A 48,946-nucleotide genomic window follows, 5' to 3' on the forward strand; every position below is an offset into this window, starting at 1 on the left:
GTTCCGCCTGTTCAGAATGTTGCCGCTTAGACCTTCCAGGTTTTGAAAACCTGGAAGGTCTGCCGATCGGCTTGTTTCCCGACTAATGCTTTTTCCTTAACTGAATGGCCGAATATAGTCTGGAAAAAAAATTGTCTCAAGAACCTCGAAAGGGATGTGAAAAATGCCGGATATGACGCCGTCAACGGCGAATCCAAGGCTGATATTTTTCGTGCCTTTCGTGTCGCCTAGAGGCGCCTACTTTTGGTTTTCGTGGACAGGGCGTAACATCAGTGATCAAAATGCTTTTTGTGGTTTTCGTGGACAATACCGGCGTTGTGAGTCAAATTGCCGATAATCTTTAGGCATCCTTTTTCTTTAAGCTGCTCACCACTAAAAAACCAATCACCCAAACCAATAATCCGCCGGCAATCATCACCATGATTTTAGTCACCGGAATACCCACCAGAAACATAAGATGTTGCTGCTGCCGATTACCTGAAGCATCCTGCAACGTGACATTAAGTCTGTAGACACCGCGCTCCCGGATGGTTTGCGAAATTGAAGCCAAGCCTGTATCGATCAGCTGTTCCGGCTGTTGTTTAATCACGGTAAATGCTTGGGCGGGATTTAGCCACGACGACAATGCCGCCAACTCCAGCGTGACCAAGGTCTTTTCCTGTCCTTCTGCCAACGGTTCCACTGCCAGTACTATTTGCCCAAGCTCAGGGAAAAAATGGCAGAAATGTTTTCCTTCCAACTCCGGCTGGAACTGGTAACCGCTTATTCGTAATTTGGTATCTCCCACAGTCAGAAAACAACTATTGTTGTGATCCACTCCGCCATGAGCAAATGCCGGTTGATGAATCATTAAACTGAACAGTGCGATGATCGGAAGGCGCGCGCGGCACGTCCTACTTAGCCGGGTTATCAAATGTCTCAAAATACTTTCCGCCAATTCAAAAGCACTAGTGTATCAATTTATGGCGCTGCTTATGACTCCGCCATTAAAATTTAATCAGCGCAACAGCCTAATAATGCTAGAATTTTGAACCATAAACCGCACTTTATTTCCGTTATTTCTGGAGCATCAATGGGCCCTCATTATCTGAACCGTTTTTTCACCCCAAAATCCGTTGCTATCGTTGGTGCATCCGAGCGCGAGGCTAGTGTAGGCTACCGACTGCTGCTTAACATGCAGGAGGCCGGCTTTAAGCGCGGACTTTATCCGGTTAATAACAAACGCGAAACCTTATTAGGCTTAAAAGCCTATCCCGATCTCAATGCCGTTCCCGAGGATCTCGACCTGGTGGTGATCGCCACGCCTGCACCTAGTGTTCCGGGCGTTGTGCGCCAGTGCGGCGAAAAAGGCGTTACTTCGGTCATCATTATCAGCGCTGGCTTTGGCGAGTTGGGGGCGGAAGGCAAGCGGTTGCAACAGGAAGTTCTGGACATCGCCCATCGCTACAGTATTCGTATCATCGGCCCGAACTGTTTGGGCGTAGCTCGCCCCAACGGACAGCTTAATGCCACTTTCGGCGACGGCACGATCAAGGACGGCAGTCTGGCGCTGCTGTCTCAATCGGGCGCGGTGTGTACGGCGATTTTGGATTGGGCCAAATCCCAGGACATCGGTTTCTCAACGGTGGTATCGATGGGCGGCGCGGCGGATATCGATTTTGGCGAGGTGCTGGATTATCTGGCGACCGACAGCAAAACCACCGGTATTTTGATGTATGTCGAAGGCATACGCGACGCCCGCCGTTTTTTGAGCGGCCTTAAAGCGGCTGCGCGCCTAAAGCCGGTGATTTTGATTAAGTCCGGCCGTCATGAAGCCGGTTGCAAGGCGGCAATGTCGCACACCGGTGCGATGGTCGGCGGCGATAATGTATTCGATGCGGCGATTGCAAGAGCCGGTGTAGTTCGAGTCTATAGCATCAATGAGCTGTTTTCCGCCGCCCGCGTTTTGGCCAACAATTACGTAGTCAAAAAAGACCGTCTGGCAATTATCACCAATGCCGGCGGTCCCGGCGTGATGAGTACCGACCGCGCCGAAGATGTCGGCGTGCAAATGGCTGAACTGAGCCCTGCCAGCATTGCCGCGCTGGACGAGGTTTTGCCGGTGCACTGGTCGCATGCGAATCCTGTCGATATTCTGGGCGATGCGACGTCCGAGCGTTACCAGAAAGCGCTGGAAATCTGCCTTAAAGACAAAAATATCGACGGCATACTGGTCATTTTGACGCCTCAGGCGATGACCAATCCGACGCAGGTCGCCGAATGTGTGATTGAAGGCGCAAAATCCAGCAAAAAACCGGTATTGGCTTCATGGACCGGCGGCGCAAGGGTTCAGGAAGGCCGCAATCTTTTTGCCAACAGTAAAGTGGCTCATTTTAGTACGCCGGAAGTGGCTGTCGATGCGTTTTCATTCCTGGCCAGCTATACCCAGAATCAAATCCTGCTGAAACAAATCCCGTCGCCTACCGATGAATTGGCGGCGCCCGATGTTACCGGCGCACGGTTGATTATCGAACGGGTGCTGTCGGAAGGTCGGCAGGTTTTAACCGCACAGGAAGCCAAAGCCATCCTGGCCGCATTCCATATTCCGGTCAACCAGACGATCAAAGTTTCCAGCGCCAAGGATGCGATGATTGCCGCAGAGACAATACGTTTTCCGGTCGTATTAAAAATCAATATGGCCGAGTTCAGCCATAAATCCGATATTGGCGGCGTGCGGCTTAACATCAACAGCGTCCAGGAAGTCTCACACAACTTCATGGAAATGGAATCGGCCATTAAGCAAAAATATCCCGAGATTACCGAAGTCGGCATGACGGTTGAACCGATGTTTAAATCGCCCAGCGGCCGCGAACTGATGATAGGCGTGGTCAGGGACCCTGTATTCGGCCCTGCGATCAGCGTCGGCTTAGGCGGCACGATGGTGGAAATTTTGCAGGATAACGCCGTCGCGCTGCCGCCGCTGAATGCGTATATGGTTGAACAAATGATCGCCAAAACCAAGGCGGCCAAATACCTGGAAGCATTCCGCCAATTACCGGTCGCCAATAAACAAGCTCTGGTGGATGTGTTGCTGAATATATCGACCATGGTCAGCGAGCTGCCGGAGATTTTGGAACTGGATATTAATCCGCTGATCGTCGATGAACGTGGCGTGATGGCGGTTGACGCCCGTATTAAAGCGGAAACGTCACATCAGCTCGGCCCGTATTCGCACATGGCGATCCATCCTTATCCCCATCAATTAATTCAGCATCATCAATTATCGAACGGCGTGAATATTACAATCAGGCCTATTCGCCCTGAAGATGCGGTCATGGAAAAAGATTTTGTGCACCGCTTATCGGAACGCACTAAATATTTCCGCTTTATGCAAGCTATGCATGAATTGACGCCGGAGATGGTCGTGCGCTTCACCCAGATCGATTACGACCGCGAAATGGCTTTTGTTGCGGTAACCAACGATAAAAGCATGTCGAATGAGTTGGGTGTGGGCCGCTACATGGTCAACCCGGACGGTCATTCGGTGGAGTTCGCGCTGGTCGTTGCCGACGACTGCCAGTGCATGGGCATAGGCACCCGGTTGATGAAAACCTTGTTGCAAACCGCCAAAGCCAAAGGCATGTCGTTCTTTGAAGGCGAGGTGTTGGCTATCAACAAACCGATGCTGTCGCTAGTGACCAAGCTGGGTTTCAGCATAGAGAACATCGCCGGCGATCAGGAAGTGGTGCGGGTTGTTAAGGATTTGAGGCAGTAAATCATTTCACCAGGAAGAAAACAATAGAACACCAATGACACTGATTGAGCGGATTTAAACGGATTTTTTAACTCTAAACTCGGCTTGACAGAGTTGTAGCCGGGCGACATTTTTTCGTTGCCCGACTATTGATTTTCCCGATCAGTTATTTGGTTGGGGGTAAATCTGGACAAAGACGATCCGCGATCCATACATTTTTCTGACCACAACATCGAATTGATTAAATTCAATTTTTTGACCTTCTACTGGAATATCACGTAGTTTGGCCATAATCAGGCCGCCAATTGAAATCTCATCTTCCAATTCAAGTTCTTCATTTTCGATATCGATTCCCAGAATCCGTTCCAGCGAAAATATCGGCAGACTGCCCTTGCCAATCAATGTGTCGTCGTCAAGCCTTGTCCAATCATTGTTATTTGGACGAAACTCGTCGCGTATCTCGCCGACCATTGCGCTTAACAAATTATCCAGTGTAATGAAGCCTTGCGGTTTTTGTCCTTTTTGTCCAATAACTGCGAAATGTGATGTGCCCGTACGAAATTGACGGAATAGCTCCAGGGCGGGTGTATGCGGCGATATATATAAGATAGGCCGCAGATAATTACTTAAATCATCAATCGTTTGGTCTTCCTGCTGGGCGAAAAACAAATCTTTCAAATGAATCACCCCTAACACATCAATGTCATTAGTGTCGAAATAAGGATAACGGCTGAAGCGTTTTTGAGACACTATTTGCAGGTTTTTTTGTAAGGATGCGTCGCGATGCAATGCAGTAATCTCATGGATCGGGCGCATCAGGTCGGACACTTCGAGCTCGCTGAAATCGAGTGTTTTGGCCATAATGTTCCACTCATCGCGGGTAAAGCGAGCGTCTGGGCGATTGCTGCGCAAAATAAGTTTCAGCTCGTCGGCCGAGTAGTGTCCGTCATGGCTATGAACATTACTCAAGCGGAACAGGCGCAGTACCAAATTGGCGCTGGAATTCAGCAACCAGATGGCTGGATACATCAGCCAATAAAATCCGAAAAGCGGCACAGCACTCCATAAGCCAATCTTTTCAGGATTACGGATCGCCATAGATTTCGGCGCAAGTTCACCGACGACGATATGCAAAAATGAAATTGCGGAAAATGCGAAAGCAAATGAGATGCCGTGTATCAGCTCCGGCGACATAACACCGATCCTGCCAAACACGGGTTCCAGTAGATTGGCAAAAGCAGGTTCGCCAATCCAGCCCAAGCCGAGCGAAGCAAGAGTAATACCCAGCTGACAGGCCGATAAATAAGCGTCAAGTTTTGCGTGTACCTTGCCCAAAATGCGTCCACGCCAACCTTGTGTTTTAACAATCGAGCGGATGCGCGTTTGTCGCAGTTTAACGAGACCGAATTCTGCGGCCACAAAAAAGCCATTGAGCGCAACCAGCAATAACGCGCCAACGACCAAGAAAAAATTATTCATGACACTTAAACTTTAATGGAGAGGAGCATTAGTATCGCCGATCATTCGGCAATCATTCCATTTAATTCAACATTAACTGCAACAATGTGTCATTGCTGACCCAGTAACTTCGGCATTTCATGAAAAAGCTTGGTTGATAACCAGCCGGCTTTGTCATGTATGAGGCTGTTTTTTTTAATGAATTAGTTTCCACTGAACTTATGGATATTGCAAAGTAAATAATCTAATATTAAGAATATATACGCTGATGAGCTTTCGCTTCTTTTTTCAAGGAGAAGGCAAAGAGTTTTCTGAAACTGAATATCCATAACTAAATATAAATATGACGAGTGAATTATGAAGAAATTAATATTAATATGCGCAGGTTTATTGCTCTTAAGTGCTTCTGCTTCTGCTTTTGCTGATGATCATCATGCTGCTGCGGCGCTGGAGCACACTAGTGCGGCGGTAATTTATGGTAAGAATGGTCATACAGCGATTTTGCTCGAACATGCAAAGGCGGCATTGGATCACACGCTAGCAGCCTCCTTAAAAGCAAAGGGTGTGTCAATAAACCATTTAGAGTCTGCGGTCATGGAACTGCAAGAAGCTATTGATCTGAGTGAGTCGGGGCATGTAGGCACGGCTACTAAACATGCTCAAGCCGCTCTAAGACACATTAAAAACAGCAACAAAAATATCGAGGATGCACACACTAAAGTAAAAAACATTCAGCGTGACGACCAAAAGTGAAAAACGGCTTCCTCGCCTTACAAAGCTGAATAACTGGGACAGCAAAGTAAACTTAGCCTTTCCCATGTTCTATTTTATTCGTGCTCTTTGTGGTGAATTAATCAATTCCGAAAAAACCAGCTGTACCCCATAAAGCCCAACAATAAAATAACCATTACCCCAATAACCGGCTTGTCGCCCCATCTCGCATAAGGCGTCATGCCGCCCATCGGCGTTATCGTTCCGGTCAGCGCTGTTTCCTGAAACAACGGCGCTTGACTGACAATTTCACCCTTTGGCGAAACAATTCCCGTCATACCGGTATTTGTCGCCCGCAACAAAAAGCGCCCGGTTTCGATTGCTCGCATTCTTGCCATTTGCATGTGCTGATGGGGTTCTATCGAATTTCCGAACCAGCCGTCATTGGTCACGTTAACGAGATAAGCTGCGTCCGGCAGTCCTCGAATACCCAAATCGCCGAATACGTCCTCGTAACAGATCAATGTTATAAACGGGTAGCCGCCCGCTTTCAACAAGGGCTGGCTTGCTGTTCCGGCGGTAAAGTTCCCAAGCTTTATGTTTATCATGTTCAGTACAAAACCCGACAAAGGTTGCAGCGGTAAATATTCGCCAAAAGGCAATAAATGAGTTTTACGATAGATGTCTTCGTCTTTGCCTATGGTTATTACGGCATTGTATTTTTGATCGATGGGTCTGTCGTGCACCGGAACGCTGATTATTAAATCGGTATTATGCAGCTTGGCATTGTTGCGTAAGGGCGCTAAAAAAGTTTCTTGAACCTGATCCAGAAAGGCCGGAATCGCGGTTTCCGGCCAGATAATGGCTTGGGAATCCCAATGTTCTTCGGTCATCTTTTTATATTTTAACAGGGTACTGATTTTATTTTCCGGCCGCCATTTTTGGTCCTGCGCAATATTGCCTTGAATCATCGAAACGCGAATCGGCGGACCTATTTGATGCGTCCATGTTATATTCCGCAATAAGCCGCCCGTTCCCCACAAAACGGCAAGCATCATTATTAAATGTAGAGGCGGCTTTATTTGTGCGGGGCTAAGGAATCCGCCCCTACAATGCTCTACCGCCTGCATAATCCGCAGGGATGAGGGAAATGCAGATTTTGCATAGGAGTGATTAACGGTGAGCAAAATATCCGCCGATGCAGTCGCCCATACAATTTCTACGACAATTGAAGCGGTTAAGGCCAAAATAAAACCGGTACCGTAAACGCCGGCTACCGCTATGTATCCGGCCAAAGGCATCTCCAATTGGGAGTATGCCACATGCAACCAAGGAAATCCGTTAAGCACCCAATAGCCTCGTAAATATTCAATAAGTATCCAAACGGCGGGGACTCCTACGACTCGAGCAAACCCTTTATTTATCGGGATCGTTTTTACCGAAAGGTAGCCGGACAATGCAGGAAACAATGCCCAAAAACCGGCAAATAAACCGGTCAGCAGGCTCGAACCAAACACATTTGCCCCGCCGAAATCGTGCATACTGATGTAGACCCAGGATACACCCGAGCCGAATGCTCCCAAGCCGAATAAATAGCCGCGCAAAGCCGCGCGTTTAGCCGATACGTTTCGCCAAGAGGCAAACAAAATCGCCAGCGCTATCAGCGCAAAACTCGAATAATCAAAGGGAGCAAAGGATAAGGTAAGTAAAATACCGGCAGGCAGAACGCAAAAATCCCACGATTTACTGTATGAATAATGCATGTTTTTTAACCGGATTATGATCGTTTTTGTAAATGGACACTCATTAGAATTAACTGTCATAATACCAAAAAACCAAGTGAAGCCCATTATCAAGACAGAAACGACGTACCGGCAGCTGTGCCCCTGCGTCTACTGTTGGCGCTCTTCTATAGAGCTGATCATGGCCTTATGAAACATCTGCTTTACCACATCCTGGCGAATTATTCAGGGTAGTTTTCAAACGCAATGAAGCGCATCAAACTCACGAACAATACGCTTCAACAAGACTATTGACCATAAGGAATATACTTTGAAAGTTATTAAAATGCCTCGGCCTATGCGTATGGTATGGGGAAGCGCGGTAGCTTATTGGTTGTCAGGTATTATCAACCCTGCTTTTGTTGCAATCGCGGTAATGATTGCACTGTTTATTCCGATTTTGATTTCTGAATATCTTTTTCTTGACTCGTCCTACCAGCAACCTGACATGAACCATCAACCTGATCACGCCGCTCAAAAACCAAAGCTTCCAAGCAGCCGCATATTAATGGATGAAGATGAATAGTTTAAAAGGTGTCCAATGATACGGATTTCATTATCAATTTTTATCCTGTTACTACTGTGTTCGTTTAATGCAGCAGGCAAAAAGCTCTATAAATTTCAGGATGAGCAAGGCATATGGCATTATACCGATAAGCCGACGGCTTCCGAACAAAAGCAAACCGAGCTAAAAGTTGAAGTCAGACAACTTAAAGTTGCACCCAAGCAAATGGTCTGGCTATTGCAGTCGGGCGAAGAGCGTCATCCTCAATATTATATTCGTAATGATTATGCCGGCCCCGTGGAGGTCGAAATCGATTTTACCGAACAAGACAATGTTCAGGCCACGCCCGACTTGCCCAGACTGTTTGTTATTGAGCCTGGGGCATCGGACACGCTGTTTAAAATAGATGGCATTGATGAACATAAATCATGGCGGCTTGGACTTAAATACCGCTATATCATCGGCAGACCCTTAACGCATTACAGTTCGACGAGCAGCTATTTGCCGCCGATGGCTCCCAATGCATCGTTTCAAATTTCCCAGGCTTTCGGCGGCAGTTTCAGCCATACCGACGAACAAAACAAATATGCCGTAGATATAGTCATGCCGATTGGCACACCGGTTCACGCGGCCAGATCGGGCATTGTCCTGGAAGCCGAGGATGATTTTTATAAAGGCGGTACCAATAAGGCGTACAGCTCCGAAGCCAACAACATCAGGATTTTGCACGATGACGGCTCTATGGCGATTTACGCCCACTTGGAATTGGAGAAAGCCCAGGTTTATCCGGGCCTGGCGGTGACGGCTGGGCAATTGATCGGTTATTCGGGCAATACCGGTTTTACCTCCGGCCCGCATTTGCATTTTGCGGTTCAGATAAATAGAGGCATGAGGTTGGTTTCTGTGCCGTTTACTTTTATTAATCAGGCGGGGCAAGCCGAGGAGCCAACGGCTAATGCATGGCTTAAAGGAGTTGCGCCCTCTCAGGTGGGTAGTGCTGTTGAATGATACTTGCAACTTATGGACGGGTAACAGCTTTTCGTTGCCCGATTTACAGCGTTCATCCTAACATTCAGTGCCGCTCTATACGGACTACTTAGCTTATAAACACGCTAACAGATTGACTGTTAGTGAAAAATAATTTCAGATTGACTTTTAATTACCATCACTGCCTCTTGTGCAAACAATGCTTTATATTTTGCAGCGATGACAGCGACTTTATCGCGATTTTCCGGCGTATCATCACAAACGATTTCTACCACTCGGCTTTTTTCCTGTTCAATCGTACCTTTTGCATTTTGCCATTGCCCTTTTGCTTCAAACAGCGTTAAGCCTTCAGGGAAACGCGAGCTGATTTCTTGATGCAAAAATTGATTAAACTCCTGTTCACTGACAGCCCCGCCTGTGGGTTTATTCATACCGAAATACAGACGGTTCAGTTGGTTGGCGGGCGCGCATCCTAAACAGGCTAAGACAGTAAATAGCAATAAGTAGCTTTTCATGGAGTATTTTTCTTATTGTATTTTGGTTGCCTATTCTAACTGCCAGCCCGGGCATGTTGCTCCGGCCGAAGCGTTTTGTATTGGTTAAGTACGTTGGTTTCGCGAAAATGTTAGAAACGGGATTACAAACTCCATCCCGCTCAGGCCACTCTTTTGGCGATTTCAATGTCTTTACGCAATAAGTCATTGACTAATGATTGCAAGCTTTCCTGTGTCGTTAAATTTTTTTCATTAAGGTACTGAATAACATCCTTATCTAAATATATTGGTAATTGAACGTCTTCAACAGGCACATAAAATTTGCCTTGTTCGGCATTAGAAAAATCATATTCTTCTTTCATTTTGTAAGCCTCTTCATATAAGTAGCGGTCTCGGTTGCGGTTGCTTTTCTGGCGGAAATAATTCTGACGACGTCATCATATCGAAAGGTATGAACAACTAACAGCATTTGTTCATTCAAACTTTTGCCCAATAAAAGCCAACGCTCTTCCGTTTCCGAATGTTCATCATCAGGTATGCTTAAGGCAAAAGGGTCGGAAAACACATAGGCGGCACTGCTAAAATCAATGCCGTGCTTACGAATATTCAACTGGTTTTTATTTTCATCCCATGTGAATTTCATTTGTGTTTTTTTAAGATGGATTGTTTTGTTTCAATAATATTTTTGCGCCATTTTCGAGTTTCAACTACATTGGAAATCTTGGTTTTGAAATAAATTTCCTGCTGAAATATTTTAGTGCAATACAGTCTTCTTGTATTCATAAACGGAGCGCGATGCTCTCCCCTACCGGACTGCTTCAGTTACACGTTGAAATCGAGTCAAAAGCACCCGCTGTACAAGTGACTTCGCTCCCGATGTAGCTAAGTCTAGCTGACGAATTTCTAGGAAACCCTGATGCACCAAAGTGCTTCGAAGGTCGTATAGACGGACTGCCTCTTTGGCTTGATCAAATGCATCTGGGTAATTTACAAGTTCTCGTTGCACGAGCTTACGAATCTGTGAGCGAATCGAATCGTCCTTCCGAAAGAGCAGTTCACGCTGAAGCGCATCAAGTGCAGCAGCGTCTTCTGAATCCTTTGGTAGGCTTACCAGCAGCGCCTGCGTCTCAATTGTCCAGCGTTCAAGTAGTTCAACGGCAACTCTTGACTTCAAGGTGGAAGTTGCAAGCGCTTCGAGCGACATAATCAGTGTCAGAAATCGCGCAGTCGCGGACTGCTCAGTGAAATATGCCGCGTACAACTTCAGTGCAGTCAACAGCTTTGGATCATCAAGCAGTTTTCGGCTGCCTCGAAGCGCAGCCCCTCGCAGAATCACTTGAAGCACCTGATCCGATGGTGTCGTTGTGTAGATGTTTGCCTGCCCAAATGTTGCTACTCGCAGGTTCTTTGCGCTCAGATAAATTGCGGCCTTTGATCCATCAATGATTCCGTCAACAGGGCCTTCAATTTTTGCACCAAGACTCTTGGAAAGATTGGCGGCGGCTTCCATAGGATCTGGGTAGTACTTGAGCGCCTGCTGTTGAAGTGCCCCTTCCGCTGCAATGCCCTTTTCGAGGAGTAAACAGGCAAGTGAGGAGCTCGCTCGCGTCATGAAATCTACTGCTGCTTGTTCTGTGAGGAACCCCTCAGCCTGAAGGACGTGATATCTGCCGTCGAATTTGAGCGTGAACTCAATATCTTCGAGCAGTGCTTGAGCCTCATTAGTGCCGATACGTGTACTAGGTGGTACTTGGAAGGGAATGCGAACTGTGTACACGAGGCACCTAATGCAACTTATTACAACTAACGTAATATACACGACATTGATTGTCGTATATAAAATCTAATTTGTCGCATATTTTCCATAATTTCATCTAATTATTTGTTTTATTATTAAGCGGGCAGCCTGAATGGAGCTTGTGGAACCCAGGGCTTCGTAGCTCCAATCATCCCGTATTCCGCTACGCTACATACGGGCTACGCGACCAACAAAATTTTCAACATCCGATTGACCAAACGGCCACCCCAACTCCTGCTTGGTTTCCTGATCATACAAAACCGGAATACGCACAGCATATTGCTCCTGCCACTGTTCCTGCTCGGCAATATCCACAGTCTCAACGCCATCCGGCACGCAAGCATTAACAATAACCTCCGCCTGTTCGCAAAGATGGCAGCCGGAGGTACCGAACAGTATTAAGTGCATATCTAATGGTGCAAATGCGCCGCCAGCCAGCGCTCGGCGATTTCTTCGGCAATGCCTTTACGTTTGGCGTAATCTTGCAGCTGGTCTCTGTCTATCTTGCCGACATTAAAATACTGCGACTCGGGATGGGAGAAATACCAACCGCTTACCGCCGAAGCCGGGTACATCGCATAGCTTTCGGTCAATTCTATGCTGGTATGCTCGGTCACGTTGAGCAATTCAAACAGCTTGCCTTTCTCGGTATGATCGGGACATGCAGGGTAGCCGGGCGCAGGACGTATGCCTTGATAGGCTTCGTTGATTAACTGCTCTGCTTTATGAGCCTCATCTTTGGCATAGCCCCAATATTCTTTCCTAACCACCTGATGCATATATTCCGCAAACGCTTCGGCCAGTCTGTCGGCCAACGCTTTAAGCATGATCGCGCTGTAATCGTCATGATCCCGTTCAAACTCTTGCAGCTTTTGCTCGATGCCGATGCCGGTCGTGACCGCAAAAGCGCCGATATAATCGGCTTTGCCGCTTTCAATCGGGGCGATAAAATCGGACAGGCAATAGTTCGGCCTGCCCGGCGCTTTGACGTTTTGCTGACGCAAATGATGCAGGGTTTCTTTTTTCTCGGTGCGAGCGTCATCGGTGTATAGCACGACATCATCGCCGTCGCTGTTGGCCGGGAAGAAACCGACTACGGCGCGGGCGCTCAGCCATTCTTCAGTGATGATTTTTTTCAGCATGTCCTGCGCATCGTCAAACAGCTTTCTGGCTTCGACGCCGATGACTTTATCATCGAGTATCTTGGGATAGCTTCCGGCCATTTCCCAGGTTTGGAAAAACGGCGACCAGTCGATGTACCAGACCAATGTATCCAATGGGAAATGATCGATGACTTTTATGCCAAGGAACGACGGTTTAACCGGCTGATAATTGCCCCAATTGAATTTATTGCGCCGTGCTTCTTCTATATTAAGTTGCTTGGTTTTGGCTTCGCGGCCTTTATGCCGTTCCCTAACTTCTTCATATTCTTCGCTGATGTTTTTTACGAACTCGTCTTTCAAATCGGCGCTCAGCAAGTTGCTGGCTACACCGACGCCGCGCGATGCGTCGGTTACGTAAACAATCGGACCGTCATAATTCGGGGCGATCTTTACTGCGGTATGCGCGCGCGAAGTGGTTGCGCCGCCTATCATCAACGGCATGGTAAAACCTTGGCGTTGCATTTCTTTGGCAACATGCACCATTTCATCCAGCGACGGGGTAATCAGGCCGCTTAAGCCGATAATGTCGACGTTTTCGAGGCGTGCGGTTTGCAGTATCTTTTCGGCAGGCACCATCACGCCCAGGTCAATCACGTCATAGTTATTGCATTGCAAAACCACCGCGACGATGTTTTTGCCGATGTCATGCACATCGCCTTTAACGGTCGCCATCAGGATTTTGCCGTTGGTTTGCCGGTCGCCTGCGGCTTTGTCGGCTTCCATAAACGGCATTAAATAAGCCACGGCTTTCTTCATGACTCGAGCCGATTTGACCACTTGCGGCAGGAACATTTTGCCCGCGCCGAACAAATCGCCGACCACGTTCATGCCATCCATTAGCGGACCTTCGATAACATGCAATGGCCGTTCGGCTTCCAGTCTTGCTTGCTCGGTATCTTCGTCGATGTAATCGGTAATGCCTTTTACCAGCGCATGTTCCAGACGCTTGCTAACCGCCCAACTGCGCCATTCCAAGTCCTGCTCTTTTGATGAGCTGCTGCCGTCGCCGCGATATTTTTCGGCAATTTCCAGCAATTTATCAGTGCCGCTACCGTCGTGTGTATTTAATATGACTTCTTCAACCGCTTCACGCAGGTCTTTGGGAATATCTTCATAAATCGCCAATTGCCCGGCATTGACGATGCCCATATCCATGCCCGCCTGGATCGCATGGTATAAAAATACCGCATGAATCGCTTCCCGTACAGGGTTGTTGCCACGGAATGAAAACGAGACGTTGGATACGCCGCCGGAAATCAGTGCGTACGGTAAGGTGCGTTTGATCTCTTCGGTGGCTTCGATAAAATCGAGGCCGTAATTGTTGTGTTCGTCGATGCCGGTGGCAACAGCGAATATATTCGGGTCGAAGATAATGTCTTCAGGCGGAAAGCCGATTTGTTCGGTCAGGATTTTATAAGCGCGTTGGCATATTTCGATTTTCCGGGCTTTGGTGTCGGCCTGCCCTTGCTCATCAAAAGCCATAACGATAACCGCCGCGCCATAGCGGCGCACCAGTTTGGCATGTTCGATAAACGCTGCTTCGCCTTCTTTCAAAGAGATGGAGTTTACGACGCCTTTGCCTTGAATACATTTAAGCCCGGCTTCCAAAATTTCCCATTTCGACGAATCCAGCATGACCGGTACTTTGGCAATGTCCGGCTCGGACGCAATCAGCATCAAAAAGCGCACCATCGCTTCTTTAGAATCCAGCATGCCTTCATCCATGTTGATGTCGATAATTTGCGCGCCGTTTTCGACTTGCTGCTTGGCGACATCCAGCGCCGTTTCAAAATCGCCTTCAATAACGAGGCGTTTGAATACCGCTGAGCCGGTTACGTTGGTGCGCTCGCCGACATTGACGAATAACGAATCAGGGCCAATATTTAACGGTTCAAGTCCTGATAACCGGCATTGTTTGGCTATTTCGGGAATTTTTCTGGGGCTATAGTGCTGCAAGGCCTCGACTATCGCTTTGATGTTCGCAGGCGAGGTTCCGCAACAGCCGCCGATAATATTCAGGTAGCCGTTTTTTGCCCAGTCGGCCAACTCTGCGGCCATCGCTTCGGACGTTTCGTCGTATTCGCCGAACTCGTTAGGCAAGCCCGCATTGGGATGAGCGGAAATGTAGGTGTCGGCAATGCCCGATAACTCATCGATATGTTGGCGCAATTCCGTTGCGCCTAACGCGCAGTTAAAGCCGAACGAGATGGGGTTTACATGTTTTAGGGAATTCCAGAAAGCGGCAACGGTTTGCCCGGACAGCGTTCTACCTGAGGCATCGGTAATAGTGCCGGAAATCATTACCGGCAGCTTGTAGCCGATCTGTTCGAAATATTGTTCAACCGCAAAAATAGCGGCTTTGGCATTCAGGGTATCGAACACGGTTTCAATCAGGATAATATCCGCGCCGCCGTCGATCAAGCCTTTGGTGGCTTCTGTGTAAGCTACGACCAAGTCATCGAAAAAGATATTGCGAAAACCCGGATCGTTAACATCTGGCGACATGGACGCCGTGCGGTTGGTAGGGCCTAGTACGCCCGCCACGAAACGCGGTTTTCCCGGCGTTTTTTGCGTGTATTCATCAGCGGCTTGCCTTGCCACACGCGCACCGGCAACATTGATCTCATACGCCAGCGATTCCATTTTGTAATCGGCCATCGCAATGCTGGTCGCATTGAAAGTGTTGGTTTCGACAATGTCGGAGCCTACTTCAAAATAAGCGCTATGAATCGCTTTAATGATGTCAGGTTGAGTCAATGATAAAAGGTCGTTATTGCCTTTAAGATCGACTTCCCATTGGGCAAAACGTTCTCCGCGATAATCTTTTTCTTCCAGCTTGTAACTTTGGATCATCGTACCCATCGCACCGTCGAGAAATAAAATGCGCTGGGATAATTGCTGCTTTAATAGTTCTGTTTTGCTCATGGAACGATCCAGGGTTATTGGTGGATATAATCATTGCTTAAAATGTTATCAAGCACTATTATTTTTAACTATTTTTGCCGGAGATGAGCATGTCAAAACCAACGATCACTCAAGTCATAAGAAGCGTTCTAGCTGCCGTTATTGGCATACAAAGCGACGCTAACAGGCAAAGAGATTTAAAAGAGGGATATCTTTCAGTGTATCTTATTGGAGGAGTGATTTTTACTGTGCTTTTCGTGATCGGCCTGGTATATCTGGTTTCTTCTATTTTAGGCAATTAACATTTAGAAACCAGAGCTTACGTAATCCGCAACCATAAAAAAAGCCCAAGTATCGCTTGGGCTTTTTTTTACAACCAACTTAAATACCTTACTTCTCAGTCGTTTTAAAACTTTGTTTTATGCTTTGAAACATCTCTTTGATGTCGCTAAACAAATTGCCGACTGTCAGTGGTTCTTTGGTAATAAACTTTATCCGAACCAGCGCTGCTGCCAAAAAGCCAACGATTTGCGGCATTAACTCCATATACACCGAAAGCAGGACGCCTCCAAAACCCTGAAAACCGCCTTCATTTTTTCTATCGCCAATGCTGGTCAAATCGCGCTCGTAGCCGCTATCGCCCTCACCGCCTTTTATTGCTTCCATAATATAAATATTGACGTCAATAAATGCCAGCTGCACTACAAAAAAGGTAACCGCACCAATTGCAACCCACATCATTACATTACTCGTTTTCGCTCTCATAGCCGACTGGTAAATCCAGAGAGCTACCAAAATCATTACAATGCCACCTATCATAGCTATATCCTTTTTTTAAATTATTTTTTTGTTAGAAAGAAAAAGTATGTACACTTTAATATCATGTTTGAACCCTCTTTTTCAACCACTTTGCAGGATTCATATTTTTCTCGTCCAGGAGAGGACTGTTTTTTGATTTCCCCGTTTTCGACGGAGTACTTTAACACAATCTTTAACGCACTGATCCGCCCAGCGACATCGGATGCCGATGAAATAAGGGTCCCATCTTCCTTAAATTCCCATTCCTGAGTCACAGCTTTTTTGGGGCTAGTTAACGAAACCGCTTCATCATGAAGATTCCATTTTCCTAAAATTTCAGAATTATCTTTTAGTTGAACGTCAGCATTTGCCGATAACGTAAAGAAAATTGCGACCAGTGGTAATATTTTAACGCATCTATTCATCATAATTCCTTAATCTTAAAATGTATCAGCACTCAAAAAGAAGATTCTAAACTATACCACACCGGCTATCGAGCAATAAATTTTAACAAGAAACAATATTTACATCCTCGTCTGGAAACATCACATGAAACCCTACATAATAAGCCTTGACTTTAACTTTTCCTAAAGTATTATGGTCATTCCGTTTGCTATGTAATTAGCAATTTTCAAATATACAAAATTATTAGGTAGGGGACACTTACATGGGATTTATTTTAGATCTAACGGAAATCATAAGAACACCAGCAGGTATGGTCGGCGCTGTTGTAGTTATAGGCGCGGTATATTTTCTTGTGAAATGGGTATTCGCTGAACATCCAGACGACGAAAAATAAGAGTAGCCAGCCAGTTTCGTTCAATCTTTAGAGCCCCTATCCATTCGGCACGAATGGTTAGGGGCTTTATTTTGTCTGCATATTTAAATACATCAAACTGACATTTTTTATATAATTCATACATCTTATCGATTTTTTGAATTATGAAATGCTTAGACTTATTTCCACTAAAATTTTAGAACTTTATTCCAAACAAGCCCCTGCTACAGGCATAGGTTTATTCCGGCTTTTTTACGGCCTAATCACCTTCCAGGAAATTATTTTCCTGCTGTATTTCAACCATTTAATTTTCGACCCTATCCCCTATATAGATGTCGAATTTCCGATGATCCCATTTTTCTTGTGCCTTTGGGGAATCATTGCCGGCTTTCTGATTGTTGGCTATCGCTATCAATTTGCCGTTATCAGCAATTACATTTTTTGGATCATCTTTGTTAATTTCACTTCCATGCAGCGTGATTTTGACGGGGGCTTTGACACATTCATGATCGGAGCCGGTTTTTTTCTGCTTTTTATGCCTGGCGACCGCGCATTTTCTATAGACAGTCTTAGATACAAACTCAGCACCCCTTTTACACATTACAGTAATTACCCAAAACCAACTGTCTCAGCGCTTGCCTACTATCTGCCCGTTGCCATTTGCCTTGGTTTTCTATATTTCGACTCGGCTGTTCATAAGCTATTTGCCGAACACTGGCGTAACGGCCTTGGCACTTGGCTGCCCGCAACACAGCCTTATTATGTTTCAGCCATCGATATGTCGTACTTGCTGAATAATAAGCTCTTGCAAAACACCATCGGGTACATAATTTTAATCTTTCAATTTACCTTTATCTTCTTTTTTGCCAAGCGTCAGTTACGTATAGCCTATTTATTGGTCGGCCTTGGGCTTCATCTTGGCATTACCTTGTCCTTTAACATTTATCCTTTTGGCTTAGGGATGGTCTGCTTTTATACCCTGATGATCCCTTTTAAATGGTGGCGATGCATCGGCCGATTGGTTACGTCAAAACAGCCATCTCTTACCGTGTTTTATGACCAGCTGTGCCCGCTGTGTAATCGCACCGTGCTGATCCTTAATCATTTCGATATATTCAGTTGCATTGACTTTAAAAGCGCTCAGGAACATGCCGCACGCTATCCTGCGCTTGCCGCCATTAATAGTGAAACTTTGTTAACCGATCTGTACGCATTGGATTCTACGGGCCACATTTATTCAGGTATTGACACCTACAGCCGGATATTTATAAAAATGCGCTACCTATTCCCTGTCGGCATTATTTTGGGCCTTCCGGGAATTCATCAATTGGCGTTAAAAAAATACCGGTCTATTGCCGATATGCGCCAGCGCATCTCATGCTCATCCGCTTGCCTGGCGCCGCAAGCCCTGCCGGACACCAGCCTCTATCATCTACTTTTTGAAGATGTTGCCTCAAAAAAACCGAATGCATTTTCCAGAAAACTCTCAAAGATATTAATTGCGATATTCCTATTGCAATTGAACAGCACTATCCATTACGGGCTTATTTACAGACTTGATTTTGCAGCTAAGAAGAGCTCCGTCGGCGTACCTATTGCTGAAGCCAGTAACGCGCTTCTTAACGTCTCTCTGACCTTTTTAGGCATTACCCCACACGCCCTTTATCTACACGACCATTTTGCCGGCTACGATCATATTTTAGCGATCACCTATACCGACTCAAATGGAAATGAACATTGGTTGCCTTTTGTCAATGAACAAGGGCGTCTTCTTGCCCCCAACTGGGGCAGAGTTCATTCCATGTGGGCCAACATTGCCGTAACGCCAAACATTAACAATAAACGTTTGCATAAATTTATCATGAAAGTTACCGCTTTCTGGGCACAGAAAACCGGTTTGAATATTGAGAACGTTGTTTTCAACATAAAACTTAAAAAAATCAGTGCGCCTTCTTATTGGGTTTACGATCAATTGCATCTTAACTTTACCTCTCCATGGACTACTATCGGAACGGCAAAATGGCGCGATAATCGAATTTCATTTGATTTACCCGACAACATCAATGAGCTTTAATTGCGCAGATGATTATTGAATTTTTATTATTGCATCATCATTCCAGTCATGATATAAAATGCATGTGCTTTAATTTATGGCGCAAATTAATAAAAATAATTGAAACCCCTTTGGAGGATATTCTTATGAATAAAATTTTATCTCTTATAGCTATGGCATTAATGATTGTTGGCTTATCTGGCTGCCTGGATGATCCAGATAAATCTGCACAAAAAGTTTCTAGTTCTATTCAACTGTAAATAGAACACTTAAGTAGTACCAAAAAGCCCAGCTTAAAGCTGGGTTTTTTGTTTATATTAACTTCGAATTTGCTTGCACCCCATACGAAATCGGATCATCCAAACCTCAACGCAGAACTTCCGCCACCCTCGCTCAGACCTGATTATTTTCTCCAGAATTCCGGTACAAATAAAATAACAATGGAAAATATCTGCACTCGACCCAACAGCATTGCAAAGATACAAACACCCGTTTGAATATCGCTCAGACTGGAATAGTTGGTCGCAGGCCCCACCTGATTGAGGCCGGGTCCTGCGTTATTAAAACAGGCAATAATGGCCGAAAAGGCGCTTATGAAATCCATGCCGCTCAACAGTAGCATGAATACCAAAATAACGATGCTGATGAAATACAGAAAAATAAACCCGGTCACGGAAGCTATGATTTTATTGTTCACCATGGTGTCGCCTATTTTCATGGATCGAACTGCAAAAGGATGAATAAACTTGAACAGCTCAAGCCTCGCCTGCTTCATCAGGATGATGGTGCGAATCATACGAATACCACCACCGGTGGAACCGGAAGACGCCGAAATACAACTTAAAAACAGCATCCACATCGGCACAAAAATAGGCCACTGGTTAAAGTCCTGAGTAGCAAAGCCGCAATCGGTAGCGATGGTGACCAGATTAAACGTTGCATGGCGTAATGCGGTCAAATAGTCCGAATAGGTGCCTGCATGCCACAGCACCGCAGCCGTTACTAGGCAACTCCCTAACACCAGAATAAGAAAAGCTCGCGCCTCCCGGTCATCGATATAAGGATTGAATGATAATTTTCTAAGCGCTACAAAATGGGTCGCAAAATTGATCGCCGCCAGCAATTGGAAGACGGTTAACACCATCTCAATGGACAGCGAATTAAAAAAGCCGACATTAAGGTCATGGGTAGAAAACCCGCCTAGACTCATCGCTGCAAAGGCATGGCAGATCGCATCGAACCACTCCATGCCCGCTAAGCGCAAGGCAAGAATACAGGCCAGAGTAATGCCCGCATAAACCAACCATAAAGCTTTCGCGGTTTGCGCTATGCGTGGCGGCAAATCCGATTCCTTGACCGTTCCCGGCGATTCCGCAATATACAACTGCATGCCGCCGATGCCCAGAATGGGCAAAATAGCGACCGCAAATATAATGATACCCATACCCGCTATCCAGTTCAATTCATGCCGCCACAGGTTGATCGACATCGGCAAGTGGTCAATACCGCTAAATATGGTCGCTCCAGTGGTAGTCAGGCCGGAAACAGTCTCAAAATAAGCATCGATAAAACTCAATTCCGGCAGGTAGCTCATCAGCGGTATCGTGCAAAATACCGGCGTTACTGACCAAGTAATTGCCACCATCAAAAAACCTGTCTGCCTTGATACTTTTTTGGGGATGCGTAGCGTCGGAATAAACATCAATGCACCCAACAACAAGGTAATCAAAGTACCATCATAAAAAGCAGTAGTGGCACCATCATCAGCTATCGCGGAAGTCAACCAGCAAGTAGCCATCAAGCCGCTGAATCCTATGGTGACTAAACCGAAAATATTGATGATAGTAAAAATGACATTCATGAGATTAGATTCAAGGCGAAAGGTTCAAGACTTAAAGGCGAAGGCTAAGATTTTTTTTCGCCCGCTCTTAATTAAAGAGGCTGGAATTTTTTCTCGATGTTTACGACCAGCTTTTTATCCATTACAAACATGACTACATGATCGCCTTCTTCAAATACTGTGTCGCAATGAATGGCAATAACCTGTTTGTTGCGTATTAATGCACCCATCACAATGCCTTCAGGGAAGCTGATAGCATCCACCCGGCGTCCAACAACAGAATTCAAATCGTTACTTTGGTGCGCAATAGCCTCGATAGCCTCGGCAGTACCACCGCAAAGGGAACTGACTTGTGCTACGTCGCCACGGCGTACGTGCTTTAGAATACTGCCAAGCGTTTCCTGATTGGGCAGCACTGCGACATCGATACCCGTTCCAGGTAATAGCTTGCTGTACGAAACATGATTGAGCAAACAGATAGCTTTTCGCGCCCCCAAGCTTTTTGCCAAAGACGCGGAAACAATATTGACACCGTCATTTTCGGTAATCGCACAAAACAAGTCGGTACTGTCGATAGATTCGTCAAGCAGCAATGTTTCATCAGCACAATCGCCAAGAAGCACCACAGTATGATCAAGATCGTTGGCTATCTTATGCGCGCGTCTGGGATCTTTTTCAATAATTTTCACCTGATGATCGCTTTCCAGCGCTAGCGCCAAGCGTTTGCCGACATGACCGCCCCCAGCAATGATAATCCGCTTTAACGGAGCCTCCAGCTTGTTCAATTCTTTCAATACCCCTCGTACTTCTTCGCGCGGGGCTACAAAAAAAACTTCATCACCTGTTTCGATAACGGCTTCACCGCTTATTACCAACGGAATGCCTTGCCGAAAAATAGCCACTACGCGAATTTTACCGCTGACCAAGCGTTCTTTCAGGGTTTTAATTTCTTTGCCCGTTAACGAACCGTCCGCCACGACCTTGACCGAAAAAAGCCGTACCAGTCCATCGGCAAAATCGGAAATATGTTGAACACCGGGAAACTCGATTAAATTACGGATAGCTTCCATGACGATTTGCTCTGGGCTGATCACAATATCCACTGGAATACCGTTCAAGCCGAACAATTGCGCGTTGTTCAGGTAATCGACGGCGCGAACCCGCGCAATCGTTTTCGGCCGGCTATACAGCGCATTAATAATCACACATGCCAACATGTTAGTCTCGTCGCTGTCGGTAACCGCGATAATAATATCGGCAGTCCGGGCGCCAGCCTGATCGAGCACTTTAGGATGTGCAGCATTACCGGCGACTGTGGCAATATCGAAACGCTCCTTCAAAGCGTCCAGCAACTCCGTCCTGAAATCAACGACCACAATATCGTTTTCTTCGCTTGCCAGCGCCCCGGCAACCGATGAACCGGTAACACCGGCACCAAGAATAAGTATTTTCATTTACGCCCTGCGGATATTAAAAAATTCGCCAACATAACATTGCCAACTCATGCCGTAATGTGTCATTTACATTCCGGCCAACACCTTTGCCACCGTTTCGCCCATGGCCGCCGGTGTTGGACAGATGGTAACTCCCAATTCTTTCAATACAGCTACTTTTTCTGCGGCACTTTCACCGGCCGACGAAATAATCGCACCGGCATGTCCCATGCGACGACCTTCCGGCGCAGTTAAACCGGCTATATAGGCAACTACCGGTTTACTCATGTGTTTTTTGGCAAAAATACCCGCTTCAACTTCTTGGGGTCCTCCAATTTCACCAATCATAACGACTACTTTGGTTTCCGGATCGGCTTCAAATTTTTCCAGAATATCGCGATGTGAACTGCCGTTAATAGGATCGCCGCCGATGCCGACGGAAGTTGAAATGCCGATACCCAAACGTTTCATCTGGTCAGCCGCTTCATAACCCAGAGTGCCAGAACGCCCGACGATACCGACATTGCCTTGCATGTAAATATGTCCCGGCATAATGCCCAGCATCGCACGTCCCGGGCTGATAGTGCCCGCGCAGTTGGGACCTGTCAGGATCATTCTTTGCTCTACAGGAAAACGGCGCAGAAAGTTTTTAACCGTCATCATGTCCTGAGTCGGAATACCGTCGGTAATCGCCACGCAATATTTAATGCCTGCATCGGCTGCTTCCATAATGGAATCGGCGGCAAACGCAGGAGGAACGAAAATAATACTGGCTTCCGCTCCAACTTCGCGTACAGCTTCTTTTACAGTATTAAAAACCGGCAAACCTAAATGGGTTTGACCGCCTTTGCCGGGAGTGATGCCGCCGACTACGTTAGAGCCGTAGTTAATCATGTCTTGGGCATGGAAGCTGCCGATTTTTCCGGTAAAGCCTTGAACAATAATGCGGGTTGTTTCGTCAATTAAAATAGCCATATTTATGCTCCCTGTACCGCTTCATTGCGTGCTTGCACCGCTTTTTCAGCCGCTTCGGCCAAGGTTTCGGCGGTAATAATAGGCAAGCCGCTTTCTGCGATAATACGACGGCCTTCTTCTACGTTAGTGCCTGACAATCTGACAATTAGCGGTATTTTCATATCGATTTTTTTGACTGCCTCAACAACGCCTTCGGCAATCCAGTCGCAACGATTGATACCAGCAAAAATATTAACCAGCATGGCTTTTACGTTCTTATCAGCCAATACCAGCCGAAAAGCTTTTTCGGTACGTTCAGCCGATGCACCGCCGCCAACATCAAGAAAATTGGCAGGCTCTCCGCCAGCCAGTTTAATCATGTCCATGGTAGCCATCGCCAAACCCGCACCGTTAATCATACAGCCAATGTCTCCGTCCAGGCCGACATAACTTAAGCCACGGTCGGCGGCAGCCATTTCACGGGGATCTTCCTGGGTTTTATCGCGCAACTCGGAAATTTTTTGCTGACGGAATAACGCGTTGTCATCAAAGCCCATTTTGGCATCCAGTGCAACCAACCCGTTACTACGGGTAACCACCAACGGGTTAATTTCCAGCATGCTGGCGTCAAGTTCGCGCAGGGCACGATAACAACCTCTGATGGTTTTAACCGCGTGGCTCAACAATTCAGGATCAAGACCCAATGCAAAAGCCATTTCACGCGCTTGATAGTCTTGCAGACCCACTGCGGGTTCAATGTAAATTTTGGTAATAGCGTCGGGATTGTTTTCGGCCAGTTCCTCGATTTCCATGCCGCCTTGAGCTGAACCGACCATCACAATGCGCTCTGTGCTGCGGTCAACCAAAAAACAGAAATACATTTCCTTGGCAATATCGGTTCCGGCTTCAACATACAATCTGCCACATACTTTACCTGCAGGGCCGGTTTGATGAGTAATCAGTCTTTTGCCTAATAAAGCTCCTGCCGCCGCTTCAACTTCATCGTGTGTTTTGCAGATTTTAATGCCGCCCGCTTTACCACGCGCACCGGAATGAATTTGCGCTTTTACCGCCCAAATATGTCCGCCAATATCTCTAGCGCGTTGCACCGCTTCTTCCGGGCTGTAGGCCATACCGCCTTCGGCGATTTTAACGCCATAACCGCTTAAAATTTCTTTCGCCTGATACTCATGAATATCCACAGCTTCTCCTTATATGTTGCGTAAGTCGGGGTACGCTAAGCTAACCCAACCTACAAGACTATTGATTTTTTGCTGCTATAGCTTCGGCAGCCCTGACTACATTATTCGCCATTTTTTCCGATGCAGCATCAATTAAACGGCCATCTAATGCCGCAGCGCCTTTACCTTGCGCTGCCGCTTCTTTCAAAGCTGCCAATATGCGTTTTGCTTTTTCAACTTCAGACGCGGGCGGGGTGAATATTTCATTGGCTAATTCGACTTGCGACGGATGTATCGCCCATTTACCTTCACAGCCCAAAGCCGCCGCCCGTCTTGCGGCTAATTTATAACCTTCGGGATCTTTAATATCGCCAAAAGGCCCATCGATAGGACGCAAGCCGTAGGCGCGGCACGCAACCGTCATCCGGCTGATCGCAAAATGCCATTGGTCGCCGGGATAATCGGGATTTAAACCGCCGATATTCGTAGTTCTGGCACGGTTACTTGCTGCGTAATCGGCTACACCGAAATGCAAGGCCTCAAGACGGCCCGATGCGCCATTGCGGGCAATGTCTTCAACATTAGCCATACCCAATGCAGTTTCAATCAAAGCCTCAATACCGATTTTGTTTTTCAGCCCCTGCTGCATTTCCAGCTGGTTAAGCATCGCTTCGACCATATAAACATCGGCATAAACACCGACTTTAGGAATCAAAATCGTGTCGATCTTTGCGCCGCATTGTTCGACCAGATCCACCACGTCGCGCACCATGTACTGGGTATCCAGGCCGTTGATACGAACTGAAACGGTTACGCCATGCCCTTTCCAGTCCAAGTCGTTAATCGCCTCAATAATGTTCTTTCTGGCTTGTAACTTGTCATCGGGAGCTACAGCATCCTCAAGATCCAGAAAAATAAAATCAGCGCCACTTCTCATCGCTTTTTCGAACATTTCAGGGCTGGAGCCCGGAACAGCTAATTCACAGCGTTGAACACGTTGAACTGATGCTGAATATAAGGTGTGGCTCATTTTTACTTTCCTAATTTCATTGTTGTAAATCCGGTCGGGTAGCGTAACCCGATGTTTTTCGGCTGCCGTTACCCGTACCAGAAATGCTAGGTAAACCAAGACCACATAGCTTAAGCCGAACTTAAAATTAACCGCACATTTTACTTCGAGAGACTTCAAAGTCAATTTTTAAAGCTTCCGCTCCTCGGCAACTGCTCCCTGCGTTGCTCTACCTCCTGCATCCATGCAGTCGTGCTCACGCCCCTTACCTACATCCCTGTAGGCACCGCGTGTTTTTCGGTTTAAACCTCAATCCGACCTTGCCGATTTTCAGCGGCTATGTCATTATTATTGGTTTTTGGACATTGGCTTTTTCAATATTCAAGCCGCGTTAATCACTCAACTACTATTTTTAAAGAGGCAATGCAATGGCTGGTCGTAACCACCTATATATCCCAGGCCCTACCAATGTGCCAAATGAAGTCCTGAACGCTATGCATGTCAACATGGAGGACCATCGTTCTCCTGTGTTCCCTAAGCTACTGACACCTCTTTTACAAGATCTGAAAAAAATCTTTAGAACAGAAGACGGGCAAGCCTTTATTTTTCCTGCGACCGGTACCGCAGGCTGGGAAGTCGCATTGACCAACACCTTGAATCCGGGCGACAAAGTTTTAATCTATCGCTTTGGCCAATTCAGCCATTTATGGGCCGAAATGGCTAAACGCCTGGGCTTCGATGTTGAAATTCATCAGGAAGTCTGGGGCAGAGGCATTCCACTGGATAAATTGGAAGCCCGCTTAAAAGAAGACACCAACCACGAAATCAAGGCCGTTTTAGCAACACACAATGAAACCGCTACCGGCGTTACCAGCGATATTGGCGGTGTTCGTAAAGCCATGAATGCAGCAAACCATCCGGCATTATTATTCGTAGACGGCGTCAGCTCTATTGCCAGCCTTGATTTCCGTATGGACGAATGGGGCATTGACGGCGCAATCAGCGGCTCGCAAAAAGGTTTTATGATGCCTGCCGGCGGCGCATTTTTGGCATTCAGCCAAAAAGCCTTAAAAGCCGTTGAAACGTCAACCTACCCGCGTTGCTTCCTGGACTTAAAAGACCAGATGAATTCCAACAAAGACGGCTACACACCTTATACTCCGGCGCTGCCTATTTTATACGGCTTACGTAAAGCGTTAGACTTATTGTTGGATGAAGGCCTGGAGAATGTTTATGCTCGTCATCACCGTTTGGCCGAAGGCGTTCGTAAAGCTGTTGCTGCGTGGGGATTAACCATCTGCGCCCAACCCGGTTTCGAGTCAAACACCGTAACTGCGATTGTTGTCCCTGCCGACAAAGACGCCAGAGACGTGATCAGCACCGCTTTTAGCCGATACGACATCTCTTTAGGCGCCGGCTTATCCGAACTGGCCGGTAAAGCTTTCCGTATCGGTCATGTCGGCGATATGAACGACGTTTCTATGTTGGGCTGTATCGCGGGCGTTGAAATGGCGATGTTGGACAATGGCTTTGACATCAAACCGGGTTCCGGCGTTGCTGCGGCGATTGAATACTATCGTTCAACTGCAAATTAAACGATAACAAATAGAACGCGGATGACGCAGATGAATATGATGAACGCAGATAATTCAAGAAAAATCTTATTTAATCATAATTATCAGCGTCATCAGCGTTCCATTACAAATTCAATAAATGCTGAATCCTTTACTTAGCGGCATTGCCCTTATGAGGATACCCCATGAACAAACCCAAAGTTTTTGTTACCCGCAAATGGCCCGCCTCAGTCGAAGCAAAACTCCAAACTCTTTACGACGTCACTTTAAACAAAGATGACCGGCCGTTAAGCGCAGACGAATTCAAATCTGCACTGCAAAATTACGACGCCGTTTGTCCTACCGTTTGCGACTCATTCCCCGCCGATGTTATCAATGTCGAAAACAAACGCTGCAAAATCCTCGGTAATTTCGGTGTAGGCTACAACCATATCGATATTAGTGCCGCCAAAGCGCAGGGTTTAGTTGTGACCAACACACCCGGCGTGTTGACGCACAGCACCGCCGATATTGCGATGACCTTGCTGTTAATGTCCGCACGCCGCGGCGCAGAAGGCGACCGCTTGGTTCGCAGCAAACAATGGAAAGGCTGGTGCCCAACACAGATGCTGAGCAGTGACGTAACCGGTGCAACCTTGGGCCTGATCGGCTTCGGCCGTATCGCACAAGCCATGGCAAGAAAAGCCCATCACGGCTTTGGCATGAAAATCGTCTATTTCAAGCCCAGCCCTGCCGAAGAATACGTCGTCGACGACCTTAACGCCACCCGTTGCGAATCTATAGAAGAACTGCTGAAAATAGCCGATTATGTTTCGCTGCACTGCCCCGGCGGCGATGCAACCCGGCATTTAATCAATGCTGAAATGATTAACCTGATGAAGCCGTCCGCGCATTTAATCAACACCGCCCGGGGCGATGTTGTTGATAGCGTCGCGTTAATTGACGCGCTTAAGAACAAAAGAATTGCCGGGGCAGGTCTTGATGTTTATGAAGGAGAGCCTAATGTACACGAAGGCTTCCTGACGTTGGATAATGTATCGCTGCTGCCGCATTTGGGAAGCGCCACATTAGGGACACGTACCGCAATGGGTGAAAAAGTTTTAGCCAACCTATCCGCATTTTTTGCCGGAGCTCCTCTCCCTGATCGGATTATTTAAAACCGAACCAAAGAATTTATAGCGCGGGTCCCCATGCCTGCATCCAGACCTAACATAACTTTTTATAGTCAATTTCGTCGAGTGGATTAGCACATGATGAATTAATTTTTATTGATTACTCACTTCCATAACAATCACATCAATTCCGTTTTCCCTTAATCGACCCCGAATGGTGCTGACGCTGGTCATCTGAGTGTAAGGCCCCATTTTAACTCGATTCCAGACTACAGAACCGACTTTTGCTTTCTCAACTTTGGATTCAATCCCCATTAAGGCCAGCTTGGCTCTTAAGCTGTCGGCATCTTTGAAGTCTTTGAACGATCCGGCCTGCAAAATATAACTGGCGGTTTTTGCCTGCCCAACTCTTTCTTCCCGAGTGCGCGTGTTAATTTCGTAATCCGGCACGATAACTTCTTTTTCAGGCAGAATGGTATAAAAATCGAATTGCGGCAGCACCGGCCCCGGTTCGGGCTTTTTCTCCTGCACCGGCTCTTCAACTTTTGCCGCTTCCGGTTTAACCGGTACAACCTGCTGAGGAGTTACTTGTTTAGATCCGGAACTAGCCAAATAAACTAAAAACACGACGAACGAGATAATCAATGCTGTAATCAGCATCCATCGCCACAAACCAACACTTTTCGAGTTTTGCCTGTATGACGAGGTATTCTTATTCTGCGTTCTGTGTTTGTAGTCTTTAGCCATGTTACATTGCTTCAGGAGTGTTGATATTCAGCAAGCCTAAGCCGTTCGCCAATACCTGTTTCACACCACAAATCAGATTGAGTCTTGCATTACGGGTTTTTGCATCTTCAACAAGAAATTGATGTGCGTTGTAATAAGTATGAAACTCGGTTGCCAATTCACGCAGATATTGAATTAGCTGATGCGGCTCGTATTGCAATGCGGCACGTTCCAGCGTTTCAGGATAGCGCGCCAGCGTTCCCAGCAAATTAGCCTCGTGCTCTTCGGTCAATAGCGTCAGGTTTGCCATGCCCATCAGCAAATCGCGTTCCAAGTTTTTTTCATCCAATTGCCGCAATACGCTGCATACCCTCGCGTAGGCATATTGCACATAAAATACCGGATTCTCGTTGGATCTGGAGGTCGCCAGTTTTAGGTCGAAATCCATATGTTGTTCCGATCTGCGCATCACATAAAAGAAGCGTGCTGCATCTTTACCGACTTCATTGCGCAATTGCCGTAAGGTGACAAATTCGCCGGAACGAGTCGACATTTGCACTTTTTCTTCGCCGCGATACAGCGAGGCAAACTGCACCAGCAATACTTTTAGCTTGGACTCGTCAGCACCCAAGGCCTGAATAGCCGCTCTGACCCGAGGAATATAGCCGTGATGATCGGCACCCCAAATGTTAATGATCCGGTCAAAACCACGATCCAGCTTGTTCATGTGGTAGGCAATATCGGATGCAAAATAGGTGGACTGACCATTATCGCGTACTACCACTCGGTCTTTCTCGTCGCCTAAATCGGCGCAGGCAAACCAGGTCGCGCCATCCTTTTCATAAAGGTGACCGCCGGCACGTAAGCGCTCCAGGGCTTTTTCCACTGAACCGTCATCCATCAACTGGCGTTCTGAAAACCATTCCTGATAGTCAACGCCAAACTCGCTCAAGTCCAGCTTGATGTCTTCCAAAATGCTGTTCAGGCCTATTTGAAAGAAGTCCTCATATAACGGCGCACCCAGCAAGGTTTTAGCGCGGGCTATCAGCGCATCGATATGTTCTTCCTTGTCGCCGCCCGCCGGTTCATCGGGCGGTATGTCTTCAAACACCAATTCTACCGGTCTGCGGTATTCATTATTGGCATTTCTATAGATGTCGCCGGCAATTTCGCGCACATATTCGCCCCGATAACCATTACTGGGAAAATGCACAACTTCTCCACAATCTTCCAAGTATCTCAGCCAGATACTGGTCGCGAGTATATCCATCTGCCGTCCGGCATCATTGACATAATACTCGCGATGCACATCAAAGCCGACTGCCTGTAATAAGTCGGCGACTACAGAGCCGTAGGCGGCTCCGCGCCCATGACCGACATGCAACGGGCCGGTAGGGTTGGCGGAAACAAACTCGACCTGGACTTTTTTACCCGCGCCGACATTACTTAAGCCAAATTCCCGACCTTGGTCGTGAATTTGCCTGATAATCTGGTATTGGGAGTCGAGACCGATAAAAAAATTGATGAAGCCCGGTCCTGCCAGCTCAACTTTAATAATTGATGGGTCTTTAGGCAGAGCCGTAATCAGTTTTTCAGCCAGTTGGCGCGGGTTTATCTTTGTCGGTTTTGCCAGTATTAATGCCAGATTCGAAGCAAAATCGCCGTGTTGAGGGTCACGGGTTCGATCGATACTAATGTTCGGGGTAATTTCCTGAGTGAGAACGCCGTCTGATTTGAGCGTTTCAACGGCTTGCAGGATAAGTTCCTCTATCTTTTTTTTCATTGCTTCACTGCGTAGGTTAGATCAAGTAAATAGGCGTGCATTATCCATTAAAATCATTCGATTATCCATTCAAACAATATCAATGCCCATTCATGGGGCAGCACCAGGAGGTCAACGCGGCCTTTTGCCTGCGCTGCTCGTTAACGAAATAGATCGTGAGCGATGTGAAGAAGATAATGCACCAAAAAGGCGCACCGTCGGCAAGGAGCGGACCGACCAGATATTGCTCCTGTATTTCCCACATCCATGCGGGTTACACAAGAGCAATTGCGGACTTAAAAGTTGTGTTTATAACGCATAAATCTTGCCAAGGAATGGATGAGCTTATTTTTTAGTAAAATACATATAAGTTCCGTACTTATTGTCTTTAAGCACCATAGCCGTATCGGTTTTTTCCACTAATGAATAAACATCGAATTTACCCGCTCTGCCAAGTATGCTGACTTTTAAATTGCCGTCTTCAACAATATAGTCAACTGCCGGTGCATCATAGGGGTTTCCTCTGACTTGAGGAATATCTTTTTGAGTGAGTTGATTGTTGCTAAACACCCAGGTCATGCCCATAGGCTTTTTTTCGGAATCTTCCGGCGATTTTTTTGTATATTCCAAAAACCAACTACCGATGAGATCCTTATCGGAACTCAGGGTATCGGCAAATACAGCTAAGCTTGACAATCCAAACAACAAAGATAATGCAAGTAATAATTTTATTTTTTTCATCATTTTTCCTAGGTTAAAAAACTGGATATATAAACTACGGTTTCACTATAGCAATGCTATTGTACAAGAAACTCAGTTGGGCAGTATTTAACTTTATCTTTATAGGGTTTCTCCGGCAATACGATTTTGCAGGTTTATTAAAAAGGTAAGGCAATATCGGGTTTGACCTTTTTCATCAACCGCCTGAATTGCTCCTGAATATTACTCATTGCCGCTTCCGTGTCGGCCTCAAAACGAATAACCAGTGACGGTGTTGTGTTTGATGCTCGCACCAATCCCCAGCCGTTCGGGAAGTCGACACGCATACCGTCTATATCGGTGATTTTGCCGTCGGTAAAGTTTGCTGCTGCAAACATGCTATCTATAAAGGTGAAGTTTTCACCTTCTTCCAGCGTAACATTTAATTCCGGCGTATTAATGCTATCCGGAAAGTCGGCAAATACATCGGCGCTGCTACGCGAGTCTCTGGACAGTATTTCAATCAAACGCGCAGCCGAATACAAGGCGTCATCAAAGCCGAACCAACGATCATTAAAGAAAATGTGCCCGCTCATTTCACCGGCCAGTTTGGCGCCGGTTTCTTTAAGTTTTGCCTTCATCAGTGAATGCCCGGTTTTCCACATGGTCGGCCTGCCGCCGTATTTTGTGATCTGATCGGGAAGATGACGGGTACATTTCACATCGTAAATAATTTCCGATCCGGGTTTGGCAGCCAGCACATCTTTGGCAAACAGCATCATTTGCCTGTCCGGCCAGATGATTTTGCCGTTTGAGTCGACGACGCCCAAACGATCGCCATCGCCATCGAAAGCGATGCCAATGTCGGCTTTGTAATGTTTGACCGTTGCAATTAATTCAGTCAAGTTTTTGGGATTGCTGGGATCCGGATGATGATTAGGGAAACTGCCGTCGATGTCGCAGAACAACTCTCTCACTTCACAGCCCAGGGTTTTCAGCAACATTGGCCCCAGCTCTCCGGCAACGCCATTACCACAATCCAGCACAATACTCATCGGTCTGGCGATATGTATATCCTCGGAAATAATACCTATATATTCATTGCTGAATTGGCTGTTCTGTTCGATACTGCCGGGTGTGCCCGTTGCGTAAGCCTGATTGTCGATACAGGTTTTAAGCTGCCGGATTCTTTCGCCGGCCAGAGTTTCGCCGTTGATGACCATTTTCAGCCCGTTATAATCGGCAGGGTTATGGCTACCGGTAATCATCACGCCGGACCGTCCTTCGGTGTGCCGTGCCACAAAATAAAGCACCGGTGTAGGCACCATGCCGATATCCAGCACATTGACTCCGGTTGCGATAATCCCTTTGGCAAGAGCGTCCGCCAAGGCAGGGCTGGAGGTTCTTCCATCTTGGCCGACCACCACTGTTCTACAGTCATGCTCTTTAGCCTGGGTACCCAATGCACGGCCAATATCGTAAACCACCTCTTTAGTCAGCGTTTTGCCGACGATTCCCCGGATATCGTAAGCCCTGAAAATAATGCCTGAATCGGCTGTTTTTTTCTCGGCAATTGCTCCATGCATTGCTCTCGATTGCTGTTCCCGACGCAATTCTACCTCCCCAGTCCTTGGGGTCGTACCTCCTACATCCATGTAGTCGACAGAAAGAGGCATATCAAAAGAGTCCGGCACCGTTTTTTCAATTATTTCAGGTTCACTCAATGCAATGGCCGGTTTATTAATAGGGTTTCCTCCGGTTTGCATATCTACAACCGTTGCAGTCTTGAACTTATGATCCTGATATTTGGCTGTTTCTTCCATTATTGGTGTATCCATATAATCGTTAGATTCATCGAAAAAACTATCCATTTCAAAAGCAAAAGTATTATTGCCAACAGCTATATCATCGTCCTGATTGTCCATAACCCGCTTAAACTGCGCCAAAGTTGAAATAACGGTATTCATTTCAGTTAACTTAACGGGGTAAGTGCCTTGTAGTTTATGAGTCAACATGTCCTTACAGGCTTTCAGCACGCTGCCCATATCTTGAGTCAGCAAACTTGAAAGCTTCCGGTATCCCATAAAAAAACCCAACATCGCCAGCGATGCTGAAAGCAAAATTATGCCTAAGATGATGGATAAGTCAGCCAAACTTGCTGTACCGGCAGGCCGGTAATGCAACTCCCAGCCGGTGTTGGCTACGTTTGTTTTTTGCGCATCGTCTCCAGGCTGTGCGTCGACCGATTGGCCGGCAGAACCTAGCACCAGCTCTGCTTGTTTCAACTCAAGATGCCCGTCTTTCAATCCCGCCGCTTGTACTGTTTTGCTGATAAAACCATAGTTTAAGCTGGCAAGAATAACCCCGACTACTTGATCGTTTTGCATAATTCTGCGAGTTATCGCCAAATGCCTGTCAGGCCCATTATCGCCTTGTACTGCCGGCAGTTGGGCTTTGGCAAATGTTTCCCGGACCATATCCAAATCGGCATAACCCATTTTAGGTACGCTTTTGTCATCAAGCTCGCTGATGCCAGGCAATAACAGCCTGACCTTCAATATATCGGGTAAGTGTTTTTCAAGCTTTGCTGCCATCGTGGTTAATTGGGCTGCGTCTCCACTGGTAACCGCAGCCAATACCTCGGGATCCTGTGCCATTTTTTCCAGCATGTTGGTCAGCAGATTTACTTGCGCGCTTATGCCTAATGCAACGCTTTGTGCAACAGCCGCCGCTGAATCCTGCTTCGATTGCGCGATTTGAGCTGCGCTAATCAAATAAACACCGGCGCCGGCAGTCAGAATCATTAAAACAGCAAGCGCTGACACTAGAGAAAATAGTCGAACCATATTTATGCCCCTAAAAGAAAAACAGCTTAATGACGACCTGTATGACCAAAGCCGCCGAAACCGCGCAAACTTTGATCAAACTCGGCGACTTGTTCAAATTCCACCTGCGCCACCGGCACAAAAACCATTTGTGCGATGCGCTCCCCGATGTTAATTGTAAAAGCGGTATCCCCCCGGTTCCAGCAGGAGATAAAAACCTGTCCCTGATAGTCTGAATCGATCAGCCCGACCAGGTTGCCCAATACAATGCCGTGCTTATGACCCAATCCGGATCTGGGCAATAAAACGGCAGCTAACTGATGGTCATTAATATAGATAGCCAGACCGGTTGGAATTAATAGTGTTTCTCCCGGCTTTAACTCGACCGGCTCATCCAGGCAGGCGCGCAAATCCAAGCCCGCCGAACCTGATGTTGCATATTCAGGTAACGGAATGTCTTTGCCTAAACGGCTATCCAGAATTTTAAGCTGTATTTTTGTTGCACCTTTCATGTTCCATTCTCTCTGCGATTAAGCTGATTAGTTGCTCGGCTAAGTGATTTTTATCAGTCATTGGCAAGCTTTTTTGGCCGTTTTTCCAGAAAACCTGCAATGCATTTTGCTCGCTATCAAAGCCTCCCTGATCGCGTCCTACCCAGTTTGCGGCAATCATATCCAGATTCTTGCGCGTCAATTTGTCTTGGGCATGTTGTTCAAGATCATGGGTTTCTGCGGCAAAGCCGACCGTGAACGGTCGTTTAGTGAGTTGTGCAACTTCCGCCAGAATATCTCTGGTTTTTTGCAGCGTTAGCGTGGATTGTTCGGCCTGTTTTTTTATTTTTTCTTGTTCCATCTGCACGGGACTATAATCGGCAACAGCGGCCGCACCGATGTAAATATCATATTCCGCGGCTTTGGATATAACCGCCGCATGCATTTGCGCGGCTGTTTCCACGCTTATAATATCTGCGTTATCAGGCGCGGCCAGCGCCACCGGACCGCTCACCAACGTGACTTTTGCGCCTGCTTTTAATGCGGCGTTGGCAAGCGCATAGCCCATTTTTCCTGAACTGCGATTGGTGATGTAGCGTACCGGATCCAGCGGTTCGCGGGTGGGTCCGGCACTGATTAAAACCTTAAGCCCTTTTAAACACTGAGCGGCCGGCTCACTCATTAAACGTCTGCAAATTTCGTCAGGCTCCGACATCCTGCCGAATCCGGTTTCACCGCAAGCCTGATCGCCCGTTTCGGGGCCGATAATAGTAACGCCGTGTCTTTTAAGTTTTTGAATATTTTCCTGAGTAATAGCCTTATGCCACATGGCTTGGTTCATGGCCGGAGCAACGTAGACGGGACAGGTTGTAGCCAGATACAGCGTTGATAATAGGTCGTCAGCCAAACCATGACTGCATTTTGCAATCGTATTGGCTGTTGCCGGGGCAATAATCAATGCATCAGCCCAGCGCGCCAGATTGATATGCCCCATCGCATACTCTTGATTCTCATCAAGCAATTCGCTATGCACCGGATTGCCGGACAGCGCCTGAAAAGTCAGAGGGCTGACAAACTGCATGGCTGAGCGGGTCATTACCACTCGCACTTCAGCGCCTTGTTTTCGCAACAACCTGACCAGTTCAGCCGACTTATACGCAGCAATTCCCCCGCTGACGGCCAATAAAATATGCTTGTTAATAATTATGCCCGGAAACTTTAACAAAGCCGGTATTATGGCAATTATAAAGAAATTCTTCTATGCTTAAATTTCTATTGTATTAACGGAGAGGTCTATGTCCATTAAGAATTGGTCGGCTGAAGATCGGCCTAGAGAAAAACTATTGCAACGCGGCTCAGCCGCATTAACCGATGCAGAACTGCTGGCTATTTTTTTGCGCACCGGTTCGCCAGGCAAATCAGCGGTTGATCTGGCTCGTGAGCTGCTCACCGATTTTGGCTCCCTCAACGCTTTATTAGGCTCCGACCAGCAACACTTTTGCCGTGGTAAAGGCTTGGGCGAGGCCACTTATGTTCAGCTCCAGGCCGTATTGGAAATGGCGCGGCGGCATTTTAAAGAAACTTTGCAGCGCGGCAATGCGCTAACTAGTCCGGAAATTACCCGTTCTTATCTCAGCGCACAACTGAGAGGCTACACTTATGAAGTATTTGCCTGTTTATTCCTCGATAACCAACACCGGGTCATACAACTGGATGAATTATTCAAAGGGACGATAGACGGCGCAAGCGTTTACCCTAGAGAAGTAGCCAAGCAGGCGCTACGCCATAATGCGGCGGCGGTCATTTTTGCCCATAATCACCCGTCCGGCATTTCCGAGCCCAGTCAGGCTGATAAACATATAACCGAAAAACTTAAGCAGACATTGGCCTTGTTTGATATACGGGTGCTGGATCATTTTATTATCGGTGACGGGCAGCCTTATTCGTTCGCGGAGCATGGACTATTGTAAGACGGAGTAAATTTAACCGGTTTACAGACGGCTATGTATTGCCGGCATTCAGGAATAACCGGTGCGCAATTTCCGCCAAGCTTTCCTCGTCCTTATCCGCCAAAATTCTAACCAGCTGTTAGATAATGCAATTAAATAAATGGCATTTTTTATGCTGACAAATAAAGTGTCTGAATAACTTAATTTTGAGAAATACAGATGTAATTTTTGCTGCTTCAGTTTTATTGAAATGGCTTTATTTAGGATGTACGGAACAATAGGAAACTGATATTCGCCTTTAATAATAAAAATGTCAGCCGATAATGAAATCAAGAATGTTGCTGACATGACTGACGATTGCAAGCATAAATTTAACACATTCACCTTGAGGATATCGCCATGAAAAGCATAGGATGGATATTTGATATTATTGTTCAACTCACATTAATGGTAGTGCTATTCTTCAACCGGAAGACCTATTTACACTGTATTGACCTTGACAGCTAATTGGCAAGCGAGCGCATGGCGTGTGAGTTTTTTAATAAATGTAGCTGACCAGTCTCTGATTTTTTCAAAGACTGGTGCAGCCATAGACTTGAAGTCTTTATTATCGAAAAGCGCTACTCAACTGATTATTTCAGTCTGATAGCGAAGAATTCGAATATTTGGAGACCAGTAATCAGGCAATAACCCGGCTTTTCGCTTTAACTGCCTCAAAAACTGTTCCGGCTCCGGCAATGACTCCCATACCGACGGTAAAAACGTGCCGCGCCGATGCCCTTCTTCCAAAATCAAGCCGTCAATGCCGGGCTGCAATTGGGATAGTAAATCCTGTTCCGAACTAAACACTACCGGACTCGCGGGCGTGAGTATCGACAAATGCACATCCAAATCGTCGAACTCATAGGCTTCCAGCGGTGGAAACCTCGGATCTCTAAACGCTGCCGAATACGCATTCTCGGCAATATCGTGGGCAAGCGGTCTGATCGGCTCTAACATGCCGATACAACCGCGCAATTGCTGATTTATTTGTAAGGTAGTAAAGGTGGCACGCAATTCGGTCAATTCTGCCGGATAATCATCCAAGTCGACTTTTATCGGCCGACCTGTTTGCAGTCCGTGCCAAATGGAGTCTTTCGCCAAAGTTATTAAGCGTTGCTGATTTATTTCATTCAATGACATAAGCACCGTAACCTACCACACGGCTTTTATCGCCCGCCGTATCCCCGGAATTACGCAGATCGACAGTTTTAATTGATAACATTTTTTTCCTGGCCAATTTCAGCAACCCGCTGACCGGCACTTTACCGCAAGCCGACTCAAAGCCGAGCTGCTCATATTGCAGTTGTTCTATACTCTGGCTGGTCGCTTTATCCATCTGCTGAGCCGTTGCATAATCATGGTAATGGCTCAGGTCCGAGCTGATTACAACCAGTGTTTCATCGCCGCCCCATAGCGCCTCAAGCACTTGGCTGACTTGCTCCGGCGACGCTTCGCCTGCAACGATGGGTACGATTTTAAAGTTATCCAGCACTTCCTGTAAAAAAGGCAGATGCACTTCCAGACTATGCTCATAGGTATGAGCTTGCTCAATGTATTCGACAAAAGGCAGTTTCACTATAGCCTGCACTGCCGACTGATCTACCAGAACCTTACCCAAAGGCGTGGTGAATGTTTCTGATCTGCTCACCGCCAAACCCCTGAAAGCAACCCGGTGCGAAGGACCGATCAGCACGACACGGGTTATTTTATCATGAGCATTTTTTAAGCTTGCATAAGCGCTTGCCGCGATCGGGCCGGAATAAATATAACCGGCATGAGGCACAATCATAGCTTTGGGGATTTTTTGATGGATTTCAGCAGCATTCAAAAACCGATCCAGCATCAGATGGAGCTGCTCTGGATTTGCAGGGTAAAAAGAACCTGCTACAGCGGGTTGTCTAGTCATTTAGCATGTCCTGTTATTTAATCCGTACAACTGTATGGAACAGAGCAACGGATTAGAGATAACTTCTGCGGGATAAGTCATTTTCGGAAAAACTCTGATGGCGGCTCTGATGTCTCAGACCGTAAGATAGTAACACTTAATTGTTACCGGGTTATTAATAAATCATTCTGGTACAAAACGCCTTTTTCAATGGCCCGAAATAATAGAGTCAACGCCATCCGATAGCCATACGTATCATTACTTACATGTACGAAAATCATTTATTTTATTCTGTCGATAAGTCATGCTAGAAAATGAACATCTTAATCGCAATATCGATAATTTGCCCTGTTGTTGCATGAGCAAATCGGCGATTAATCAGTGAAATCGGGAGAATGATGATGACTGAATTTATTAGCAAAGACACCGTAAAAACCCGCTACTGGCATGTCCTGAAAGACGGCCGCATACAATGCGACCTCTGCCCCAGGTTTTGTAAATTGCACACCGGCCAGCGCGGCCTGTGTTTTGTCAGGCAGAATCTGGACGATCAGATCGTGATGACCAGTTACGGACGTTCCAGCGGCTTTGCGATTGACCCTATCGAAAAGAAACCGCTGAACCATTTTCTACCCGGCACTTCGGTATTTTCTTTCGGCACCGCCGGCTGCAACCTGGCCTGCAATTTTTGCCAGAACTGGGACATCAGCAAATCACGGGAAATGGACACCCTGATGAGCAAGGCATCGCCCGATGCAATTGCACAGGCGGCACGAGATAACGGTTGCCACAGCGTCGCTTATACCTATAACGATCCGGTGGTTTTCCATGAATATGCGATCGATACCGCCCAAGCCTGCCGGGACCTGGGCATAAAATCGGTCGCGGTATCCGCAGGCTATGTTTGCGCGGAGCCTAGAGCCGAGTTTTATCAATATATGGATGCGGCCAATATTGATTTAAAAGCCTTTACCGAGCATTTTTATTACAAAATTGCCGGCGGGCATCTGGATCCGGTATTGGAAACGATTAAATATATCAAACATGAAACATCGGTCTGGCTGGAGCTAACCACGCTGATCATTCCTGACGAGAACGATTCGGAAGCAGAGTTGGAAGCCATGACCCAATGGGTCATCGAGAATCTGGGGCCGGATGTGCCGATGCACTTTACTGCGTTTCACCCGGACTGGAAAATGCGCAACAAGCCCTCCACTCCGCTTTCATCGTTATTGCTGGCCCGGCAGATCGCGTTAAAAAACGGGATACGTTATGCCTATGTCGGCAATGTGCATGACAAAGCCGAACAGAGCACCTATTGCCACAGTTGCAAGAAGCTGCTGATAGGCCGAGATTGGTATGAATTGTCCGACTGGAATCTGGACGCGTCAGGGAATTGCCGCTTTTGCGGCGAACATTGTGCGGGGGTATTCGCTCCAAAACCGGGGAACTGGGGAGCTAAACGAAAAGCGGTTGCTATGGGATGATGAAATGAAGCTCAATTAGTTACTGATGTTACGCATGCGCATGATAAAAAGTGTCGTCCACGAAAGACACGAAAATATTTAAAATACCTCGTTCCCACACTCCGGCACTCATCGTTATACACAAGTCTCTGCGGGCTGTCGTCATTTCGAAAGTCCCTGACCTGGCGTTAGGTGAGAAACGTGCCGATAGGCAGACCTTCCAGGTTTTAAAAACCTGGAAGGTCTAACCGGCAACGTTCCGAACAGGCGGGACGTTTCGAACGGAGCCTGTCCTAAGCGTAGACGATGGCTTATCTTGGAGTATGTGAATGAATGCCGGGTATGACGCTGTCCGCGACAAATCTACAGCTGATATTTTTTCGTGTCTTTCGTGCTTTTCGTGGACAATACGTAAGCCCTATTCCGCTCAATAAAGCGATTTGCTCCGCTCAGTCAAGCGAACCATATCATTCATCACGCCCTCCAAGCCGCCGTAAACATTCAGCGTATTGATCCGGCCGGTGATTTTTTCCAATATCTCCAGCTCTTTTAACCGCAACAACACGGGGTTGCCTTCCATGACTTTCGCGGTGTTATGCAAAGAGCGCGTGGCCTGGGTTTCTTCCTGACGCTTGATTAAATTCGCTTCGGCGAGTTTTTGCGCCTCAACCACTTGGGTCAATATCGCTTTCATTTCACCGGGCAAGACAATATCGCGCGCTCCGACGGTTTTTACTTCAATGCCATAAACGGCCGCTTTTTCAGAAACAATCGCTAACACCTGCGTGTTCAAGGAGTTTTTATCGGCCAACAACTCATCCAACGTTTGCGTGCTGACAACGGTTCGCAACGCCAATTGCAATTCGCGGTACAAATAATCCTTGGCATCGGCCAACTCGGCTTTAACCACTTCGGCTTGTTTAATCTGCCAGGTTGCCGACAAATTCACCCGTAAACTCACGCGGTCTTTAGTCAAAATTTCCTGGCCATTGACTTCCATGTTTTGCAATCGGCCATCGAATAACGTCACGGCGATATTGCGATTAAACCTCCACCAAACATGCGTGCCCGACTTTAATGTCGCGACCGTTTCTCCGTCCACCGTCAAAAAACCCAGGTGATTTTCCGGCACTGTCGCTACGACTATCGCTCTCAAAGCGGCACACCGCAACATATCTTCTTTGGCATTCGCCAACAAGGCCGCCAATTTTTTGGGTACGGTAAAGTCCTGGCTGATGTCCAGCTTATCTACATGTATCTCTTGCTGAGTTTTCCAGTAAGCGCCGCGTTGTCCGGGAGCTTTTATGTCTTTTAGAACATTTTTTTGATAAACCAGACCGACTTCCTGCTCGCCTGTTTCCCATTGCGTCAGCACCTCGGCGAACGCATCCGGATGTAATTGGGCCAAGTGCAGCAAGTCTTTGTCAATCTCTTCCTGTAAAGTATTGGTCAGGGTGACTATATGAACGTGGTATTGATCGAACCAATCCCAAAATCTATAGACACCGGCGGATAATATTTTTGAAAATTGCCGCTCTTTGAACAACAAACCTTTTTGCGTTTCCGCGATGATTATTTTTTTGATTAAACGCATTGTTACCTCCTTAAAATTAAAGTGATAAAGCCTCCGCACAGCCACCGGCTCCAAGCTTTATGGCGAGCGGGCAAACCCACGCCAGCTGTTTGCGCACCCGTCAGACCCGGCCCAAAGGCGTTGTCTGTGCTGATGTCCGGCGACCGTGACGTGACGACAGACCAACCGCATCTGCTACACGCAACCGCCGCCTTCAATCGGGAGGCCCTATCTGATGCCCTTTCGGGCTTTGCTTTTCAAGCTACCTTGGCAGGGTAGTTTCACTAGCCGGATTCGAACCGGCTACACACTGATTAATAGTCAGTTGCTCTACCAGATTGAGCTATAGTGAAGCTGCCAGTTGGATTCGAACCAACGACCTACCGATAATCTCGGTTGCTCTACCGGGCTGAGCTATGGCAGCGTTATTTGACACCGTCTCAACACCGATACGCAGATTGCCTACAAGGTTTGCGTCAGTCAGGCGTTCTGAACCTGATCCGCTGGTGTTGTTGGTATGTCAAATTCTTGTTTGCGTTGCCTATGCTTTGCGGCAACGCCGAATATATTTATCCTAAAAAATCAATTGGAACGTGTGGAAACCGTTCGTACTGAGCCCTCTCCAGCGGGAGAGGGTTGGGTGAGGGGAAATCAAAATCAAGGAAAAATGCTTGTTTTTATCCCCTCATCCCAACCTTCTCCCTGAGGGAGAAGGAGCTCGCAATCTTAAACCCTACCCCTTTCAATAGGCTCAGAGCGAACGGGATTTTAGTGTGCTCAACTGCATGTTTTGGATTTATCCCTTAACACAAACCACTTGTTTCAAGGTATGCACGATTTCAACCAAATCCGCCTGCGCCGCCATGACCGCATCAATAGGCTTGTAGGCCGAAGGCGTTTCATCAATCACCGCTTCATCTTTACGGCATTCCACACCTGCCGTGGCTTGAATATGCTGGGCCAAAGACACCAGCTTTTTCGCTTGGGTGCGCGACATAACCCGCCCTGCACCGTGGCTGCAACTACAAAAACTTTCTTCGTTGCCCAAGCCGCGCACGATGAATGATTTGGCGCCCATGCTCCCAGGAATAATGCCCATCTCGCCCAGCTTGGCGCTGACCGCGCCTTTCCGGGTAACCAGCACGTTTTTATCGTAATGATGCTCGCGGCTGATATAGTTGTGATGGCAGTTCACCGCTTCCAGCTCAGCGCTAAACGGTACCGGCAACACATCCCGCATTGCGCTTAACACGTTGTTCATCATGATTACCCGATTAGCCAGCGCAAAATCCTGCGCCCAGCCCACCGCTTCCAGATAGTTTTTAAAATGCTCGCTGCCTTCGGGAATGTAGGCCAAATCTTTATCGGGCAGATGGATAAACCAGCGTTCCATATCTTTTTTAGCCAGCTCGATAAAATGCGTACCGATCCGGTTGCCGACACCGCGCGAACCGCTATGCAGCATCACCCACACCGCATCTGCCTCATCCAGGCAAATCTCGATAAAATGGTTGCCTGTTCCCAAGGTACCCAAGTGATTCAGGTTGTTGGTGTTTTTCAAGCATGGGTGTTTTTCGCACAAGCGTTGAAAACCCTCGCTTAGCGGCAGCCATGCCTGCACAACGTCTTCAGGCGCTTGCCCCCAGCTCCCGGTATCGCGTCCTTTAAAATTGGCAACGCGGCCATGCGGCACCCGTTTTTCAATCTCGCTTCGTAACGCGGTCAACGAATCGGGCAAATGCGCGGCGGTTAAGCTGGTTTTAGTCGCCATCATGCCGCAGCCTAAATCCACGCCAACGGCAGCAGGAATCACCGCGCCGACGGTAGGAATGACGCTGCCGATCGTCGCGCCTTTACCCAAATGGACATCGGGCATTACCGCGATCCATTTGTGAATAAACGGCAGCCCGGCGATATTCAGCAATTGTTGCCTGGAGTTTTCATCAAAGCTTACGCCGCGTGTCCATGCCTTAATAGGATGTTGGCCTTGTTGGTGTAAGACTTCGTAGGAACTAGTCATGGTTGAGATTCCTTGAGTTTGTTTACTAACTGATGTTACGCAGTTAGCCAAAGGAGTCGCTAGTGCGACAGTTATTTGAATCGGGGTCTCGCCCCCGAGGGCGAGTTACTTTCTTTTGCTCCGCCAAAAGAAAGTAACCAAAGAAAAGGCGGCCCGGTTGCCGCTTGCTTCCTGCGTTCCTCGCTTTCACCGGGGGTTGCCAGAAGGGCCATCCCTGGCCCTCTGGCAACGCGCTGCATCCATGCAGCGCCCCTACGGGCTGTTCCCGCCGAAAGCTCCGGTACTCGGCGCGGCATACGGGATTCAATCCGTGCTATTGTCACTAACCTTCCGCTCGTTCCCACGCGCTGCGCCACAAGTTGAGCTCATCCTTGCTCTACATCCAGGCAGTGCAACAAACAGGATAAAAACTATCTGTCCGTAACATCAGTTACTAACGATTTGTTTACAGCAAGGCCTGTGCCAAATCGCATGCCATTGGCTGGACCACCTTTAATCATGAGGGATTGAGCTTAAATTGCTCAGCTAGAGTAGATTTACATCTCCCAAGAAGCTAAACTCCAAGTAAATTTTATTATCGATATAGATACCGGATTATCAAAATGGATACAGTCATCATCGGCATTTTAGGATCTCGCCTGGATCACGGCGGTTTGGGTAGCAGACGGCACGAACGCTGGCGGCCCAGCATCTCGCTATTGATGCACGACAACTTGCCCGTCGATGAGTTTGTGTTGATTTATCACCGCGAAGAACAACAGCTCGCCACGTTGACGCTCGACGACATGGCGGCCCTGTCTCCGCAAATACGGCTGACGTCGTATCAAGTCGATTACGAAAACCCTTGGGACTTTGAACAGGTTTACAGCCAGCTGCACGAATTCACCCGCAGCTATCCTTTCGATCCCGAGCAGCATGATTATTATGTCCACATCACGACCGGCACTCATGTCGCGCAAATCTGCTTGTATCTGTTGACCGAAGCCAACTACATTCCGGCCAAGTTGCTGCAAACCTCGCCAAGCAAAGAAGGCGTACAAGGTTGTTATCAAGTCATCGATCTGGATTTATCGCGTTACGATCAAATCGCCTCGCGCTTTGCCCGTGAAGCCCAAGACGGCATCGCTTATTTAAAAGGCGGTATAGCGACTCACAATCCTGCATTTAATAATCTGATTTCCCAACTGGAACATGTATCGATCAAATCGTCGGCACCGATGTTATTAACCGGCCCGACAGGCGCGGGAAAATCGCGCTTGGCAAAACGCATTTACGAGCTGAAAAAACAGCGCGGCCTGGTAACGGGGAAATTGGTTGAAGTCAATTGCGCGATCCTGCGCGGCGATAACGCGATGTCGGCTTTATTCGGCCATGTGCGAGGCGCTTATACCGGCGCGATGAATCAGCGCATGGGCTTATTGCGCGAAGCCGATAAAGGCTTGCTGTTTTTAGACGAAATCGGCGAATTGGGTCTGGACGAGCAAGCCATGCTGTTGCGCGCCATTGAAGATAAAGTGTTTATGCCGTTGGGCAGTGACCGGGAAGTCGGTAGCGATTTTCAATTGATAGCCGGGACTAACCGCGACTTGTTTGAGCAAGTACAGCAGGGGCAGTTTCGTGAAGATTTATTGGCTCGGATTAATTTATGGACTTATCAACTACCCTCGCTAAAGCAGCGCATCGAAGATTTAGAACCTAATATTGAACACGAGCTGCAACAATTCACCACTAAGGCAGGCTATAAAGTCAGTTTTAACAAAGCCGCACGCGAGCAATATTTAAAATTTGCGCGTTCAGCGCAGGCGCTATGGAGAGCGAATTTTCGGGATTTAAATTCCAGCATTACCCGCATGGCAACCTTGGCAACCGGCGGGCGCATTACCGAAGAACTGGTGAGCGAAGAAATCGGCCGCTTGCAGTACGCATGGTCCGGTTTCGGGCAACAATCGCCGGTTGACGATGGACTTGCCGGCGTATTGTCGGCGCAAGCCTTGGCAGAGCTGGATTTATTCGGCCGCTTGCAACTTGCCGAAGTAGTGCGCGTATGCCGTGCCAGCCGCAGCTTAGCCGAAGCGGGACGGGTTTTGTTCAATCATAGCCGCACCCAAAAAGCCAGCGCCAACGACTCGCACCGGCTTAAGCAATATTTGCAGAAGTTTGGCTTGGAGTTTCAGGCTATTGTAAAAAGTTCGTAACCGTTTAGTTCAATGCCACGCACAGCTAAACAATGTCAAAATCGACCATGAAAGATAATTATTACATTGTTTTTTATGCTTTACTTGTACAAAACCAACATTGAACGCTAATTGACAGGATTATTACTAATGCTCCGGACTTATACAAATGATTGAGCTGGAAAACTTCAAGCTTCTGGGTATTGCATTAGCAATAGGTTTGCTAATCGGCCTGGAGCGTGGCTGGCGTACCCGTGACTTGAATGAAGGTATGCGGGTTGCCGGGCTGCGTACCTACGGGATGATTAGCTTGTTGGGAGGTTTATCGGGCATTCTGGCTCAACAGGTAGATATTTATTTTATCGGCTTTGCTTTTCTGGGACTGACATCAATCTTGCTGCTTGCTTATAGCAAAAGCCTCGATGAATTTAAAGACTTCAGCATCACCGGCACCATAGCATCGCTGATTACCTTTACGTTGGGTGCGCTAACCGTTTTCGGCCACATTACGCTTGCGGCCGCGAGTGCCGTGGTGATTACCGCATTGCTCGGTTTTAAGCCCTTGCTCCACGGTTGGGTGAAAAAACTGGAGCAGTACGAATTGCATGCAACGCTGAAATTGTTGTTGATATCGGTCGTCATGCTACCGATACTGCCGGACCAGAACTATGGTCCTTGGGCCGCTTTTAATCCCTATCATATCTGGTGGATGGTTGTACTGATTGCCGGTATTTCCTATCTGGGCTATTTTGCGATCAAGATTGTCGGCAATCAGCAAGGACCGGTTTTGACCGGCGCATTGGGAGGACTGGTATCTTCTACAGCCGTTACTCTTAATCTATCGAAGTTATCAACGCAGTGTCCACACATGGAAAATGTGCTGGCTGCCGGTATTTTAACAGCCTGCGCTACCATGTTTGCACGCACTCTTCTGTTAACTTCGGTTATGAACCCGACATTATTCCTGGTACTGTTCCCTGCCTTGCTGATAATGTCCATTTTTACCTACCTTGTTGCTTATCTGTTATGGCAAAGAGAGCGGGGCTTCCAAAACATTGAAGAAATAAAACTGGAAAACCCTTTCCAATTAGGCATGGCGCTAAAGTTCGGGGCATTTCTGGTCGTTATCATGTTCCTATCCAAACTGCTAAAAGTTTATTTCGGCGATATGGGCGCCTATTTTCTAGCTGCAACCTCCGGTTTGGCGGATGTTGATCCTATTACTCTTTCGATATCGCAAATGAGCAATGATGGATTGGACGTCAGTGTCGCCGCCAACGCAATTCTTATTGCAGTATCCGTTAATTCAGGCGTTAAAAGTATTTTTTCATGGGTTATCGGCAGTCGGGCCTTGGCGCTCAGAGTCGGAGGTGCTTTGGTGGGAGCCGTTGTCGCAGGCTTATTGATCGCGCAGTAGCTAAGGATTTCGTCAAAAATTCAGGTTCGTTCTCACACCGACTACCCATGCCTCCTTCGGCCCGGGCAGGTTCACTGCCGGTAGGGGGCCCGCACCCAATAGGTTCGCTCCGGTCAAGGCCGAATCAATATACTGTACGTCAGCGGTTACATGCAGCCAAGGTGTCAGGGCGGCATTATAAAATGCTTCAAAACCGGTTTCGTCATGGATCCCCAGCCGGTTGATCAAGGGTTCATTGCTTGCGCCCAGCGCATAGCCGCCTAATCCCCAATTGTCATCGGGCCGCCAGGATCCCACACCGACACCGCCGATACCGAAAGCGAAATTCCATTTGATAGGATTGGGATGACCATCAGATACCCCGGCACGCACGAAAGGTCCCCATCCTCCCTTCGAATCGCCTTGAATATATTGATGGGCGTTATAGTAAAGAGCCCATGTGTCTGCGTTGGTCTTGACGGCCTCCCCGGTTCTTAAGAGTGACGCCAGTTGCAAACGGGGGTCAGTGCCGAAATCGAGCTTCTTCCGGTCGAAGCCATAAACGAAACCTGCTGTTTGCTTTCCGGGCAAACCGGCAAGGGTATGACTGACCTGCCATTCGGTCATAAAAGTCGTTCCTTTGTCCCGTTCGAAGGGATTATAGCCCGCTGTTTCTTCAGCATTAATAAAACCCGCTGTTCCGATAATATTTTTATTCGGCAGAAAAATTGCCGTTGCTCCTAATGTTGTCAACAACGGTGCTGCGGCGCCAATGACCGGCGAAACACGCATCCCTATATTCATAAAATGGGAACGGGAGCGTAGCGATCCGGCAAATTCATTCTTGTCTCCATCCGCGACGTTAATCAGGCCGAATGCCACCCCGAACTGTTTCGACAAAAACTGGGCATAAGTCAATTCAGTGAGCGCCAGGACGTCTTGGTTTGAATGCCTCGGCACGGCTGGAGATATAGCATCGCCGTTGGTCGGCATGAGACTGCCGGACCGAATCCCAATCGAATCGCCGACTCGTCCCTCCCCGCGCACCGTCAGGAAACCGCCTTGCCAAAGCCCTGCTTTGCCGGTATCCACCTTTAACAGCATGTTGAACATTGCATCGCTTTCCGTCTCGCTAATACCCGGCAACAATTCGCTGATGCGATTGCCGGGGGATTTACTTAGCAGCGATCCATCATAACCACCGGAAGCAACGTGCTGGGTCACTTGGGTAGCATCCAGATCCAGCGTCACACCTTTTTCAGCCATCTCATTACGAATGCCTCTCCAATCGCCGGTTAGTTTGGATCGCGAAAGAAGATCCCCGGAAAAATTTGTCTCGTCGGCGGTCTCGTCACATTGAGCGGCATTACTCAATGCTATTGAACTCAATAATGCGATTTTAATGATCGTACGCATAGTTAATGCCCTGTTTTAAAATCCATTCAATGAAACAGCTTTATGGGATTGTGAAAAAATTAAATTAGAAAACTGATGTTACGCACAGATAATATTTCTCCCGTTTGCCGCGCCGAGCACCGGAGCTTTTGTCGAAAACAGCCCGTGAGGGGTGCGGCAGGGAGGCCGCACGTCAGCAGAGGGGCAGGAGCCCCTTCTGCTGACCCTCGACAAAAGCGAGGAGCACAGGAACAAAGCGGCAACCGGGTCGCCTTTT

Annotated in this window: 40 protein-coding genes and 2 tRNA genes; 13 read left to right on the top strand and 29 right to left on the bottom strand. The window is 47.4% G+C overall.

The genetic code is table 11. The annotated features are described in order from the left end of the window. Positions 1–340 precede the first annotated feature (340 nt). Positions 341–850: a hypothetical protein gene (locus EPO18_RS06420; protein ID WP_292432168.1), complete on the bottom strand. Its 510-nt coding sequence runs from the start codon at positions 848–850 to the stop codon at positions 341–343. 222 nt (positions 851–1,072) lie between these two features. Between EPO18_RS06420 and EPO18_RS06425 the strand changes: the two genes are divergently transcribed. Further along, on the top strand, positions 1,073–3,754 hold the full coding sequence (locus EPO18_RS06425; protein WP_292432173.1) for a bifunctional acetate--CoA ligase family protein/GNAT family N-acetyltransferase: 2,682 nt from the start codon (positions 1,073–1,075) through the stop codon (positions 3,752–3,754). Positions 3,755–3,895: 141 nt separating this feature from the next. On the opposite strand, the gene EPO18_RS06430 is transcribed toward EPO18_RS06425, so the two are convergent. Then, positions 3,896–5,212: a hemolysin family protein gene (locus EPO18_RS06430; protein WP_292432176.1), complete on the bottom strand. Its 1,317-nt coding sequence runs from the start codon at positions 5,210–5,212 to the stop codon at positions 3,896–3,898. Positions 5,213–5,548: 336 nt separating this feature from the next. Between EPO18_RS06430 and smbP the strand changes: the two genes are divergently transcribed. Beyond that, complete coding sequence (gene smbP, locus EPO18_RS06435; RefSeq protein WP_292432178.1) at positions 5,549–5,944, top strand: small metal-binding protein SmbP; 396 nt, start codon at positions 5,549–5,551, stop codon at positions 5,942–5,944. A 101-nt stretch (positions 5,945–6,045) separates the two neighbouring features. Here the strand turns inward: smbP and lnt are convergent, their stop codons facing one another. Beyond that, on the bottom strand, positions 6,046–7,665 hold the full coding sequence (gene lnt / locus EPO18_RS06440) for an apolipoprotein N-acyltransferase (protein ID WP_292432180.1): 1,620 nt from the start codon (positions 7,663–7,665) through the stop codon (positions 6,046–6,048). 289 nt (positions 7,666–7,954) lie between these two features. On the opposite strand from lnt, the gene EPO18_RS06445 reads away from it, so the two are divergent. Together EPO18_RS06445 and EPO18_RS06450 are read left to right on the top strand one after the other, a co-directional pair. Then, positions 7,955–8,209, top strand: coding sequence for a hypothetical protein (locus tag EPO18_RS06445; protein WP_292432183.1), 255 nt, complete (start codon positions 7,955–7,957; stop codon positions 8,207–8,209). Between the two features lie 15 nt (positions 8,210–8,224). Beyond that, complete coding sequence (locus EPO18_RS06450; RefSeq protein WP_292432186.1) at positions 8,225–9,196, top strand: peptidoglycan DD-metalloendopeptidase family protein; 972 nt, start codon at positions 8,225–8,227, stop codon at positions 9,194–9,196. 119 nt (positions 9,197–9,315) lie between these two features. Here the strand turns inward: EPO18_RS06450 and EPO18_RS06455 are convergent, their stop codons facing one another. The 6 genes from EPO18_RS06455 to metH all read right to left on the bottom strand — a co-directional run bounded on the left by EPO18_RS06455 (position 9,316) and on the right by metH (position 15,555). Beyond that, entirely contained in the window at positions 9,316–9,690 is a 375-nt protein-coding gene (locus EPO18_RS06455) for a DUF3574 domain-containing protein (protein ID WP_292432189.1), read from the bottom strand. 140 nt (positions 9,691–9,830) lie between these two features. After that, positions 9,831–10,031 carry a hypothetical protein gene (locus tag EPO18_RS06460; protein ID WP_292432192.1) on the bottom strand — a complete coding sequence of 67 codons (201 nt, stop codon included), beginning with the start codon at positions 10,029–10,031 and terminating at the stop codon, positions 9,831–9,833. After that, a complete protein-coding gene (locus tag EPO18_RS06465; protein ID WP_292432196.1) occupies positions 10,028–10,312 on the bottom strand; it encodes a BrnT family toxin in 285 nt (94 codons plus the stop codon). Before EPO18_RS06465 ends, EPO18_RS06460 begins: the two co-directional genes overlap by 4 nt. A 162-nt stretch (positions 10,313–10,474) precedes the next feature. Then, complete coding sequence (locus EPO18_RS06470) at positions 10,475–11,446, bottom strand: hypothetical protein (protein ID WP_292432198.1); 972 nt, start codon at positions 11,444–11,446, stop codon at positions 10,475–10,477. 189 nt (positions 11,447–11,635) lie between these two features. Beyond that, on the bottom strand, positions 11,636–11,875 hold the full coding sequence (locus EPO18_RS06475; protein WP_292432200.1) for a glutaredoxin family protein: 240 nt from the start codon (positions 11,873–11,875) through the stop codon (positions 11,636–11,638). A gap of 2 nt (positions 11,876–11,877) precedes the next feature. After that, positions 11,878–15,555: a methionine synthase gene (gene metH / locus EPO18_RS06480; RefSeq protein ID WP_292432203.1), complete on the bottom strand. Its 3,678-nt coding sequence runs from the start codon at positions 15,553–15,555 to the stop codon at positions 11,878–11,880. Between the two features lie 89 nt (positions 15,556–15,644). Here metH and EPO18_RS06485 point away from each other — a divergent pair, with 89 nt between their 5' ends. Further along, positions 15,645–15,836, top strand: a complete 192-nt coding sequence (locus tag EPO18_RS06485; RefSeq protein ID WP_292432206.1) for a DUF2970 domain-containing protein — start codon at positions 15,645–15,647, stop codon at positions 15,834–15,836. 88 nt (positions 15,837–15,924) lie between these two features. On the opposite strand, the gene EPO18_RS06490 is transcribed toward EPO18_RS06485, so the two are convergent. Continuing rightward, positions 15,925–16,353: a hypothetical protein gene (locus EPO18_RS06490; protein ID WP_292432209.1), complete on the bottom strand. Its 429-nt coding sequence runs from the start codon at positions 16,351–16,353 to the stop codon at positions 15,925–15,927. 20 nt (positions 16,354–16,373) lie between these two features. Then, positions 16,374–16,760, bottom strand: a complete 387-nt coding sequence (locus EPO18_RS06495; protein WP_472850877.1) for a hypothetical protein — start codon at positions 16,758–16,760, stop codon at positions 16,374–16,376. Positions 16,761–17,279: 519 nt separating this feature from the next. Between EPO18_RS06495 and EPO18_RS06500 the strand changes: the two genes are divergently transcribed. Then, on the top strand, positions 17,280–19,184 hold the full coding sequence (locus tag EPO18_RS06500) for a DCC1-like thiol-disulfide oxidoreductase family protein (protein ID WP_292432213.1): 1,905 nt from the start codon (positions 17,280–17,282) through the stop codon (positions 19,182–19,184). 382 nt (positions 19,185–19,566) lie between these two features. Here EPO18_RS06500 and EPO18_RS06505 read toward each other — a convergent pair whose 3' ends face one another. The 5 genes from EPO18_RS06505 to EPO18_RS06525 form a co-directional block, all read right to left on the bottom strand. After that, positions 19,567–21,024 carry a TrkH family potassium uptake protein gene (locus EPO18_RS06505; protein WP_292432217.1) on the bottom strand — a complete coding sequence of 486 codons (1,458 nt, stop codon included), beginning with the start codon at positions 21,022–21,024 and terminating at the stop codon, positions 19,567–19,569. Positions 21,025–21,095: 71 nt separating this feature from the next. Further along, positions 21,096–22,457: a Trk system potassium transporter TrkA gene (gene trkA / locus EPO18_RS06510; protein WP_292432219.1), complete on the bottom strand. Its 1,362-nt coding sequence runs from the start codon at positions 22,455–22,457 to the stop codon at positions 21,096–21,098. A 66-nt stretch (positions 22,458–22,523) separates the two neighbouring features. Further along, positions 22,524–23,411: a succinate--CoA ligase subunit alpha gene (gene sucD, locus EPO18_RS06515; RefSeq protein ID WP_292432222.1), complete on the bottom strand. Its 888-nt coding sequence runs from the start codon at positions 23,409–23,411 to the stop codon at positions 22,524–22,526. A 2-nt stretch (positions 23,412–23,413) separates the two neighbouring features. Then, positions 23,414–24,592 carry a malate--CoA ligase subunit beta gene (locus EPO18_RS06520; protein WP_292432225.1) on the bottom strand — a complete coding sequence of 393 codons (1,179 nt, stop codon included), beginning with the start codon at positions 24,590–24,592 and terminating at the stop codon, positions 23,414–23,416. Positions 24,593–24,650: 58 nt separating this feature from the next. Next, a complete protein-coding gene (locus EPO18_RS06525) occupies positions 24,651–25,601 on the bottom strand; it encodes an HpcH/HpaI aldolase/citrate lyase family protein (protein ID WP_292432276.1) in 951 nt (316 codons plus the stop codon). A gap of 407 nt (positions 25,602–26,008) precedes the next feature. On the opposite strand from EPO18_RS06525, the gene EPO18_RS06530 reads away from it, so the two are divergent. Together EPO18_RS06530 and EPO18_RS06535 are read left to right on the top strand one after the other, a co-directional pair. Continuing rightward, entirely contained in the window at positions 26,009–27,175 is a 1,167-nt protein-coding gene (locus EPO18_RS06530; RefSeq protein WP_292432229.1) for an aminotransferase class V-fold PLP-dependent enzyme, read from the top strand. Between the two features lie 164 nt (positions 27,176–27,339). Next, complete coding sequence (locus EPO18_RS06535) at positions 27,340–28,311, top strand: 2-hydroxyacid dehydrogenase (RefSeq protein WP_292432232.1); 972 nt, start codon at positions 27,340–27,342, stop codon at positions 28,309–28,311. Between the two features lie 108 nt (positions 28,312–28,419). Here the strand turns inward: EPO18_RS06535 and EPO18_RS06540 are convergent, their stop codons facing one another. The 6 genes from EPO18_RS06540 to coaBC all read right to left on the bottom strand — a co-directional run bounded on the left by EPO18_RS06540 (position 28,420) and on the right by coaBC (position 36,006). After that, on the bottom strand, positions 28,420–29,013 hold the full coding sequence (locus EPO18_RS06540; RefSeq protein ID WP_292432235.1) for an SPOR domain-containing protein: 594 nt from the start codon (positions 29,011–29,013) through the stop codon (positions 28,420–28,422). Position 29,014: 1 nt separating this feature from the next. Continuing rightward, a complete protein-coding gene (gene argS / locus EPO18_RS06545) occupies positions 29,015–30,775 on the bottom strand; it encodes an arginine--tRNA ligase (RefSeq protein ID WP_292432237.1) in 1,761 nt (586 codons plus the stop codon). Positions 30,776–31,099: 324 nt separating this feature from the next. Further along, positions 31,100–31,495 carry a hypothetical protein gene (locus tag EPO18_RS06550; protein WP_292432240.1) on the bottom strand — a complete coding sequence of 132 codons (396 nt, stop codon included), beginning with the start codon at positions 31,493–31,495 and terminating at the stop codon, positions 31,100–31,102. 137 nt (positions 31,496–31,632) lie between these two features. After that, a complete protein-coding gene (locus EPO18_RS06555; protein ID WP_292432243.1) occupies positions 31,633–34,299 on the bottom strand; it encodes a phosphomannomutase/phosphoglucomutase in 2,667 nt (888 codons plus the stop codon). A 26-nt stretch (positions 34,300–34,325) separates the two neighbouring features. Continuing rightward, positions 34,326–34,790, bottom strand: coding sequence for a dUTP diphosphatase (dut, locus tag EPO18_RS06560; RefSeq protein WP_292432246.1), 465 nt, complete (start codon positions 34,788–34,790; stop codon positions 34,326–34,328). Continuing rightward, positions 34,762–36,006, bottom strand: coding sequence for a bifunctional phosphopantothenoylcysteine decarboxylase/phosphopantothenate--cysteine ligase CoaBC (gene coaBC / locus EPO18_RS06565; protein WP_472850878.1), 1,245 nt, complete (start codon positions 36,004–36,006; stop codon positions 34,762–34,764). The genes dut and coaBC overlap by 29 nt, the downstream gene beginning before the upstream one ends. A 58-nt stretch (positions 36,007–36,064) precedes the next feature. On the opposite strand from coaBC, the gene radC reads away from it, so the two are divergent. Further along, a complete protein-coding gene (gene radC / locus EPO18_RS06570; protein WP_292432249.1) occupies positions 36,065–36,739 on the top strand; it encodes a RadC family protein in 675 nt (224 codons plus the stop codon). A 603-nt stretch (positions 36,740–37,342) separates the two neighbouring features. Here the strand turns inward: radC and amrA are convergent. Together amrA and amrB are read right to left on the bottom strand one after the other, a co-directional pair. After that, on the bottom strand, positions 37,343–37,900 hold the full coding sequence (gene amrA, locus EPO18_RS06575; protein WP_292432252.1) for an AmmeMemoRadiSam system protein A: 558 nt from the start codon (positions 37,898–37,900) through the stop codon (positions 37,343–37,345). Next, positions 37,887–38,666 carry an AmmeMemoRadiSam system protein B gene (gene amrB, locus EPO18_RS06580; RefSeq protein ID WP_292432255.1) on the bottom strand — a complete coding sequence of 260 codons (780 nt, stop codon included), beginning with the start codon at positions 38,664–38,666 and terminating at the stop codon, positions 37,887–37,889. The genes amrA and amrB overlap by 14 nt, the downstream gene beginning before the upstream one ends. A 380-nt stretch (positions 38,667–39,046) precedes the next feature. Between amrB and amrS the strand changes: the two genes are divergently transcribed. Further along, a complete protein-coding gene (gene amrS / locus EPO18_RS06585) occupies positions 39,047–40,132 on the top strand; it encodes an AmmeMemoRadiSam system radical SAM enzyme (RefSeq protein WP_292432257.1) in 1,086 nt (361 codons plus the stop codon). A 406-nt stretch (positions 40,133–40,538) separates the two neighbouring features. On the opposite strand, the gene EPO18_RS06590 is transcribed toward amrS, so the two are convergent. From EPO18_RS06590 to EPO18_RS06605, 4 genes are all read right to left on the bottom strand, one after another. Continuing rightward, positions 40,539–41,705, bottom strand: a complete 1,167-nt coding sequence (locus EPO18_RS06590) for a slipin family protein (protein ID WP_292432260.1) — start codon at positions 41,703–41,705, stop codon at positions 40,539–40,541. 258 nt (positions 41,706–41,963) lie between these two features. Continuing rightward, a tRNA-Asn gene (locus EPO18_RS06595) sits at positions 41,964–42,037 on the bottom strand. Next, positions 42,037–42,108, bottom strand: a tRNA-Asn gene (locus EPO18_RS06600). The genes EPO18_RS06595 and EPO18_RS06600 overlap by 1 nt, the downstream gene beginning before the upstream one ends. Positions 42,109–42,480: 372 nt before the next feature. Next, positions 42,481–43,704, bottom strand: a complete 1,224-nt coding sequence (locus EPO18_RS06605; RefSeq protein WP_292432262.1) for an RtcB family protein — start codon at positions 43,702–43,704, stop codon at positions 42,481–42,483. Between the two features lie 602 nt (positions 43,705–44,306). Here EPO18_RS06605 and rtcR point away from each other — a divergent pair. Together rtcR and EPO18_RS06615 are read left to right on the top strand one after the other, a co-directional pair. Further along, positions 44,307–45,899, top strand: coding sequence for an RNA repair transcriptional activator RtcR (gene rtcR / locus EPO18_RS06610; RefSeq protein WP_292432265.1), 1,593 nt, complete (start codon positions 44,307–44,309; stop codon positions 45,897–45,899). A gap of 148 nt (positions 45,900–46,047) precedes the next feature. After that, positions 46,048–47,295 carry an MgtC/SapB family protein gene (locus EPO18_RS06615; RefSeq protein ID WP_292432268.1) on the top strand — a complete coding sequence of 416 codons (1,248 nt, stop codon included), beginning with the start codon at positions 46,048–46,050 and terminating at the stop codon, positions 47,293–47,295. A 12-nt stretch (positions 47,296–47,307) separates the two neighbouring features. Here the strand turns inward: EPO18_RS06615 and EPO18_RS06620 are convergent, their stop codons facing one another. Then, positions 47,308–48,690 (bottom strand): carbohydrate porin, encoded by a 1,383-nt coding sequence (locus EPO18_RS06620; protein WP_292432271.1) that lies wholly within the window; start codon positions 48,688–48,690, stop codon positions 47,308–47,310. Positions 48,691–48,765: 75 nt separating this feature from the next. Between EPO18_RS06620 and EPO18_RS06625 the strand changes: the two genes are divergently transcribed. Continuing rightward, the coding region (locus tag EPO18_RS06625) for a hypothetical protein (RefSeq protein WP_292432274.1) at positions 48,766–48,946 on the top strand (181 nt) is incomplete at its 3' end.

The sequence above is a fragment of the Methylobacter sp. genome (assembly GCF_004322395.1).
GTDB lineage: Bacteria > Pseudomonadota > Gammaproteobacteria > Methylococcales > Methylomonadaceae > Methylobacter_A.

Bases quoted from the DNA above. Each gene is read 5' to 3' on its own strand.
- EPO18_RS06420 (WP_292432168.1), bottom strand. From the start codon at position 850: ATGATTCATCAACCGGCATTTGCTCATGGCGGAGTGGATCACAACAAT.
- EPO18_RS06425 (WP_292432173.1), top strand. From the start codon at position 1,073: ATGGGCCCTCATTATCTGAACCGTTTTTTCACCCCAAAATCCGTTGCT.
- EPO18_RS06430 (WP_292432176.1), bottom strand. From the start codon at position 5,212: ATGAATAATTTTTTCTTGGTCGTTGGCGCGTTATTGCTGGTTGCGCTC.
- smbP (WP_292432178.1), top strand. From the start codon at position 5,549: ATGAAGAAATTAATATTAATATGCGCAGGTTTATTGCTCTTAAGTGCT.
- lnt (WP_292432180.1), bottom strand. From the start codon at position 7,665: ATGCATTATTCATACAGTAAATCGTGGGATTTTTGCGTTCTGCCTGCC.
- EPO18_RS06450 (WP_292432186.1), top strand. From the start codon at position 8,225: ATGATACGGATTTCATTATCAATTTTTATCCTGTTACTACTGTGTTCG.
- EPO18_RS06455 (WP_292432189.1), bottom strand. From the start codon at position 9,690: ATGAAAAGCTACTTATTGCTATTTACTGTCTTAGCCTGTTTAGGATGC.
- EPO18_RS06460 (WP_292432192.1), bottom strand. From the start codon at position 10,031: ATGAAAGAAGAATATGATTTTTCTAATGCCGAACAAGGCAAATTTTAT.
- EPO18_RS06465 (WP_292432196.1), bottom strand. From the start codon at position 10,312: ATGAAATTCACATGGGATGAAAATAAAAACCAGTTGAATATTCGTAAG.
- EPO18_RS06475 (WP_292432200.1), bottom strand. From the start codon at position 11,875: ATGCACTTAATACTGTTCGGTACCTCCGGCTGCCATCTTTGCGAACAG.
- metH (WP_292432203.1), bottom strand. From the start codon at position 15,555: ATGAGCAAAACAGAACTATTAAAGCAGCAATTATCCCAGCGCATTTTA.
- EPO18_RS06485 (WP_292432206.1), top strand. From the start codon at position 15,645: ATGTCAAAACCAACGATCACTCAAGTCATAAGAAGCGTTCTAGCTGCC.
- EPO18_RS06490 (WP_292432209.1), bottom strand. From the start codon at position 16,353: ATGATAGGTGGCATTGTAATGATTTTGGTAGCTCTCTGGATTTACCAG.
- EPO18_RS06495 (WP_472850877.1), bottom strand. From the start codon at position 16,760: ATGATGAATAGATGCGTTAAAATATTACCACTGGTCGCAATTTTCTTT.
- EPO18_RS06500 (WP_292432213.1), top strand. From the start codon at position 17,280: ATGCTTAGACTTATTTCCACTAAAATTTTAGAACTTTATTCCAAACAA.
- EPO18_RS06505 (WP_292432217.1), bottom strand. From the start codon at position 21,024: ATGAATGTCATTTTTACTATCATCAATATTTTCGGTTTAGTCACCATA.
- trkA (WP_292432219.1), bottom strand. From the start codon at position 22,457: ATGAAAATACTTATTCTTGGTGCCGGTGTTACCGGTTCATCGGTTGCC.
- sucD (WP_292432222.1), bottom strand. From the start codon at position 23,411: ATGGCTATTTTAATTGACGAAACAACCCGCATTATTGTTCAAGGCTTT.
- EPO18_RS06525 (WP_292432276.1), bottom strand. From the start codon at position 25,601: ATGAGCCACACCTTATATTCAGCATCAGTTCAACGTGTTCAACGCTGT.
- EPO18_RS06530 (WP_292432229.1), top strand. From the start codon at position 26,009: ATGGCTGGTCGTAACCACCTATATATCCCAGGCCCTACCAATGTGCCA.
- EPO18_RS06535 (WP_292432232.1), top strand. From the start codon at position 27,340: ATGAACAAACCCAAAGTTTTTGTTACCCGCAAATGGCCCGCCTCAGTC.
- EPO18_RS06540 (WP_292432235.1), bottom strand. From the start codon at position 29,013: ATGGCTAAAGACTACAAACACAGAACGCAGAATAAGAATACCTCGTCA.
- argS (WP_292432237.1), bottom strand. From the start codon at position 30,775: ATGAAAAAAAAGATAGAGGAACTTATCCTGCAAGCCGTTGAAACGCTC.
- EPO18_RS06550 (WP_292432240.1), bottom strand. From the start codon at position 31,495: ATGAAAAAAATAAAATTATTACTTGCATTATCTTTGTTGTTTGGATTG.
- EPO18_RS06555 (WP_292432243.1), bottom strand. From the start codon at position 34,299: ATGGTTCGACTATTTTCTCTAGTGTCAGCGCTTGCTGTTTTAATGATT.
- dut (WP_292432246.1), bottom strand. From the start codon at position 34,790: ATGAAAGGTGCAACAAAAATACAGCTTAAAATTCTGGATAGCCGTTTA.
- radC (WP_292432249.1), top strand. From the start codon at position 36,065: ATGTCCATTAAGAATTGGTCGGCTGAAGATCGGCCTAGAGAAAAACTA.
- amrA (WP_292432252.1), bottom strand. From the start codon at position 37,900: ATGTCATTGAATGAAATAAATCAGCAACGCTTAATAACTTTGGCGAAA.
- amrB (WP_292432255.1), bottom strand. From the start codon at position 38,666: ATGACTAGACAACCCGCTGTAGCAGGTTCTTTTTACCCTGCAAATCCA.
- amrS (WP_292432257.1), top strand. From the start codon at position 39,047: ATGACTGAATTTATTAGCAAAGACACCGTAAAAACCCGCTACTGGCAT.
- EPO18_RS06590 (WP_292432260.1), bottom strand. From the start codon at position 41,705: ATGCGTTTAATCAAAAAAATAATCATCGCGGAAACGCAAAAAGGTTTG.
- EPO18_RS06605 (WP_292432262.1), bottom strand. From the start codon at position 43,704: ATGACTAGTTCCTACGAAGTCTTACACCAACAAGGCCAACATCCTATT.
- rtcR (WP_292432265.1), top strand. From the start codon at position 44,307: ATGGATACAGTCATCATCGGCATTTTAGGATCTCGCCTGGATCACGGC.
- EPO18_RS06615 (WP_292432268.1), top strand. From the start codon at position 46,048: ATGATTGAGCTGGAAAACTTCAAGCTTCTGGGTATTGCATTAGCAATA.
- EPO18_RS06620 (WP_292432271.1), bottom strand. From the start codon at position 48,690: ATGCGTACGATCATTAAAATCGCATTATTGAGTTCAATAGCATTGAGT.